This is a genomic window from Sphingomonas sp. DMC6 (assembly GCF_056314225.1).
Genome location: NZ_JBQUYT010000006.1, coordinates 167,537 through 221,719, shown reverse-complemented (window position 1 = coordinate 221,719; position 54,183 = coordinate 167,537). Strand labels below are relative to the sequence as shown.

Genomic DNA, 54,183 nt, shown 5'->3' with positions numbered 1-54,183 from the left:
GCGAAGCTGCTCGCCAATTTCGTTCGGCACGTGTGCGGCCTGTCGGGCGACTGGACCATGGCCGAATTCCGCGCCGCCAAGATTGCCGAGATCCGCGCGCAGGTGGGCGACGGCAAGGTGATCTGCGGCCTGTCAGGCGGTGTCGACTCTGCGGTTGCGGCGGTACTGATCCACGAGGCGATCGGCGACCAGCTGACCTGCGTGTTCGTCGATCACGGCCTGATGCGGGCCGGCGAGGCGGACCAGGTGGTGAGCCTGTTCCGCGGCCATTACAACATCCCGCTCGTCCATGTGAACGCGGAGACGCTGTTCCTGAACGGGCTGGTGGGTGTCACGGATCCCGAGGCGAAGCGCAAGTTCATCGGCAAGACCTTCATCGACGTGTTCGAGGAAGAGGCCCGCAAGATCGGCGGCGCCGATTTCCTGGCGCAGGGTACGCTCTATCCCGACGTGATCGAGAGCGTGAGCTTCACCGGCGGACCGTCGGTGACGATCAAGAGCCACCACAATGTCGGCGGCCTGCCGGCGCGCATGAACATGAAGCTGGTCGAGCCGCTGCGTGAACTGTTCAAGGACGAAGTCCGGGCGCTGGGCCGCGAACTGGGCCTGCCGGAGATTTTCGTCGGCCGGCATCCGTTCCCGGGGCCGGGCCTTGCGATCCGCATTCCGGGCGAAGTTACCAAGGAACGCTGCGACATCCTGCGCAAGGCCGATGCGATCTATCTGGAGGAAATCCGCAACGCCGGTCTCTACGACGCGATCTGGCAGGCGTTCGCTGTTTTGACGCCGGTGCGCAGCGTGGGCGTGATGGGCGACGGCCGCACCTATGACAGTGTGCTGGCGCTGCGTGCCGTTACGTCGATCGACGGCATGACAGCCGAGGCTTTCGAGTTCCCCGGCGGCTTCCTGCCGCGCGTGGCGACGCGGATCGTCAACGAAGTGCGCGGGGTCAACCGCGTAGTCTATGACTATACCTCGAAGCCGCCCGGCACGATCGAGTGGGAGTGAGCCGGCGCAACCGGCAAATATCAGGACAGCAACTTTGCCGGCACACCCAGCGCCGGTCCGGCTTCGGCAAGCCGCTGGTCCAATGTATGCACTGTTGCGCCATTTTCCGAGGCGACGGCTAGATGCAGGGCGTCACCGGCCCGAAGCCCCAGTACGTACTGATCGGCAAAACTCGCGGCCGTGCGGAACTGCCCGCCCGTCACGGGCAGCTTGGTGAAGCTCTCGGATACCAGCTTGTTGAACATGGAGAGGGCTGCCGCGCGCTCCTCAAGGGTAATCTGACCGGTTCGCAGCTTGATTGCCATTGCCGACGACATCTCCGTGACGGACCAGTCGCTAATCAGCAACTGGTCAGGATACTGCTCAGCCAACCATGTTTGAACACGCGGTGTCATTGCTTCGCTGGAGAGCGCAGCAACGATCAGCGACGTATCGAGATACAGCATCAGTAGCGATCGCCATCCCGCATTGACCGCACGAGCTCTGCCGCGCTCTGAGACTGTGGCTGCATCGTTGCTGTGAGCGTCTGAAGCAGGGCTGCATCGACCGGTTTGCGTGCTCTCGCCACGGCAGTGAGCTGCGCCACGGGCTTGCCGCGCCGGGTTATGTCGATCGAATCACCTGCCTCCACGCGGTCTACAAGTTCGCTAAGGCGCGCTTTGGCATCTGCCAGATTGATCGCGTCCATTTTGCCACGCTCCTGACCATGTAGATGGTCATATAGGATGTGCGGTTAGAGATTTCCAGCGCTAGACCACCGCTTCCTTCCGTCGTGATGGCAAAGGACGTGAGAGTCACCTTAGCACGTCGCCTGATGCCGGGAAATATGGTTTGATCCGGGCCCTTGCGCGGCTGTGCCCGACGGGCGCAACACCGTGTCGTTGCGGGCGCGATTCGGCATCTGTGTCGGCCGCTGTCCCCGCGGGATGACGAAAGGGTCGACAGTGGAGCGCCTCAGGCAACGCTATAGCGGTATCGCGATCCTGCTGCACTGGGCGCTTGCCCTGCTGCTGTTGTTCCAGCTCGGCCTGGGCTGGGCGCTGGAGGATCTGCCCAAGTCCACCGTGTTCGCCGCCTTTCAGTTTCACAAATCGGTGGGCATCCTGATTTTGGTGCTCTCGCTCGCGCGGTTGCTCGTGCGTATTGCAGTGCCCCGGCCGGCGCCCGTTGAGGGGCATCCTGCAGTCAAACTGCTGGTCGCGGCGGTGCATGCGCTGCTGTACGTCGTGATGATCGTCGGCCCGATCAGCGGCTGGATCCTGGTCTCCACGGCGAAGATCAAACTCCCGACCCTGTTGTTCGGCCTGGTGCCGCTGCCGCATCTGCCGGTAAGCCACGCACTGCACGAGCCGGCCGAGACGATCCATGGCCTGATCGGGTGGCTGCTTGCCGGGTTGGTCGTGCTCCATGTTGCGGGCGCGCTGCGCCACCATCTGATGCGCGACGATGTGATCGGCCGGATGATGCCGGCGGCGGTCGGTCGCCGTCCAGCCCTGACCGTGGCGGCCCTGGTCGCGCTCGCTGCCTGTGTCGGCGCCTTTCTGGCAGGCTCGTGGCGCTATCAGACGCATGTTCCGGCGCCCGTGCCAGTGCCGACGACGTCCACGCCGAATGCGACGGCTGCTCTTGCAGTCCCCGCCGCCTTGCCTTCAACCGCTGGTACAGCGAGCCCGACGCCTGCGGCATCCTCCTCGCCGACGCCAGCGGCGACCGATGCGGCGGTGCCGGTCCGCAGCTGGAAGGTGCAGCCGGGCGGTACGCTGGGTTTCCAGGTCCAGTATAGCGGCGAGACGATCCACGGCCATTTCGGGCAATGGACCGCCGATATCCAGTTCAGCCCGGACGACCTGGCGCATTCGCGGATCGCGGTGGACGTGGATCTCGCGTCGGTCGCGAGCGGCGATGACGAACGCGACACTACGCTGAAGGGCGATGATTTCTTCGCGGTCGCGGCGCATCCCCATGCCCGTTTCACCGCGACCCGGATTCGGCGGCAGGGCGCGGGCTATGTTGCCGACGGCACGCTGGCGCTAAACGGCGTAACGCGGGCGATGCCGGTCAGCTTCAAGCTGGCGATCGACGGCGACCATGCCCAGGCAAGCGGCGCCGCCACGGTGAAGCGGCTCGCCTTCGGCGTCGGCAAGGGCCAATGGAGCGACCCGAGCACCATCCCCGACGCAGTCGCGGTCAGCTTCCGTTTCGCGGCGCTGGCGAAGTGACGGCTGACCGGGCTCCACCCGAACCACTGGCTGCACCTCGGGGTAGGGCATGATGAGCTTGCTTGACGGCCTTGAGGGCAGGTTAAAAGCGCTTGCGAACAAGCCATTTAGCCAGCGGCATTGGCGCCAGCGCGGTCGCAACCGACCAGCATGTGATCATCGTTCGCCGCGTGATCGGCTCGAAGTCTGCGCGAAAGAAGGCTGCCAGCGCATCATAGAGGACGCGCATCCTGCTATCTCCGGTCAGCGGATGGCGCTCCGGCGCCATCCGCAGGGAAGCGGCGCGTAGTTGCAGCAGATGTTTGCCGCGAAACAGCATCGACCTGTCCGGCGCGGGCAGGCCCCGGACGGCGCACACATCGCGGATGACCTCCCACCGCCGGATCGCCCGTTGCACTTCGCGCCCGAAGACGTTGGCTGTGGCACCCATATTGCTGTCGTTCGCACCGTGGATGCGGTAGCGCACCAGGGGTTTCGGCACAGTAATGACATCTCCGAGCAAAGGTGCTGCTGCTATGCAGGTGCTGTCGGTAAAATTGTCTCGTTCCGGTCCGATCGGAAATATTTCATCGAGATATGTACGCGAATAGGCGTTTCCTGATCCGGGAGGTGATGGATATTCTCCCCCCTGCAGCAGCCATTTGCGAATATTTAGGGGGGTGAGATTGCGGTGTATGACTGGAAGAATGCGGCCGAGTGACCGTTCATGTTCATCCACTTTGGCCATCAGCACCTGCACCTTGCTCGCGCCCGGTTGCCAAGCGGCGGCCACCTCGCGCGCCATTGCGGGTTCCAGTACGTCGTCCGCGTCGAGGAAAATGACGATTTCGCCGGAAGATGCCAAAAAACCGGCGTTATTTGCAGCGCGCTGTCCGGCGTTGGCCTGGAACAGGGCAACGATCGCGTCGCCATAGGATTCTATGATCGTACGCGAATCATCGGTGGATCCGTCATCGACCACGATGACTTCCGTGCGGGCGCCTTCCTGGGCCAGCGCGCTGTCGATCGCCCGCGGCAAATATTTCGCGTAATTGTAATTCGCGATGATTATACTCACGAGCATATTCGACGACACCGATGTTATCTCCCGCCCGCGCTGCTATAGCCGCCTGGCTGACGCTCGACGAGGCTAAAACTGTACCGGCTAAAGCTGATGAGACGCCGCTTTCAGTCAGTTTTGACGTCAATCAAGTGCTTGGTTGTCATGCAAATATTGGAATGGAAGGCCGACGGTTCTGCAAGCTAACGAAAAAGACAAGATCGCGATCATCGTTGCCAGCGCCGGCCGTCCCTTAGAACTGGGCCGTTGGGTCGACCACGTTGCACGCCAAAGTCTGCCACCTGTGGAGATGATCTGGTCAGTCCCCTCCGTGGAGGATCTGCCGCCTGGCGCGCAAGATCGTGCCGAAATCGGACTGCGGATTATCGTTGCGCTAAAAGGATCTTGCGCCCAGCGTAACGCGGCCTTGAACGCCATTGAGTCACAGCCAACCATCATTGCCTTTTTCGATGACGACTATGTACCAACAGCGGGATGCCTGGCCGGGATTTCTGCGTCGTTCGCCGCCATTCCAGACGCAGTTGGGCTGAGCGGCCACTTGATTGCAGATGGCATCCATACCTCCGGAATCGACCTGGAAGCTGCCACTGCAATGATCGGCGCGTATGAGCGCGAAGCGGCCCAGCCAAGTTTCGCATTCCGCCCGGCTGGAGGGCTTTATGGATGCAACATGGCATTTCGCTGGGCGGACATACGGCATCATCGTTTCGACGAGCGCTTGCCGCTTTATGGATGGCAGGAGGACTGGGATTTTTCCGCACGGGTCGCGTCCGGCCGACCAATCGGTATGACCGATGGCTTCGCGGGCGTTCATATGGGTACCAAGCGCGGGCGAACGAGCGGGCGTAAGCTCGGCTACTCGCAGATCGCCAATCCGCTGTATCTTTATCGGAAGGGCACCATGGACCTGCAAAAGGCCGTGACGCTGATGAGCCGCAATCTGATCGCAAACCACGTCCGGATGTTTCGCCCGGAACCTTGGGTCGATCGACGGGGGCGCGCTGTCGGCAACTGGACTGCGATACGCGACCTGTGCCTCGGACGGGTCCGCCCCGAACGCGCTGCCTCCCTTCGCTGACGGAACCAGGCAAGCTGCCTTGTCCGAATAGATAAATTCGAGCGCTCGTTCCGTCAGGTTCCGGTTCTCGATTCGCCCGAAGAAGCGGGCTGACCGGGCTCTACCCGAACTACTGGCTGCACCTCGGGATAGGGCATGATAAGCTTGCCCGAGGGGGCTGCGGTAAAGGTCGTCTGGGTGGGGTAGGGGATCGTGATCCCCTCCTCGGCAAAGCGGCGCAGGATGCCGGTGACGATGCGGTCGCGCGTCGGGTGGGCGACGTTCCAGTCGGCGGTGCTCACCTCGGCGATCAGCTCATAGTCGAGCGCGCTGGCGCCGAAGCCCGAAAAGCCGTTGCGCACTGCGGTCGCGCCGTTCGCCTCGACGATTTCCTGCAGTATCGCGGGCAGGCGATCGAGCAGGTCGGGCGCCGTTTCATAGGCCACACCGATCTTGAACGGCAGGCGGATGCGGTGCCGGTCGGTGAGGTTCTGGATTTCCTTGTCGAGCAGCTGGCGGTTCGAGATGATGTGCAACTCGCCGTCGAACGCGCGGATGCGGGTGGATTTCAGCCCGATACCTTCGACCGTGCCGCTGGTCTGGTCGAACTTGATATTGTCGCCGACGCGGAACGGCCGGTCGAACAGGATCGACAGCGCTGCAATGAGGTCGCCGAAAATGCCCTGCGCGGCCAGACCGATGGCGATGCCGCCGACGCCAAGGCCGGCGATGAGGCCGGTCACGTTCACGCCCACATTGCTGAGCACCATCACCAGCGCGACCGCAAAGAGGGCGATCGAAATCAGCAGCCGGATAATATGGATCGCGCTCGACAGGCTCTCGCTGGCATTGTCGCCGCGCGTGCGGTGCTCGATGAGGCCGAACAGCACTTCGCGTACCCACACGGCCGCCTGAAACGCGCTGGCGACGGTGAACAGGAAGGTCACCGTCTTGTCGAGCAGCGCCGGGGTCTGGGCGTAGTTCACCACCAGCCGGATCGCGAGCATGACGATGAAGAAATTGCCGGTCCGCGCAATGGTGCGGCCGAAGATGGTGTACCAGTTGGTGCTGCCCGTATCGCTGCGCTGGCACAGCCGCATTCCCCAGGAGCGCAGCGTATGGAGCACCAGCATGATCCCGGCTGCGATGGCGGCCGCGATTAGGATGCTGGGCCAATGCTCGGTGATCCATTCGGGCGCGACCCCGAAAAATCCGGCGAGCTGGCGTTCGAGATGGGTAGGCGATGCTTTGGTGACGTTGAGCATGAGGTCCGGTTCAGGCTGCCTGGGCTGGTAGCGCGGCCGGATCGCTTTCCAGAAAGGCGATGAGTCCGCGTTCGTACCGGTCGAGGTACCGCGTCGTGCGCGGCAGACGCAAGCCGGCATGAAACGCAGTCTGCGCATCGCGGTCGCGCGCCAGCTCGATCAGGCGCGGATGGACATAGGATTTGCGGGCGATGGCCGGCGTGTTGCCCAATGCCTCGGTGACAGGTGCAAGCAGCGCCTTGAGCCCGACGGGGCCGGGCGCTTCCGCCAGCGTGCGGAAGGCAATGGCGCTCGCGCCCCAGGTGCGGAAGTGCTTGGCGGTGAAGTCGCCGCCCATTGCCGCGCGGATATAGGCATTGACGTCGCCCGATGCGACCGGGTGCGCCTCGCCTGCATCGTCGACCCAGCGGAACAGATGCTGGCCGGGCAGATCCTGGCATCGCTTGACGAAGCGGCTGAGCGACCGGTCGGTGATGGTCATCACCCTGAGCTTGCCGGATTTGGCGCGGAACTGCAGCTTCAGCGCGCTTCCACGCACCGTGGCGTGGCGCTTGCGCAGCGTGGTGGCGCCGAAACTCTTGTTCGCCTGTGCATAGGCTTCATTGCCGATGCGGATCGTCCCTAGATCGAGCAGGCGGACCACCGCCGCCACGGCTTTTGTCTTGCACAGTCCGCGCAACTGCAGGTCTGCCTCGACCCGACGGCGCAACCGCGGCAGCGCGTCGCCGAACGCGGCGCACCGATCATATTTCGCCGCTTCCTGCACCTCGCGAAATCCGGTGTGATAGCGATATTGCTTGCGGCCCTTGGCGTCATAGCCCGTCGCCTGGATATGGCCGGCGGGATCGGGGCAGAACCAGGCATTGGTATAGGCGGGGGGCAGGCCGATCGCGTTCATGCGGTCGATCTCTTCCCGGTCGGTGATGCGAGCACCCGCGGCATCGAAATAGCCCCAGCCGTGGCGCATCTTCCGCCGGGTGATTCCGGGTTCATGATCATCGACATAGACGATGTCGGGGCTGTCCATCGCACTTCCTTGCAGCGGTGGCGGGGAAATGCGCCGCCTGGCGCTTTCGTTCCGGAACAAGCGGGCGCGCGCGGGGGTTGGCGGCGTATATTCCAAAATCGGAAAGGATTGCCCCATGGCCCAGCTGGAAAATGCCCGCGTGCTGATGCTCGCAACCGACGGCTTCGAGGAATCGGAGCTGTTCGAGCCCCGTCAGGCGTTGCTCGACGCCGGTGCGCAGGTGACGCTCGCCTCGCTAAAGACCGATCCGATTATCGGAGAAAGCGGTGGAGAGAAGGGCAAGAGCATCACCCCCGACATCACCGTCGAACAGGTCGAGATCGAAGAGTATGACGCGCTGTTGCTGCCGGGCGGCGTCGGCAATCCCGACAAGCTGCGGATGAACCCCCGCGCGGTGGAAATCGCCCGCAGCTTTATGGATGGCGGGCGGCTGGTCGCGGCGATCTGCCATGCGCCGTGGCTGTTGGCCGAAGCCGATGTGGTGGCGGGGCGGCGGCTGACGAGCTGGCCTTCGATCCGCACCGATCTGGCCAATGCCGGCGCCGATGTGGTGGACGAGGAAGTAGTGACCGATCGCAATCTGATCACCAGCCGCAAGCCGGGCGACATTCCCGCCTTCAACCGCGCGGTGATTGCCGCGCTGGAGGAAGTGAGCGCGCCGGCCTGAACCGCAGCCGGTTGAACCACCGCTGCGCGGGGCGCTCTACGCCGTGGTAGAGCGCCACCGACGCGGCGGCGACGAGCAGCAGGTACAGCGCGACCAGCGGCCAGCCGATCTGCGCGGTTCGCACGACGGCCAGCTTGAACGCATACCAGACGAGAAAATGGCCGAGATAGGTCGCGTAGCTGATCTCGCCCAGATAATGGAGCGGCGCGGCCTCCAGCGGGTTGCCGCGTTTCCCCGCGCTCAGCGCCAGTGCCAGCAGCAGCGCGGCGAGCATCGCCGGCACGGCAAGGGTTTCGGGCAAGGCGCCGGCGGTCCAGCCCGCCAGCAGCATCGCAGCGGTCAGCGCCGCGAGTGCGGCGGGCAGGTGCCATCGATCCCGCCAGCGCTGCCACAGCGCGAAGATGGCGGTGCCGCTCGTGAATTCGATCAGGCAGCGCAGCACGCCCATGCCGGCAATATCCTGCCCGAGCTGCCAATAACCGCGCGCGGCAAAGGCGAGATGGAGCAGCACCAGCAGACCGGCAATCGCCGCCACCACTGCGGGCCAGGGCAGGCGGCGCCAGTCCACCGCCATGGTCAGCAGCGGAAAGAACAGATAGGCGGCGAGCTCGCAGGAGATGGACCAGGCCGGATCGTTCCAGCGGAGCGGATCGGCCCGGCCCCAATTTTGCACCAGCAGCAGATGGGCAGGCAGTTGCTCGAGCGGAAAGGCTGCAGCGTCCCGGCCCGTCGCCCAGAGTGCCGTCGCGAGCAGCAGCGCGAAGCTCAGCATGGTGACGTGCAGCGGCCAGATGCGCGCGATCCGGCGCTGGAAGAACATTGGCACCGCCGCCCAGCGTCCCTCGCGCAACCGCTCGCCATAACTGAGCGCAATGACGAAGCCGGAGAGGAGGAAGAAGAAATCGACGGCGAGATAGCCCTTCGCCAGGAAGGCCAGCACCTCCGGCGGCAGGCCGGCGATCGATCGCCGCAGGTGAAACAGCACGACGAACCATGCCGCCAGCCCGCGCGCCGCGGTGAGCGCGCGCAGTTCGGCCCGCGCGGTCATGCGGCCGCTGCCCGCGGCGCCCGCAACGGTCGCCAGCTTTGTGCCGCGCGCCGGCGCCCCGAATAGATGTCGAGGCCGATCTGCGCGCCGACCAGCATGTAGATGAAGGGCTGGAAGGCAATCGCGATGAACGCGGCGCCGAGTAGATAGACGATATGCGCATTCTGCAGCGCAGAGGCGAGCGCGCCCATCCAGGCCTCGTCCGGCGCGGGGTGCGCATAGCGGCGGCGCAGCACCTCCATGCGCACCAGCCCGGCGATGTTGATGAGCAGCCACAGCGCCAGGCCGGGATAGCCCTGTTCGCCCAGCATTTCGAAGTAAGCGCTGTGATAGGCGCGGGCCTTGTCCACCTCCAGCGTGCGTTCGATGCGCGTGCCGCCGCTGCCGTCGCTGACTGCGGATACCTTTTCGTAGCGGATCTGGTTCTGGCGATAGGCTTCGAATCCGCCGCCCATCGGATGGTCATGGGCATAGTCCATCGTCCATTGCCACACCGCCAGCCGGGTGGAGGCAGAGGCATCGCCCTGATAGGTCTTGATCGTTCCCATGCGCTCGGTGAAGGCGGCGGGCAGGAAGGGCACCGCGATCAGCCCCAGCGCGACGATGCCGCCGATATAGACGAACTTGCGCTTCGTATCGCGCAGCATCAGCATCGCCAGCAGGCCGATGCAAAGCAGCCCGGTGCGCGTCGAGGTGCCGACCGGGATCAGCAGGCAGGCGAAGATCAGCGGATAGGCAAAGGCCCGCACGCGCCAGTCGGGCCGGAAGATCGTGCCGAAGCGCGTGAACCACAGGATCAGCGGGATGATCGCGATCGCCACGGTGGAAATCGTGCTGCCCTCGTACAGACCCGAATTATTGTCGACCATCAGGTTCAGCTCGCCATAGCCGCCGCCCGAAAAGATGGTCTTGATCCCGCCGACGATGATGATCGAGCTGGCCGACAGCACCATGAAGAGCAGCAAAGCCTCGATCCGCAGCTTGGTGCGCAGGGTCAGCGGCAGGAACGCGGCGAAGGCGAGTGCCTTCCACACCCAGTCCCATTTGTCCTTTGCTTCCAGCGGGAAGTCCGCGTGGCTGGTGGTGAACCAGCAATAGGCGAGCAATGCGACGATCATCACCTGGCGGGGGGCCACGCGCAGGTCGCGCTTGTCGTCGAGCGCCGCCCAGCCGCCGACCGCCAGCGCCACCGCGATCATCGAGATCGGCAGCGAATTGAGCAGCAAATAGGTCAGCCGCTGGGGCGAGACGATGTCGATATAGGCATAGACGAGCACGAACAGGAACGGCCTGCGAAAACCCATGCCGAAAAACGCCAACAGAAACAGGATGAAGGCATAGTCACGCACCGGGCTTGCCCCAGCGTTGCTTCTTGGGCGCGGGCTTTTGCTCGTCGGGGCCGGGTTCGCGATCGAGGTCGGGGCGGCGCAGCAGCAGAAAGGCGGCGAGCAGCATCAGCCCATGGGTGAGCGCCAGCGATAGATTGTCGATCATGGCCCGGCCGGCGCTCCTTCCGGGGACGGGTCTAGCGCGGTGCGGTTGACGCGGCGTTAAGCCATCGGCGCGTAAGGAGGCTGTATGCGCATCCTCCATATCCTGGACCATGGGCTGCCGCTCCACAGCGGCTATGCATTCCGTACGCGGGCAATTCTGAAGGCGGAAATCGCCCGCGGCTGGGAGGTGGCGGCGGTTACCGGCCCGCGCCACGGCGACGCGCCGGCCGAGGAGGAAACCGTCGACGGGCTGCGCTTCTTTCGCACCCCGCCCGTGCAGGGCCGGCTGCCCGGCCTACTCGAATGGCGTGAGATTGATCACTTCGCCCGGCGCATCCGCGCGGTGGTGGAAGCGTGGCGGCCCGATGTGCTCCACGCGCATTCGCCCGTACTCGACGCAATGGCGGCGCTGCGCGTGCGGCGCTGGACCGGCGTGCCATTGCTCTATGAGATCCGCGCCTTCTGGGAAGACGCCGCCGTCGGCAACGGCACGGGCCGCGAAGGCAGCCTGCGCTACCGCGTCACCAAGGCGCTGGAGACGCGGGCGGTGCGCCAGGCCGATGGCGTGGCGGTGATCTGCGAAGGGCTGCGCCGCGACCTGGTGGCGCGCGGGATCGATCCGGCGAAGATCCTCGTCTCGCCCAACGGCGTCGACATGAACCTGTTCGGCGCGCCCGTCCCCCATGACGCGACGCTTGCCGCCGAGCTGGGCGTAGCGGGGGCGGAGACGATCGGCTTTATCGGCAGCTTCTACGACTATGAAGGCCTCGACATATTGATCGCGGCGATGCCGGCGCTCGTCGCGGCGCGGCCGGCGATGCATCTGCTGCTGGTCGGCGGCGGCCCGGCCGAGGCGGCTTGGCGGGCGCAGGCGGCTGCATCCCCGGTGGCGGACCGCATCCACTTTATCGGCCGCGTGCCGCATGACGCAGTCGAGCGCTATTACAGCCTGATCGACGTGCTGGTTTATCCGCGCCGGAAGATGCGGCTGACCGATCTGGTGACGCCGCTGAAGCCGCTGGAGGCCATGGCACAGCGCCGGCTGGTTGCGGCATCGGATGTGGGCGGCCACCGCGAGCTGATTCGCGACGGCGATACCGGCACGCTGTTCGCGCCCGACGATCCAGCTGCGCTGGCCGAATCAGTTGCCGCGCTGTTCGCGGCGCGTGGGGACTGGGATGCTCGCCGCGAACGGGCGCGCGCGTATGTCGAAAACGAGTGCAACTGGATGGTAAACGTAAATCGGTATGAATCTGTTTACCAAAAGTTTGCGATAGCATCGGGTATGAAAGACTCGTGGTCGGACCCGCCACCGGTGAGTGTATGAAACTGCCTATTGCCCCTGCCATTGCTGCCCTGGTCGGTGCCGTTGTCGCTTTCGGCATCGCGGCGCTGCCCGTGCCGGTGCTGGAAAACCTGGTGGTGGACAGCGGGTTGCCGGCAATCATGTCTGCTGCCGAACCGCCGCTGGGGCTTACCGCGCGTGCCCTGCTGGCACTGGGCATTGGCGGGTTGGCCGCTGTTTTCGCCTGGATTTCCGCCTTCATCCTGTTCGGGTCCGCCGATTTGACGCTGGGCAAGCCGCGCGCAAAGGCGGCACCCGCCGATCCGCAGGCCGTGCGCGCACCGGTGCTGCGCCGCGCCGATGCCCATCCCGATGCGCCGCCGCGCCCGCCCTTGCTCGCCACGCGCGATCTGGGTGCCCCCTTTGCCGAGGAGGTCGAGCCGATCGAAGGCCTGCCGCTGCGGCCGAGCGCTGCTGCCGTCGCCGAGAGCGAAGCGGCGCCGATCCCGCTGCGCGGCGCTGAGCCGCTGCCGGCCGACCCCATCCCGGTAGTGCCCGAGCCAGTGCCGGAGCCTACCCCTCAGCCAATCCCGCAGGCCGCAATCGTACCGCCGCCCACGCTTGCCGAACGCGCGCTGCCGGCGGACCTTGATCAGCCGCTGGCCGCTTTTGACCCGCAGGCGATTCCGGCCGTGCCGATGCCGTCGCCGCTGCCCTTTGTGCGCCGTCGCCCGGCGCCTGCTGCCATCTTCGAGCCGCATGAGCGGTTCGAAACCTTCGAACTCCCCACGCCGGCGCCCATTCCTATGACCAAGCACGACCCTGTCCCCGAAACCGCCGCTCCGGCCCCCGCGCCCGAGCCGGTTGAACCGATCGCCCGGCCCGAGACCGAGGCGTCGGTCCATGCCTTGCTCGAACGGCTCGAGCGCGGTGTCGTCCGCCGCAACCAGGTCCAGGCCGAACGGGCGGCGCGGGGCCGCAAAAGTGGCGATCATCGCCTGGAGGATGCGCTGGTGACCTTGCGCAATCTCGCCCGTCAGGCCTGAGCGCCAGCTCACCGCGCCTCCACCGTCAGCACTTCCACCTCGGCGCGCAGGCGTTCGCCGGCATTGGTCACCCCTGCCAGCTTCACATCGGCGACCAGATGCCCGCGCAGCGGCAGCTCGGTTTCCGCCAGTTCGGCCATCCAGCGGATCAGGTCCGGGGAGGGTGCGCCGGCCAGGGAAAGATGATGCCGCGCGCCGGTGAAGGTTGCGCTGGCCCAGCGCTCCCAACGCGCGGTGTCGATCGAGATCGTGCAGCCGGCGGCGGTCGCCGAAGCGCAGAGCGCGCGGCCCAGCAACGTGCCGATATCGGGGCCGCGGCTCATGCGCGCGGCTCCTGTTCGGCCAGAAAGGCGCGCAGCCGGGCAGTCAGGCGCGGACCCGGCTCACGCCCGTCGCGCAGATCGTGCACCAGCCGCGGATCGCCTGCCGCCAGACGGCCGAAACGGCTGGCCGGCATTTGGCTCCGCCGCAAGAATTTCTCGATTTCGCGATGTACCGACATCGGTTTCCTCCAGTGATTCGCGTTTGTGTGATCATGATTTGTTCTCATTTCCTACTTGTCTAGGAAAAATCCTATGGTAAAGGACAGGAATGGATGCAGACGCGCAGCGCGCCGCTCTGGCGGCCCTTGTTGAGGCGAGGGGACTCAGCCTTTCGGAGCTGTCGCGCGTGCTCGGGCGCAACCCCGCCTATCTGCAGCAATATCTGACGCGCGGATCGCCCCGCGAACTGGCAGAGCGCGACCGGGCGCGTCTGGCCGCCTATCTGGGCGTTGCGGAGGCGCAGCTCGGTGGCCCCGCGCCGGCCGGGCTGGTGGCGGTGCCCCGGCTCGATCTGGGGGCATCGGCGGGGGCCGGCGGCTTGTCGGACCGTGAGGCGGCGCGGCAGCCCTTTGCCTTCCCGCCCGCGCTGCTGCGGCAATTGGGGGTGCGGCCCGAAGCGGCCTCGATGATCCGCGTGGCAGGCGATTCGATGGCGCCGACGCTGGACGATGGCGACGAAATCCTCGTCGACCTGGACCAGCGGCGGATCGATCCGCGCGGCATCTTCGTACTCCGGGTGGACGGCGAATTGCTGGTAAAACGGGTGCGGGCCGCAGTGGGGGGAATCGAGATCGTCAGCGACAATCCTGCCTATCCGGTGCGGTTCGCACGCGCCGGCGCCGCCGAAGTGATCGGCCGTGTCGCCTGGCTGGGACGCGCGCTTTGATCGACGAAGCAGCTACTGCCGCGTTCATCCGCGCCCATCTGCCGGTGGCGGCGGTGCCGGGGCTGGCCGAGGTGCGCATCCATAAGGCTGGCCCGGCAAGCGGCATCGCGCGGCTGGCGGGGGAGGAGGGGCCGGCACCCTATTGGGCGTGGTGGTGGGCCGGCGGACTGGCGCTGGCGCACTATATTCAGGCGCATCCCGAATGCGTGGCAGGGCGCCGGGTGCTCGATTTCGGCGCGGGATCGGGACTGGTCGGCATTGCCGCAGCCAGGGCGGGCGCGGCGGTGGTGATCGCCTGCGATGTCGATGCCCATGCCCGGGTCGCATTGCGGCTCAATGCGGCGCTGAACGGCGTCACCTTTGCCGCGATCGAGGGGGAGTTAAGCGAGATGCCGGTGCCGCCGCCGGTCGATCTGGTGCTGGGCGGCGATGTCTTTTACGCGCCCGAAGTCGCCGCGCGGGTGCTGCCGTTTTTCGACCGATGCCGCGCAGCGGGAATTGCCGTGCTGCTGGGCGATCCGTGGCGGGCGCCCTTGCCGACCGGGAAACTGGTGCTGCTCGCGGAAACCGAGGTGGTCGAAACCGGCGCGCCGAAGCGCGCCGGTGTGTTTGCGTATCGCCCCTGACGGCAGGCGCTTACCAGACGTGGACGCGGTCCTCGGGGGCCAGATAGAGCTTGTCGCCCGGCTTCACGCCAAAGGCGGCATACCATTCGTCTATGTTCCGGACGATACCGTTGACGCGATATTGCTCCGGGCTGTGCGGATCTGCCAGCAACTGCGCCCGCAGCGATCCTTCGCGCGCCTTGCCCTGCCAGCTTGCGGCATAAGCGAGGAAGAAGCGCTGGTCGCCGGTCATGCCGTTCAGCACCTTGGGCTCGCCGTGGCGCGCGACATAGCGGCGATAGGCGGCATAGGCGACTTCCATCCCGCCCAGATCGGCCAGGTTCTCGCCCAGCGTCAACTGCCCCTTCACATGGACGCCAGGAAGCGGCTCATAGGCGTCGAACTGCTTCACCAGCGCCTGGGCATGCGCCGTGTAGCGCTTGGCCGATTCCGGCGTCCACCAGTCGCGCAGCCTGCCCTGCGCGTCAAACTGGCGGCCTTCGTCGTCGAAGCCATGGCCCATTTCATGGCCGATCGTCGCGCCCGTCTCGCCATAGTTGACCGCCGGATCGGCGGCCGGATCGAAGAAGGGCGGCTGTAGCTGTGCGGCCGGGAAGGTGACCTGGTTCATCACCGGATCGTAATAGGCATTCACCGTCTGCGGCGTCATCGCCCACAAGGTGCGGTCGACCGGCTTGCCGAGCCGCGAGAGCTGCAGCTTCCATTCGAAGTCGTCGGAAGCGAGATCGTTGGCCAGCGGATCGGTGGCGCTGACCCGCATAGCAGCATAGTCGACATATTTGTCGGGATGGCCGATGCGCGGGTCGAACGCGGCGAGCTTTTCCAGCGCCTGCTTGCGGGTGGGTTCGTCCATCCAGGCTGCGCCCTTGATCTTGTCCGCATAGGCGGCGCGCAGATCTTCGACGAGTTCCTTCGACAGCGCTTCGGCGGCGGGGCCCCAGTGGCGCTCCGCATAGATTTTGCCGATCGCTTCGCCCAGTGCGCCGTTCACCAGCCGCACGCCGCGCTTCCAGCGTTCCGGCTGCTTCTCCACATCCTGCAGCGTGTGCGAGTAGAAATCGAAATGCGCCGCGTCGAATGCCTTGGGCAGGTAGGTCGCATGGTCGCTGACGAAGCGGAAGCGCAGCCAGTCCTTCCAGGTGTCGAGCGGCACGCTGGCAAGCTGCTTCGCCGCGGCGGCGATGGCGGTGGTTTCGCCGACCACGACGATCGGCATCTTCGCCAGCCCTTCATGCGTGAGCACGGCGTTCCAGTCGAACTCGGGCGCCAGCTTGGCGAGCTGCGCGCGGTTCATCGGATTATAGGTTTTTTGCGGGTCGCGCTGTTCTTCGGGCGTCCAGTGGTATTTCGCGATGTCGGTTTCCAGCGCCAGGATCGCGTCGGCCTTGGCCTCTGCACCCGGGATGCCGGCAAGCTGCTGGATCTTCACGATATAAGCGCGATAGGCCTTGCGGATCGCGTCATATTTCTCGCCGGGCAGCAGATAATAGTCACGGCTCGGCAGCCCCAGCCCGGCCTGGCCGGCGACGACGGTGTAGCGGGTGGGATCCTTTTCGTCGGCGGTGATGCCGATGCCGATCGGGCTGGCATAGCCATGATCGGCCATCAGCAACTGCAGCGCGCGGCGATCCTGCACGGCGTCGATGCGGGCGAGATAGGGCTTGAGCGGCGCCGTGCCGCGCGCCTCGATTCCGGCTTCGTCCATGAAAGCGCGGTAATAGTCGACGATCTGGCGGAGCGCGGGATCGGCCGGTGCGGTGCCGGCATCCTCGATCAGCTTGCGCACTTCGACTTCGGTTTCGTCGGGCAGGTCGTAGTTATAGCCGGCGCGCGACTTGTCTGCCGCGATCGGCGCGTCGCGCAGCCAGGTGCCCAGCGCATAGCCGAAGAAATCGTCGCCCGGGCGGATGCTGGTATCCATGGTGGTCAGGTCGACGCCCCAGGGGCCGTATTTGGCCTGGCCGGAAGTCTGGGCGAGGGCGGGGGAAGCGAGCAGGGAAGTGCCGAGCAGAATGGCGGCAAGACGCGCAATACGCATGGAGACGATGATCCTCGAAGGTGATGTAGCGGGCTAGCACGCGGCCCGGTGGGACTCAATTGTCTCGCGGGCGCTCCTCCCCTCCCGCGTCCGTAAAGGCAAGGGTGAGGGCGAGGGGGAGACGGCAGAGCGTCGCAAGCGGGTACGGGATGCGTGCGGGCAAAGAAAAAGGCGCCCGGATCGCTCCGGACGCCCTTTTTCCTGAAACCGATCCGGGAAGGATCAGCCCGAATAGTACATGTCGTACTCGACCGGGCTCGGCGTCATTTCCCAGCGGGCGACTTCGCCGCGCTTGATTTCGACATAGGCCTCGATCTGGTCCTTCGAGAACACGTCGCCCTTCAGCAGGAAGTCGTGATCGGCTTCCAGGCTGTCCAGTGCCTCGCGGAGCGAACCGCACACGGTCGGCACCTGGGCCAGTTCGGCCGGGGGCAGATCGTACAGGTTCTTGTCCATCGGGTCGCCCGGGTGGATCTTGTTCTGAATGCCGTCCAGGCCGGCCATCAGCAGCGCGGCATAGGCGAGGTACGGGTTGGCCAGCGCGTCCGGGAAGCGGAATTCGACGCGCTTCGCCTTGCTGCCCGCGCCGTACGGAATGCGGCACGAAGCCGAGCGGTTGCGGCTCGAATAGGCGAGCAGCACCGGTGCTTCATAGCCCGGCACCAGACGCTTGTAGCTGTTGGTGGTCGGGTTGGTGAAGGCGTTCAGCGCCTTGGCATGCTTGATCACGCCGCCGATGAAGTAGAGGCAGGTGTCGCTGAGGCCCGCATAGCCGTTGCCGGCGAACAGCGGATTGCCCTTTTCCCAGATCGACATGTGGGTGTGCATGCCCGAGCCGTTATCTTCCTTGATCGGCTTCGGCATGAAGGTCGCGGTCTTGCCATAGGCCTGCGCGACCTGGTGCACGACATACTTGTAGATCTGCATGCGGTCGGCAGTGGTCACCAGCGTGCCGAAGGTCAGGCCCAGCTCATGCTGTGCTGCGGCGACTTCGTGGTGGTGCTTGTCGCAGGGCAGGCCCATTTCGAGCATGGTCGAAACCATCTCGCCGCGGATGTCGACGGCCGAGTCGACCGGCGCGACGGGGAAGTAACCGCCCTTGGCGCGCGGGCGATGGCCCAGGTTGCCGGCTTCATATTCCTTGCCCGAATTGCCCGGCAGTTCGATGTCGTCGATGGCGTAGTAGCTGGTCGAGTAGCTGTTCTCGAAGCGGACGTCGTCGAACATGAAGAATTCGGCTTCCGGGCCGACATAGATGGTGTCGCCGATTCCGGTGGTCTTCAGGTACGATTCGGCGCGCTTCGCGGTCGAGCGCGGGTCACGGGCATAGAGTTCGCCGGTCGACGGTTCGACGATGTCGCACACCAGGATCAGCATCGGGGTGGCCGAAAACGGATCGACCCACACCGCGTCCAGATCCGGCTTCAGGATCATGTCGGACTCGTTGATCGCCTTCCAGCCTTCGATCGACGAACCGTCGAACATCAGGCCGTCGGTCAGCTCGTCCTCGCCGATCACCGAGGCCACCATGGTCAGGTGCTGCCACTTGCCCTTGGGATCGGTGAAGCGCAGGTCGATCCACTCGATCTCCTGGTCCTTCACCATCTTCAGGATGTCACTGGCCGTATTCGCCATCGTATTCGCCCTTTCGCTCTCTTTCGTCCGCCCGACGAATCGGGAAATTAAATTACTTTTGCGGGTGCACAATCCTGCGCTTGCTGCGCCGCGTCAAATAGCGTTTTCGTTCCGCTCGCCGGTGCGGATACGCAGTGCGGTTTCGACCGGAATCACGAATATCTTGCCGTCGCCGATCCGCCCGGTCTGGGCCGCGCCGGCAATCGCCTCGACCACACGCTCGGCCAGGCCGTCTTCCACGACGACCTCCAGCTTCACCTTCGGCAGGAAATCAACGACATATTCGGCACCGCGATACAGTTCGGTATGGCCCTTCTGGCGGCCGAACCCCTTGGCTTCGGTGACGGTGATCCCGGAAACCCCGACCTCGTGCAGCGCTTCCTTCACTTCGTCGAGTTTGAACGGCTTGATGATCGCTTCGATCTTTTTCACGTCTTCCCCCTGGATGAGCCGCTGCCCAGCCGTCGTGCACCTGATTCCCTGCGTTTAGCAACCCGCGTGCCAGAACGGGAGTGCCGAGAGCGAAAGATCGTCGCGGCTCTCAAAACAGGTTAAAAATTGCCTATCATTTGGGCAGTGCTCCAGTGCTCTGCCCGATCGTGCGGCAGTCAGGCGGCGCGAACTTCGTCCAGGAACCGGTCGATGCTCGACGAGAGCGCCTCGGCACCTTGGTGCAGCCCCGCGGCCAGGTCCGCGATCGACGCGGCGCTGCCGGAGGCGGCATGGGCGGTGACGCTGATCTGTTCGATATCGTGCCGCACGCCCAGTGTGCCGTCGACGCTTTCGGCGACGTTGCGGGCGATGCTGTGGGTGGCGAGATGCTGCGCGCGCACTGCCTCTTCGATGTCGGAGGAAAGCGCGGCGATCGAACCGATCGCTTCTTCGACCCGACCATGATTAGCGAGCACCCGCTCGACTGCGCCGCGAATGTCGGCGACCTGTGCTCCCACGCTTTCGGCGGCGCGCCCGACCTGGCTGGCCAGCGCCTTCACTTCATTGGCGACGACGGTAAAGCCGCGTCCCGCCTCGCCCGCCCGCGCGGCCTCGATCGAGGCGTTGAGCGCCAGCAGGTTCACCTGCCCGGCGATCTCGGCGATCACCGTGGTGACGGTGCCGACCGTCTGGGCGAAGGCGCCCAGCTCTGCGGTGCGGCTGTGGCTGTCGGCGACCAGCGCGACGGCTTGCGCCGCGGTCGACTTGGCGGTGGCAGTGTTGCGGCCGATGCCCTCCAGCGTCGCCGAAAGCGCATCGGATTCGGCGGCGATGGCGGCGAGATTGTCGTGGCTCTGCGCCACGGCGGCGGCAAGGGCGGTGGCGGAGGCGCTGTTGCTGGCCGCACGATCGGCAGTCGCGGCGGCGCTCTGGCGCAGCGTTGCGGCGAGATCGCGCAGCCGCGCAGCGAGCGAGCCCACTTCGGCCTCAATCCGCTCGCTGGCGGTTTCGATGCGGCGGGCGCGTTCCATGCGGCGTTCGGCGGCGTGCATCTGCTGGTGCGCGGTGAACTGGATCAGCCGGCGGTTGGTGATGACCGCGAACAGAATGCCGCCGCGCGTCAGGATCATGCCTTCCTGCCCGTCGGCTGCGGTATAGGTATCGACCAGCTTTTCCGGCGCCAGCCCGGCATCGGCCATCGGGCAGGGACGAATCAGCTTGTGCAGGCGGCCGCCATAGGCTGGGTTGCGCAGCAGTGCATGGCCATAGGGGTTGAGCAGCAGGCGCCGCACATCCTTTTCGAACACGGCGCCCAGCGGCCGCCGCGCCCGGTCGAGCACTGGCAACAGGCGAAGCGCGGGATCGTCCTGAAAGCGCGTGACGGCGTCGCCGATCGTCGCATCCTCCTCCAGCCACGGGGGATTGCGCTCGGCGGCGGTAAGCCACTGCAGGAGGAAGCTGGCGCTGGGCGTCGGCGACTGGGGCATGGTGGCGCCAGCTAAGGCGGGAATGGTAAACGCGCGCTTAGGATTTGATGACAGCTTTGCGACAACGCAAAAAATTGGTCTGATTCCGAAACGATAGCTGCCAGTTCGGGTATCGGTAGCGCGCGCGTAGCGTTTAGCGGGCTGAAGCGCTAGTTTCTGGACGGGCGCCGCACATAATGGCAGAGGCCGCGGCCAGAGTTTTCGAACGAGGATTTTTTCCGGAAATGACCGTGCAAACGCGCCAGCCGGCGCTGCTTCCCGAGCATCCTGCCTTCGCCACTGCCAAGGTGCTGTGGGTGCGCCACTGGAACGAACATCTGTTCAGCTTCGCGATCGAGCGCCCCGCCAGCTTCCGCTTCCGCTCGGGCGAATTCGTGATGATCGGCCTGCTCGGCGAAGGCGACAAGCCGCTGATGCGCGCCTATTCGGTCGCCAGCCCCGCCTGGGCGGAGGAACTGGAATTCCTGTCGATCAAGGTGCAGGACGGGCCGCTGACCTCCAAGCTGCAATTGATTCAGCCCGGCGACGACATCTACCTGGGCAAGAAGCCGACCGGTACACTGGTCGCCGATGCGCTGCTGCCCGGCAAGCGGCTGTTCCTGCTGTCGACCGGCACCGGCCTAGCGCCGTTCCTGTCGGTCGCGCGCGATCCCGAAATCTATGACCGGTTCGAGCAGGTGGTCGTCGTGCATAGCGTGCGCCGTGTCAGCGACCTGGCCTATCATGCGGAGCTGTCGGCAAAGCTGGCGGACGATCCGCTGATCGGCGACCAGGCCGCCACCCAGTTTCATTATGTGCCGACCGTGACGCGCGAGCCGTTCCACACCAGCGGCCGTATCGGCGATCTCTTGGAAAATGGCCGTCTGTTCGAAGGCGTGCCGGGTGAAGCCAAGCTTGATCCGGCCACGGACCGGGTGATGCTGTGCGGATCGATGGACATGATCCGCGACTTTGCGGCGCTGCTCGAAGCCAAGGGTTTCAAGGAAGGCTCGAACAATGCACCCGGGGATTTCGTGATCGAACGCGCCTTCGTCGGCTGAAGGCGGCCGGGTTCGCATTTCGGGGCCAATGTCCCCCTCACCCTTCCGCGCCTTCGGCGCTCCCTCCCTCTCCCCTTGTGGGAGAGGGAAAGGGGTCCGCCGCCGCAGGCGGTGGGAAGGGTGAGGGGGACATCACTTCCAAGTCCCCCCGGGCGAATGCGTAGCCCGTGCCCCAAAAGGTTGACGCGGCGCCCTTCCGCGCCGCAAAGCAGCGCCATGAAGCGCCGTACCGGACAAGACCAGCGTGTCACTCGCCAGTGGAAGCCCGCGACTCAGGCCGTTCGCGGGGGCACCGCGCGCTCTGAATTCGGGGAAACCAGCGAAGCGATTTTCCTGACTTCGGGCTATGCCTATGACTGTGCCGGCGATGCTGCCGCGCGCTTCTCGGGCGATCAGGTGGGGATGACCTATTCGCGCCTCCAGAATCCCACGGTGGAGATGCTGGAGCAGCGCATCGCCCTGCTCGAAGGTGCCGAGGCGTGCCGGACGATGGCGAGCGGCATGGCGGCGATGACTGCCGCACTGCTCTGTCAGGTGAGCCAGGGCGACCATATCGTCCAGGGCCGCGCCGCCTTCGGTTCGTGCCGCTGGCTGACCGACACGCTGCTGCCGCGCTTCGGCGTCGAGACGACGACGATCGACGCCCGCGATCCGCAGCAGTTTCAGGACGCGATCCGCCCGAACACCAAGCTGTTCTTCTTCGAAACCCCCGCCAATCCGACGATGGACGTCGTCGATCTGGAGGCGGTGTGCGGCATCGCCCGCAAGCACGGCATCACCACCGTGGTCGATAATGCCTTCGCCACCCCGGCGCTCCAGCGACCGCTCGAATTCGGCGCCGATGTCGTCGCCTATTCGGCTACCAAGATGATGGACGGGCAGGGCCGCGTGCTGGCCGGCGCGGTGTGCGGGACCGAGGATTTCATCAACAACACGCTGCTGCCCTTCACCCGCAACACCGGCCCGACGCTGAGCGCGTTCAATGCCTGGGTGGTGCTGAAGGGGCTGGAGACGCTCGACCTGCGCATCCGCCGCCAGAGCGAGAATGCGCTGAAGGTCGGCAGCTTCCTCGAAAAGCGGGTGCCGCGCGTCCATTTCCCGGCGCTGCCCAGCCATCCGCAGCACGCGCTGTTCATGCGCCAGATGTCGGCGGCCGGCCCGATTTTCAGCTTCGAGGTCGATGGCGGCCGCGCCCAGGCGCATGGCCTGCTCGATGCACTGGAACTGATCGACATCTCCAACAATATCGGCGACTCGCGCTCGCTAATGACGCACCCATGCTCGACCACGCATTCGGGCCTCACCGAGGAGAAGCGGCTGGAAATGGGTGTGGACGAAGGGATGCTGCGGCTGAACGTCGGCCTGGAAGATGTCGACGACCTGATCGCCGATCTCGACCAGGCGCTGACGAGCGTGGGGCTGTGAAGGCGCTTTTCACCGACGAAGCGACGACGCGCGGGGTGATAGTCCGCGTGTCGGCATCCTATCTGCCCGAACAGTCCGAGCCGCAACGCGGTCGCTGGTTCTGGGCCTATCATATCCGCATCGAGAACGAAGGATCGATGGTGGTCCAGCTGCTCACCCGGCACTGGATCATCACCGACGGTCGCGGGCTGCGCCATTCGGTGGAAGGCGAGGGCGTGGTCGGCGAACAGCCGATGATCGCACCCGGCGGCAGCTTCGATTATGTTTCGGGCTGCCCGCTGTCGACGCCCACCGGGTCGATGCAGGGCAGCTATCACATGATCGGCGAGGACGGATCGGCGTTCGACGTGGCGATCCCCAAATTCGGACTGATCGCACCCGCAGTGACGGGGGAGCAATGAGGGGGCGGGCGGTCATCGCTCCCCTCCCTGCTTGCAGGGAGGGGCCGGGGGTGGGTGCGAGGGCGAAGCCCGAGCGTCTCCGCCCCCCCCAGGGGCGTCAGCCGGGGCATCGAGCCCCGTCCAACGCCAGACCCACCCCTAGCCCCTCCCTTGCAGGGAGGGGAATTGACGGGCTTGCCCCCCAGCGGCAGGGGCGCGCGTGCGGCGAAGCTGGGGGAGGAATTTCGGCATGAAGCGCACCCATCTCCCCCTCAACGGACTTCGCGTGCTCGACGCTGCCGCACGGCACCTGTCCTTCACCCGCGCCGCCGACGAGCTTGCGGTCACGCCCGCCGCTGTCGGCCAGCAGATCCGCGCGCTGGAAGATACGCTGGGTGTGGTGCTGTTCCGTCGCACCACCAAGGGTCTGGAACTTACGCCCGAGGCCGAAGCCGGGCTGGCCGCGCTGCGCAACGGCTTCCTCCAGTTCGAGGAAGCGGTGCGGGCAATGCAGGCGGGGCAGTCCTCCAAGTCGCTGACGATCGCTGCGCCGCGTGACCTGACCGCCAAATGGCTGATGCCGCGCCTGTCCGCCATTGCCGCCGCCGATCCGGAGCTGCGCTTCGTGCTGGTACCTGCCGACGACACGCTCGACTTCACCGAAGCGAATCTCGACCTCGCGATCCGCTGGGGGGAAGGGCCCGGCGAGCATGAGGGCGAAGCGCTGGAGAGCGACGGCATGGTGACGGTCGCACGTGCCGAAGGCGGCATCGATGTGAAGATCTCCTGGCCGGGCTGCATGGCTGAAGATGCCGGATCGCTGGTCCGCGTCGCCGACGCCGGCCTCGCGATCGACGCCGCTGCACAGGGACTGGGCCGCGCAACCGTTCCCGAACTGCTCGCCCGCGCCGACATTGAGGCAGGTCGCGTCACTATCGTGGGCGACCCCAAGCCTTCGCGCTTGGGCTATTGGCTGGTCGCGCCGCTGCCGCAGTGGCGCCAGAAGAAGGTGCAGGTACTGGTCGAGGCGTTGGGGGCCTGAGCGGCTACGCATTGCCGCTTCCACCGCGCACCTCCGCTGGTGTAGCGTTGCGGCAGAACAAAGCCGTGGGGGAGCCTGATGCCGTTATCCGCCGCCGATCGTCCGCGTGGGGCCGCTCGGGGCACGCCGGTGCTGGAGACCGCGCGGCTGCGGTTGCGTGCGCGCAGCGTCGAAGATGCCGAGGCCATGTTCCCCAGCTATGCCGATGCTGAATTGATGCGCTGGTGGTCGCACGCGCCGCATGTCTCGGTGGTGCAGACCCGCACAGCCTTTTCGCAGACGCCGGAGGACTGGCGGACCTGGGCGATCACGCTCGCCGGCGAGGATCGGGCGATCGGCTTCGTCGCGGTGGGCGAGAAGCGCCAGGCCAATGTCAGCGAGATCGGCTATATGCTCGCGCGCAGCCATTGGCGACAGGGATTTGCCGAGGAAGCGATCACTGCAGTGATCGACCACCTCTTCGCCGAAGGCCAAAGGCGCGTGTTCGCCGATACCGACCCGGAGAACCGCGCGTCGCGCGCGCTGCTTGAGCGATTGGGTTTCCGGCTGGAAGGAACGCTGCGCGCCGAATGGGAAACGCATATCGGGGTGCGCGATACCGCACTGTACGGGCTGCTGAAGGAGGACTGGACATGCCGACCCCGCCGCGGTTGACCGACCCTGCCGAACGCAGCGCCTATCTGGCGGAACTGCGCCAGATCGCCCGGCCGGTTCGCCTCGCGGCAGTTTGGCTGGCGGTGCTCGGTGCGCTGCTGGCGGCAGTGCGGGCGAAGCTGTGGCCGATGCCGATCGCCGTGCCGGTGACGGTGTTGTGCCTGTCGCTATTCCTGATGGTGCTGGGGCTGACGGTGCGGCTGAAATACCACCACCGCCGGATGCGCGGCGAAGTCTAGCTGTTCCTTCCAGTACGGGTGCTCAGGGCCGCTTTGCCATGGCCGGTCCGGGGCGGGCCGGACGCAGCGCCGTCTTGCGGGCGAGCGCCATGCTGAGCGCCGCCGCGCCCTTGGGCGACATGGCGGCGAGAATGGCGGCGGTGGCATTGGGGCGCATCCGCTGGGCCACCTTCATCTGCACTTCCATATCGAGCTGTTCGAACACCACTGCCGCCTTGGCCGGCTTCATCGCCTGATAGATGCGGGCGAGCTCGTCGAACTGCGCCTCGGCAGGCGATTCCGCACCGGGCGCCCCGGGGGCAGGGGCGGCGGCATCCTTCTTGGCTGCCATTTCCGCCTGCAGCCTGGCTTCTGCCGCCTTGGCGGCCTGTTCGCGCAAGTCGAGCGCCCGCTTGCGGCGTGCCGCATCGGCATCGCGGTCGTTCATGTCCTGCTGGATGGCATTGCCCAGCCGGGTCTTCTGCGCATCGGCGTCCTGATTGGGCGTGGCAAGGCTGGCCGCATTGGCAACCGCTGCGACGGCCGCCGCCGCCGCCGTCAGCAGCAGGAGCGAGGGACGCGCCATTACGCTGCCTCTCGGGTGGATTCGGCGGCCTCGGCGCCGGCGCTTTCGCCAGCTTCGGCTGCTTCCGCCTCGGTGGCGGTGCGGAGGGCATTGGCCATGCCGACGGCGTTGACGATCCGCTCACAGGCGGAATCTGCGATGCCGATCATGTCGGAAAGCTCGTCGCGCAGGTCGCGCGCCTGTTCGACCAGCCGGGCGTGGCGGGCGCAGTCGGTGCCCAGCGTCGCCTTCATGTCGGACAGGACCGCACGCGCCTGGGCGGTGGCGTTTTCAAGCGCCTTCACCACATCGGTGAGCGCGCCGTCCTTCACGGCACGCAGGCTGCGCATCATCCGCAGGCTCTGGATCAGCACGGCGACGCAAAGGACAATGGTCAGGATATTCGCAAGCAGGGCGACCGTCATGGCTTGGCCTTTCTGGTACGGGACACGTCGTTGACCAGACGCACGGCGACCCTGCCGCTGCGCTGGCCGATCTGGGCCTGGGCGAGCTTCACATCGCCACAGGCCAGGTCGAGGGGATCGTCGGGACTTTTGTGGAGCGCGATTGTCTGGCCGACTTCGAGTGCTTCCAGGTCGGCGAGCGGCATTGCCTTTTCGCCGAGCAGGACGCTGACGCTGACATTGGTCTTGCGGATTTCCTGCGCCATATGCGCTTCCCAGATGCTGTCGCGGCCGCTCTTTTCGCCCATGAAGCGCTGCAGCAGCTTGTGCCGTACCGGCTCCAGCGTGGCGTAGGGAAAGACAAGCGTGAAGCAGCCGCCGCGCCCGTCCATGTCGACGCGGAAGGTGGCGATGGCGCAGATGTTCGACGTGGCGGCGATCGCGGCGAAGCGGGGATTGGTCTCGATGCGTTCGAGCGACATCGTTACCGTGTCGATCGGGGCGAACGCCTCCGCAAAGTCACGCAGCGCCAGCTCGAGCATGCGCGAGACCAGCGCGGTTTCAATGGGGGTAAAGGCGCGGCCGTCGATCAGCAGCGGCGAATTGCCACCACGCCCTCCGAGCAGCGCATCGACCACGGCATAGATCAGGCCGGATTCGACCGTCGCCAGACCATAGCTTTCCCATTCCTGCACCTTGAACACGCCCACCATCGCCGGCAGCGCGACGCGGTTCATGAATTCGCCGAACCGGGCGGAGGTGACTTCCTCAAGGCTCACGTCGATGGCGTCCGAGGTCAGGTTACGCATCGAGCTGGCAAAGGCGCGCACCACGCGGTCGCACACCACTTCCAGCATCGGCAGCCGTTCGTGGCTGATGACCTTCGATTCCAGAACGGCGCGCAGGCCCTTCTTCTTGGCGACCGGGCCGCCGCCGCCGAACAGCGCATCGATATCCGCCTGGTCGAAGCGAATGTCGTCGACGCCGCCGGTGGGAGCGGGGGGATCGGGAAGGTCGAAGTCTTCGAGATCGATCATTGCTGGACGAGGTCCTGGATCAATACGTCCTTGACGACGCCGGCACCGCTGACGCGGACGGCACGGACCAGTAGTTCCTCCTTCACGCGGAATACTGCGGCCGAACCACCAAGGTCTTCGGGGCGCAGCTCGCGCAGGAAAGGCTGGTAGGAATCTAGGATCGCGGGCAGCAACTCCTTCAGCTTCGCTTCGTTGCCCTTGGGACCGGGCACCAGCATGAAGTGCAGCTTCAGGAAGCGCGCGGCGCCGTCGGGCGAGCGCAGGTTCACCACCATTGCCGGCACGTCGACATATTTTGCGCCGGCCTTTTCGCCTTCGCCCTTGGCCTCGCCGCCCTTCTCCCCTTCTGCCGGCGCGGCTTCGGGTGCTGCCTCTTCGGTTTTGGGATGCTTGCTGCCGGACAGGAAAAAGGCCGCCCCGCCGCCACCCAGCGCCAGCGCAGCCGCAGCCGCCCCGCCGATGATGATCAGCTTCTTCTTCTTGTTCGGCGCGGCCGGCTCGGCCGTGCCCTTATCTTCGACGATTTCCGCCGACATACCCCTGGACCTTCCTTTTATCGGCCGCGACGTCCGCACGTCCGATTTCCTCCTATTATAGGATCATCACCCGGCAATTTCTGCCTAGTGCGACTTTTTCGAGGATGGTCCGGTGGACATTTCTTCCTACGTGCTCCTGAGCCAGGAACAGGCGCTGCGGCGTCGGCTCGACGTGGTGGCGAACAACCTCGCCAATATGAATACGGTGGGGTTCAAGCGTGAGCAGCCCGTGTTCCGCGAATATGTCGAGCAGACCGATTCTGCGGTGAAGCCGGCGAAGCAGACATCGTTCGTGCTCGATTATGGCGCGGTGCACGATGTTGCGCAGGGATCGTTCCAGCCGACCGGCAATCCGCTCGACGTGATGATCGACGGTCCCGGCTATCTATCGGTCGAGGCGCAGGGCGGCGGCACTGCCTATACGCGCGCGGGCTATGTGAAGGTGCTGGAAAGCGGCGAGCTCGCCACGGCCGGCGGCCAGCGCATCCTGGGTGAGGGCGGCAAGCCGATCAAGATTCCCGAGGAAGAAGCAGGCAAGGTCAGCGTCACGTCGGACGGGACGGTGATGGGCGCGAACGGGCCGCTCGGCCGCATCGCTGTGACGGTGTTCGCCGATGAAGGTACGGTCGACCCGCGCGGCGACGGGCTGATGTCCGGCTCGGGCGGTCGCGAGCTGAGCGCAAGCGAGACGCATCTGGTGAGCGGCGGGGTCGAGGGATCGAACGTCAACGCGATCACCGAGACGACCGACATGATCCAGATCCTGCGCGCCTACCAGACCAGCCAGAATCTCTCTTCGTCCATGTCGGACATGCGCAAGCAGGCGATCGACAAGCTCGGCCGCGTCAGCTGATTTAAGAAAGGAAAGCCCCCATGCGCTCTCTCTCCATCGCCGGCACGGGCATGCTCGCGCAGCAGACCAATGTCGACGTCATCTCGAACAACATCGCCAATATGAACACCACCGCCTTCAAGCGGCAGCGCGCGGAATTCCAGGATCTGCTCTACCAGCAGGTCTCGCGCCCAGGCTCGGCGACCGGCAGCGATACCAAGGTGCCTTCGGGCATCCAGATCGGCGCGGGCGTGAAGACCGGCGGCGTCTATCGCATCAATGAACAGGGTGCGCTGACCCAGACCAGCAACCCCTATGACATGGCGATTCAGGGCAAGGGCTATTTCCAGGTGAAGATGCCCGACGGCACCACCGCATACACCCGCGACGGTTCGTTCCAGGTCTCCGACCAGGGCGAGCTGGTGACGCAGGACGGCTATCCGGTCGAACCCGGCATCACCCTGCCGCAGGGCGCGCTGAGCTTCACCGTGTCGAAGACCGGTCTGGTTGAGGTGACGGTGGCAGGCAACACCCAGCCTCAACAGCTGGGCCAGCTGCAGCTCGCCACTTTCATGAACGAATCCGGGCTGGAAGCGAAGGGCGGCAATCTGTTCGTCGAAACCTCCGCATCGGGCCAGCCAACCGTCGGCTCGCCGGGCGACACCGGGCTCGGCACGCTGACCCAGGGCTTTATTGAAGCATCGAACGTCAATCCGGTTGCCGAAATCACGGCGCTGATCACGGCGCAGCGCGCCTATGAAATGAACAGCCGCGTGGTGAAGACCGCCGACGAAATGCTGGCAACGACCAGCCAGTTGCGCTGATGCTCGCGCTGCTGGTTCTTGCGCTGTGGGGTGCCGCGCCGGCTGACGACGTACCGGTTGCGGTGCTGCGTCAGCCGGTTGCGCGCGGCGAGCGGATCGAGGCGGGAGACCTCGCGATCGAGAACCGCCCGGTCGCCACGGCACGCGGCGCGCTGACGATCGAGGAAGCGGCGGGCATGGAAGCCACGCGCAACCTCAATATCGGCAGCGTGATACGCCGCACCGACATCACAAAGCCGCAGGTGGTGCGCCGCGGCGAACCGGTGACGGCGCGGATCATTTCCGGTCCGCTGGTCATCACTGCCTCGGGCCGCGCCCTGGGTGGCGGAGCGCCGGGCGATCCGGTGCGTGTGATCATCAACGCCACCAGCCGCACGCTCGACGGCGTGGTGGAATCTGCCGGCACGGTCCGGATTACCAATCCTTGAAGGAACTTGGCATGCGCAAGGCAATAGCAGCCGTGGCGATCTGTGCGGCACTTTCGGGCTGCGGCGCCGTCGGCCGGCTGAAACAGGTGGGTAAGGCGCCCAAGCTCTCGGCGATCGAACCGATCGATGCTCCCGAAATCGAACCGTCGCTGGCGACGCCGTCGGACCGCAGCGGGGGAACGCATCCGCGACCAGCACCGCAGCAGACGGCCAGCGCATCGCTGTTCCGCACCGGCGCCGGCGCGTTCTTTCGCGATCAGCGGGCCTCCAAGCAGGGGGACATACTGACGATCCGGATCGCCATCGACGACAAGGCCAATATTGGCAACAACACCTCGCGGACCCGCGGTGGAACCGAGACGGGGGGCGTCGCCGGGTTGCTGGGGCTGCAGACGCCCATTCAGAAGCTTACCGGCAGCGATCCGTCGAAACTGGTGAATACCAGCTCGGCCTCGCAATATGCCGGCGGCGGCACCACGGTCCGGTCGGAGACGATCAACATGACCATGGCCGCCATCGTCACGCAGGTGCTGCCGAACGGCAATCTGATGATCCGCGGGCGACAGGAAGTGCGCGTCAACTTCGAGATGCGCGAGCTGATCGTCACCGGCATCATCCGCCCCGAGGATATTGCCCGCGACAATTCGATCGCACACAGCCAGATCGCCGAGGCGCGGGTGATCTATGGCGGCAAGGGCCAGTTGACCGAGGCGCAGCAGGCACGCTGGGGCCAGCAGATCTACGACGCGCTCTTCCCCTTCTGAGCGCGCTTCGGAACGTCTTCCCTGTCTTCGCATCCGCTAACCGGGCTCCCTCAGGGAGTCCGGCGATGGTGCATGAAAAATGCTTAATGTGCCGGTAACCATCAAAATTTGAAGGACTATTTTGGTCCTCCTGTAATTTTTCCCACAATGGAGGGGCATGGCACGTTCAGTGCCGCGTCGGGGGTCGGCGTTTCCGGCCCGGGTCGCAGAAGCGACTCTATTCCAAGAAGGAAATCACCATGGCGTTCTCCGTTAACACGAACATCGGCGCGATGGCCGCGCTGCAGAATCTGACCCAGACCCAGAAGGATCTGTCGACCACCCAGAGCCGCATCAACACCGGCCTCTCGGTTTCGTCGACCAAGGATGATTCTGCTTCGTACACCATCGCTCAGGGCCTGCGTGGCGACCTTGGCGGCCTGAAGGCCGTTTCTTCGTCGCTGAGCCGCGCCAAGAGCGTGACCGACGTTGCCGTTGCCGGCGCCGAGCAGATCTCGGACGTCGTGAACCAGATGAAGGCTAAGGCGTATCAGTCTGCCGACGCTGGTATCGACTCCGCGACCCGCACCGCGCTGAACAACGACTTCACGGCGCTTCGCGACCAGATCACCACGATCGTCAACGCTTCCAACTTCAACGGCACGAACCTGCTCAAGGCTTCGGGCGGTACCGTTACCGCCCTGCAGTCGCTGCAGGATTCGAACACCGGCACGACGGCCTGGGATCCGGATTCGCTCACCGTGGCGAACCAGGGCCTCGATCTGGGTGGTTCGGTGGTCACCGTTTCGGCCAGCGGCGACATTTCGACCCAGGCGAATGCCCAGTCGATGATCGACACGCTGACGACCACGCAGAACAACCTCAAGACCTCGCTGAGCACGCTCGGCGCGGCCTCGCGAAAGATCGACGCGCAGTCGACCTTCACCAGCAAGCTGTCGGACACCATCTCGGCCGGCATCGGCAATCTGGTGGACGCCGATCTGGCGAAGGAATCTGCGAACCTGCAGGCGCTGCAGGTCAAGCAGCAGCTGGGTGTTCAGGCTCTGTCGATCGCCAACCAGGCGCCGCAGACGATCACGTCGCTGTTCCGTTAAGAGCCCTAGGCCCAACCCTGGGGGCCAAAGGCTTGAACGGAGGCCGGGATGGTACGCCATCCCGGCCTTTTTTTTGTGCCGCATCGTCCGGGGCCAATGGTTGACCCTTCTATAATGAAACAAGACAGGAGAATTGCGCTTGTTTCCGCGTATTCGTGAAATCACCGATGCTTTTGGCGGCCGTCTGCGGGTGAGCGTGGAGGAACATCCCTCCGGCGCGCTGGTCGTGGTCGAGCGGCCGGATTTGAAAGGGCGCCCGCGGGTCATGCTAGATGGTTATGGTGCTGATGTACTGTCAGGCTATATCATGTCTGCAAGGCTGGCGGTGCCTAATTCGTTGCCAGATGAGCACGTAGATGGCGTTTTCGGAACTCGTTTTAGACTTTCGCTTGATCCAGCAGCAACTTTAGCAATTACTCAGGATGGTGATGTCGGGTTGGAAATTCCGGCACCATTCTGGGATAGATTGTATGCGGAATTGTGCATCGTTACTGCGCATTCGCGGGAACTGGCGCGGCGGGCAGAGGCGCGCGTGCATTAAACACCGTAAATTCCCCATTAGGTGCATCTACTGAATACGCGACGCGGCTGATGTGGGGCAGATTCTGAGAGCGATACCACCGGGTAGCAGGGGTGCAGTGATGGATTTTCGCGAGTTTGGCATCGGCCTTTCGGCAGCGACTTATACGGTTACACTTTCGCTTAGCGTTGCAGACGTTAACGCTTTGTGGAATGCGGCGGCAGAACGTGCACTGGCGGCGCCGGGCATGACCCTCGCCGACGTGCTCGACACGATTGGTCCGCGCGAGGATCCTGCCGTGGCCGAATGCATTGCCATGCTGGCGATCCCGTCCGCCCTCGCCGGCTGTGAGCTGGACCAGGCGACGGTGCGCGAGGCGGCCTTGCCGACGACCGCACCGATCAAGCTGCTGCCTATGGCGGCGCGTGAGGGCAGCATTGCCCGCCTGAGTGCCGCGAACGGCTGACGCCGGTTTCGAGTTCGTCCTGAAGACCTGGGGAGCGTGCGGAGGCCGTACGCTCCCTTTTTCTTGACCGATCGTGGCGCTGGCTGCGGAGCGAGCATTGCGCGCGGGCCGAGATATAGGCGGGTGGGTTGCGCGATCTCGCTCGCTTTCGGCGTTACGAACTGCAAGCGATACAGGTTGTCGTCGTCGCTGCGGGGAAGGTGAAGTGCCCGTTCGAGGCCGCAAATGCATACGGCAGGCCGGTTGGGGGGAACCGGCCTGCCGCGCAAACCAGGCGGGGGGCGCCTGGAGACTGGTAAGAGGCGAGCCTCTCGCGAGGGGATCGGAACGATCAGCCCGTCTCTTGTATTTTTATAGACGAAGTGCAGAAACTCGGAAAGTATTTTCGATGATATTTGAGTACAGGATTTGTACGTAAGGGGCTATACCTGTTTTGGTGCAACAAAGTCGCATCTGCGACGTCCTCGCAATCTTCGCGGCTGATACAGCAACTGCAGCATAAAGTGCTGCCATCGCGGCACCGCTGCAGGTTTTACCTGACTTCCCGGCAACGCGCGGGCAATATCACCGTCAGGTGACTTTTTATTGCCCGACGCGGGTGATGCCGGAAGTGTCGTACTGCGCACCGTTGATCGACACGAGCGCCTGTCCGTTGATCATCTGGACATTGGCCACCGTGCCTACCACCGTCGGCGTCAGCTTGACGGTTTTGCCATTCGCATCAGTGCCTTGCAGCACCAGCTTGTACGCGCCGTCCGGGGCGGTGGTGCCGGCGGCGGTCTTGCCGTCCCAACTGAACGTACCGCTGGTGCCGCTGACGGTGACATCGCGCGTATCGATCTTGACGTTTTTCCCGTCGAGAAGCGTTGCGGTCAGCCCCGTCAAATTCGTCGGCGAGGTCCAGTTCCACTGCGCCGGGCTGGCGGCGGTAAGGCCGGCCGTGTCCGACGTGACTTCCACCTGCTTGCCGATCATCGACGAGCCCTGGGTCAGGCTCTGCCCGGTCAGGTTCGAGAGGATCGAGTTGAGCGTCTTGTTCTGCTGGATCGACTGTTCGACCTGCGAGTACTGGACGAGCTGCTGGGTGTATTGCGAGCTGTCCATCGGGTTCATCGGATCCTGATTCTGCATCTGCGTGGTGAGCAGCTTCAGGAACAGGTTGAAGTCGCCGGTGAGCGAGGTGGTAGCCGCGCTGGTCTTGCTGGTGTCGACCGGATTGGTGTTCGGCGTGCTGGTGACGATGGACATGGTGGGTTCCTCAGGCGATCAGATCCACCTGACCATCGCTGCGCAAGGCGCGATAGGCGGCGGCGGACGTTTCGGGTTCTTCGTTGAATTGGCGCGGGTTGCCGCCGGATGATTGCTGGCCGGACGACTGGCCCTGGCCCTGGCCGTTGCCGCTGCTGCTCGCACCGCCATCGCGGCTTTCGAAGCGGAAGCTCTGCGCATCGGCGCGAATGCCCGCCTGATCCAGCGCGCGGCCGAGATCGGGCGCATCCTGCCGCAGCAGCGCCAGCGCATGGTTGCTGTCGGCGCGCAGCGTCGCCTGCAGGCTGCCCTTGTCGTCAAAGGCGAGCGTGACTTCCACCCGGCCGAGTTCTGCCGGGTTCAGGCGGACGCGCAGTGTTTCTTCGCCGGCATCGACCTTGCGGGCGATTTCGAGGCCCAGCTTCTGGCCAAGCTCGCCCGGGCGGGCGGCGATGACGGGCTCTGCGGCGGGGCTTGCCGAGGTCGCCGGGGCAGTGCCGGCAGCAACGGGAGCGTCCGCTGCGGCAAGCGCGCCGTGGAAGCTGGTGCCGCCATGCGCGACCGGTGCGGCGCTGCGGGCGTCACTAAGCGAAGGCGCAAAATTGTCACCGCGACCCTTCGCGTCGCCATCGCCGGTTTTCGCCTGGCTACCGGTCTGTGCACTGGTTGCGCCATGGCTTGCGGCGCCAGCGGCTGCGAGCGGATGCGCGGTAGTTGCGGGGGCGGCCGAAGCGGCGGCGCTCGCCTGGGTTGCCGGTGCTGCGGCAGGCTGGGCAGCGGATTGCGGTACGGCGACAGGCAGCGGCGTGGCGGCCGTCGCCGTGGCAGTGGCGAGGGTGGCTGCATTTGCCTCGGCGTCGGTGTCCGGATCGCTCGCGTCCTGCGTGGGCATCACGGCATGCGCGGCCCGTGCGGGCCTGGCCGTCCCGTCGCGGGGTGCCCGGCGTGCCACCGCGGGCTCGGCCTGCTGCTGCTGGCTGGCGACTTCGACTGTTACTGCGGGCTGTTGCGGCTGCGAGGCCGGATCGGTTGCGACGGGCTTTTGCGCAGCGGTGGCGGGCGTTGCCGGTGGCGGCGTGTTGGCCGGAGCCTCGGGGTTGGACACCGTCGCCGCCACCGGCGGCGTGGGGAGTGCTGCCGGCTTTTCGACCACGGGCTTGTCGGCTGCGACGGGGGCTGCCGGTGCGTTGGGCGTCAGGGGCGCGACGACAGGTGCGGCGGGATCGGTCGGCGCCGCAGTCGCAAGCAACTGCGCCATTGCGATCTGCGGCTTGTCGCTGATCGAGGCTGCAAGCGGCTCAGGCGTAACAAGGGATGCGCCCGGCAGCGGGAGCGTCAGCGGCTGCTTCGCATCGCTAGCGGCCGCAACCGGCGCGCCGTTCGGCAGCAGCGTGGGCAGCGTCGCGGTCAGCCCGTTGCCCGCCATGCCGGCGATTGCAGGCGTGCCCGTCGCGCCGAGAAGCGCGGCAAAGCCGGTGACGGCATCGGTTGCCGCACCCGGCACCGGCGCCTGCCCCAGTGGAAAGCCGATCGTCGTGACGTTCATCCAGTCGCCTCTCGCCGGCAGCCGGTTTCGGCCGCTCCCTTGTATTATAGAAGGATTACCGCAGCAGCGGCGTTTCCCCGCCGATCGTGCCCAGCGCCCGCACCCGCGCGCGGGCATGAATCTCGTTCTGCGACAGCACCACCGTTGCGGGGCGAATGCGTTCGATGATCGAGCGGACGAACGGCCGGATCGACGGGCTGGTGAGCAGGCACGGGATTTCGCCGTCCGTCGCCAGCCGGTCATAGGTTTCGCGCACCGAGCCGATGAACTGCTGGAGCATCGACGGGGCCATGGCGAGCTGGCGGTCCTCGCCCTGGCCCAGGATCGAATCGGCAAAGGCCTGGTCCCAGTCGGCCGACAGCGTGACGACGGGGATGGCATCGCCGCGCGTCTGTTGCGCGCTGATCTGGCGGGCGAGCCGGCCGCGGACATGCTCGGTCATCTGGGTCAGGTTGCTGGTCAGCGGCGCCGCCTCGGCAATGCCTTCCAGGATCGTCGGCACGTCGCGGATCGAAATGCCTTCGGACAGCAGGTTCTGGAGGATGCGCTGGACGCTGGAGATCGACACCTTCGACGGGATGATGTCCGCCACCAGCTTTTCGGAATCCTTGTGGACTTCGGTCAGCAGCTTCTGGGTTTCGGTGTAGGAAAGCAGGTCGGCGATATTGTCCTTCACCAGCTCGGTCAGGTGGGTGGCGATGATCGTGCCGCAATCGACGACGGTCAGCCCGCGGAACCCGGCTTCGTCGCGGAGCTCGCGGTCGATCCACAGCGCCGGCAGGCCGAACACCGGCTCCTTGGTCTGCTCGCCGGGCAGGCCGACCGGCCCGCCGCCGGGATTGATGAGCAGCAGCTTTTCGAGCTTGATCTCGCCGCGTGCCGCCTCGGTCTCCTTGATCGAGATGACATATTCGTTCGGCTTCAGGCTCATATTGTCGATGATCCGGACCGACGGCAGCACGAAGCCATAGTCGGTCGCCATCTGGCGGCGCAGCGCGCGGACCTGATCGTCGAGCCGCGGTTCGCGCGTGTCGTCGTTGATCATCGGCAGCAGCGCATAGCCGATCTCGATCCGCACGGCGTCGATGGCCAGCGTCTGCGCGATAGGCTGTTCCACCACTTGCGACTGGGCTTCGGCCTGGGCGGCGGCGAGCCGTTCGGCAGCGGCCTTGGCGGTGGCGCGCTTGCCCATCTGCCAGGCCACCACCCCCGACAGCGCGGAGAAGGCGGCGAAGGGAATGAAGGGCAGGCCCGGCATCAGCGCCAGCACGCCCATCAGGAACGAGACCATGCCGAACGCCTTGGGATAGCGGCCGAGCTGGTCGCCCAGTGCCGAGCCCGTCTTCCCCTTCACGCCCCCCTTCGACACCAGCAGGCCGGCGGCGGTCGAGACGATCAGCGCCGGGATCTGGCTGACCAGACCGTCGCCGGCGGTCAGTACGGTATAGGTGCGGAACGCCTCCGAAACCGGCACGCCATGTTCGATCACGCCGATGCCCAGCCCGACGACGATGTTGATCGCGGTGATCAGCAGGCCGGCAACGGCATCGCCCTTCACGAACTTCGAGGCACCGTCCATCGCGCCGTAAAACCCGCTTTCGGCTTCCACTTCGGCACGGCGGGCCTTGGCCTGTTCCTCGTTGATCATGCCGGCCGACAGGTCGGCGTCGATCGCCATCTGCTTGCCGGGCATCGAATCGAGGCTGAAGCGCGCGGCGACTTCGGCGATACGGCCGGCGCCCTTGGTGATGACGACGAAGTTGATCACGACGAGGATCATGAAGATCGTCAGGCCGATGATCGTCTCGCCGCCCATCAGGAATTCGCCAAAGGCACCGATCACGCCGCCGGCGGCATCCGGTCCTTCATGGCCATGGCCCAGGATAAGGCGGGTGGAGGCAAGGTTCAGGCCCAGCCGCAGCATCGTCGCGATCAGCAGGATCGTCGGAAAGGCGCTCAGTTCCAGCGGCTTTTCGATGAACAGCGCGGTCATCAGGATCATCACCGACAGGGTGATCGACAGCGCCAGCCCCATGTCGAGCATCCAGCCCGGCATCGGCAGGATCAGCATCGCGATGATCGCGATCACGCCACCGGCCAGCGCCATGTCACGATTGGCGCCGATCCGATCGAGGAATTTCAGTACGATAGGGGGCATGGACGACTACCGGACAGACGTTACAGGGCAGGCGAGACGGGGATGCCGGCTTCGATGAAGGTGCGCAGCTTGTTGCGCATCGTTCGCACCGAAATGCCGAGGATGTGCGACGCCGAGGTGCGGTTGCCGTGGCAGCGTTCCAGCGTCTGCAGGATCAGCTCGCGCTCGACTTCTTCGACCGTGCGGCCGACCAGCCCATCGATGCGGAGCGGGGCTGCCGCTTCCGCCTGGACATCGGCGAGCGGCACGCCGTCGGCATGCACCAGATCGCCGGGCTGGATCGTGGGGTTGCGCCCCAGCAGCACCGCGCGATGCACGGTTTCCTCCAGCTCGCGGATATTGCCGGGCCAGGGATAGCGGCGGACCAGTGCCAGCGCCTCGTCGGAAAAGGGACGCGGCGGCACACCATCGGTTTCGGCGAAACGCTGCGCGAAATAGAGCGCCAGTTCGGCAACGTCGTCGTCGCGCTCCCGCAGCGGCGGCACGTCAATCCGCACCAGACCGAGCCGGACCAGCAGGTCCGAGCGGAAGGTACCGCCTTCGACGCAGCTTTGCAGGTCGAGGCTGGTCGAAGCGATCAGCCGGGCGTGGAAGGGGACAAGTTCGGTGCCGCCGACGCGGCGGAAGCGCTGCGTCTGGAGCACGTCGAGCAGCCGCGCCTGCAACGACTGCGACAGCGCACCCACTTCGCGCAGCAGGATGGTGCCGTGCCCGGCCTTTTCCAGACGACCTAGCCGGCGTGCGACCGCGCCCGGAAAGGCGCCCGTCTCATGGCCGAACAGTTCGGATTCGAGCACGTCCGGGGCGACGCCGGCGCATTCGGCGACCACCAGCGGGCGCGGACGTCCGGAGGCGTCGTGCACCGCGCGGGCCATCATTTCCTTGCCGCTGCCCTTCTCGCCATAGACCAGCACCGGCGCCCCGCTGGGCGCGACGGCGGCGGCGAGCGACAGGGCGCGGGCCAGTGCCGGGTGGCCACCGATCCAGGCCGGCGCCTTGCGCTCGACGACCGAGGCGATCGCGGCGGCGATCAGGTCGCGCTGCGGGGGCAGGGGCACATAGTCGCGGGCGCCGGCGCGGATCGCCGCGACGGCGCGTTCGGCCGGGGCATCGATTCCGCAGGCCAGCACAGGCACGGTAAAACGTTCGGCGCGGATGCTGGCCATAAAGCCAGCCACGTCGGCCTCGACATCAATCATCACCAGATCGCCGCCCCCCTCGCGCAGCTCTTTCATGCCATCGGCGGGTGTGTCCGCCATGGCGACTTCGGCGCCGGCGCTCTGCGCCAGCTCGGCAGCGCGGCGGAACTCGGTGCCCGGCGCGCCGATCAGCAACATGCGGATGGTCGCGGGCATCAGCGATCGGGCCGCACGATTTCGGTGAGCGTCACGCCCAGCGCATTGTCGATCAGCACGACTTCGCCGCGCGCGATGAGCCGGTCATTGACGAAGATGTCGACGGGCTCGCCCACCCGGCGGTCGAGTTCGACCACCGTGCCGGAAGCCAGGTTGAGCAGCTGCCCCACCGGCATCCGGGCGCGGCCGAGGATGGCCTGAACCTTCACCGGCACGTCGTGCACGGCCTCCAGGCCGGCGGAACCCGCGGGGGCCTCGGTCGCGCCGGGCAATTCGAAGTCCTCGAACACCGGGCTGGGCTGGGGTTCGTTGTCGGATGGGATGATGTCGTGCGGATCGATCGTCATGCGGGCAGTCCTATGCGTTCATCCATTGGCGGATCACGGAAGCGGCCTCGGGGGGGCTGGCGGAGATGACTTCGCCGATGCGCTTCAGTGCAGAGACTTTGATGCGGCCATCGACCTGGGCGAGGGCGATTTCCTGTTCGAGCAGGGCCTGTTCGCTGCCGCCCAATGCCTCGATCTGTTCGAGTGCCTCGGGGTCGCCATCGGCGGCGCGCTCGGCGAGCAAGCGCATTTCGGGCGAATGGGCGTCGAGCTGCGGCTCGGCCACGGGGATTTCGGCGGGTTCGGGCTTGGGCTTCAGCATGCGCAGGGCGAGCAGGCCGATGCCGCCGATCAGTGCGAGCTGGAGCAGCGTCCAGATATGGTCGAGCGGCAGATAGGAAAGGATGCCGCCGCCCTTGTTCTCCACCGCGTCGCCGGCCGTGAAGGCCATGCTTTCGACCACCACGCTGTCGCCGCGCTGGCTGTCGGCACCGACGGTGTTTTCCACCAGCCGCTGCAGGCGCTGGATTTGCGGCGCGGGCAGGCCCTTGGCGCCGCCATCGACCATCACCGCCACGGTAAGGCGCGTCACCTTGCCGGGCGACCGCAGCGTAACGGTTTTGGTAGAGCTGTTGGCGTAGGTCGTGTCTTCGGACGTCTGGTTGCTCGCCGACTGGCGCGAGGTTCCCGGTGTGCCGCTATTGGCCTTGGCATCGGGCAACTGGTTCGCGACCGAGGCGGTCTGCGGGCCGGCATCATTCTCGCGGTTCTGGTCGCCGGTCTCTACGCTCACCTGACGCGCGACGACCTGCTTGTCGGGATCATAGACGTTCGATTCCTCGCGCGTCTGGTCGCGGTCGATCTGGGCCGACACTTCGGCGCGGACCTTGCCCTGGCCGACGATCGGCTCGAGCAGCGATTCGATCTGGTCGCGCAGCCGGGCTTCGACCGCCTTTTGCCGGTCGTCGGCATCGGCCGCGCTGGCGGTATCGGGATCGCCCGCCCGCGCGAGCAGTGCGCCGGTCTGGTCGACGACCGACACCGAGTCCGGGGAAAGTTCGGGCACCGAGGAGGAAACGAGATAGCGGATCGCGGCAATCGTCTCGCCGCCCAAATGGCCCTTGGTCTTCACCGTCACGGCGGCGGTCGCCTTGCGGCTTTCGTTGGCGAACATCGCGCGTTCGGGCATCACGATGTGGACGCGGGCGGCGCTGACCGACTGGATCGTCTGGATCGACTTGGCCAGTTCGCCTTCGATTGCGCGGGTTTCGTTCAGCTTGGCGCGGCTGGCGGAAACGCCGAACGGCTGCTCCTGATCGAGCACGTCATAGCCGATCTTGCCGCCCAGCTTCTCGCCGGCCATGCTCATGCGCAGTTCGGCCAGCTTGTCGCGCGGCGCCATGATCGAGGTGCCGTCGGCCGACAGTGTGTAGGGGACGTTTTGCGTCTTGAGCTTTTCGGTGATGGTGGCGGCGGCCGCGGGATCGAGATCGGTATAGAGATACCCCATTTCGCTCGTGCCGTTGCGCGTGGCGACAAAGGCCAGCACGGCAAGCAGCACGACCGCCACGCCGCCCATCAGCATCAGCCGCTTCGGCCCCAGCTGGGCCACGAGATTCTTGATCGCTTCCAATGCTGCCCCGTACCGTGCAACTGGGGGCGGATGCCCCGTTTCTCTCTTTATAGGCGGGGGGCGGCGGGCAGTTTCTGCCGGGTGGGAATTTTTTGCCTAGCATCGCGTGGCGGGGCTGGCGCTTGCCGCGCCGGGCAAATGCCGCGATAGCGCGGGCGTGCGCACGCTATTTTCCACTCTGCTCTATCAGCAGCCGCTGGGCGACGACGCCCTGATCGCCGATCTGGAGGCATCCTGCCTGCAACTGGCGGAAGACGATGGCGCCGGCCGGCGCTGGTGCCGCGAGAACCATTATCGCGGCTATACCAGCTATGCCTCGCTGGACGATCTGCCGATCCGCGACCCTGCCTTCGCCGATCTCAAGCGGCTGCTCGACAAGCATGTCGCCCGGTTTGCGGAGGCGTGCGCGTTCGATCTGGCGGGGCGCAAGCTGAAGCTCGACAGCCTGTGGGTCAATGTTCTCGACGGCAAGGGCGGGCATGGTGCGCATATCCACCCGCACAGCGTCGTCTCGGGCACCGTCTATGTCGCGCTGCCGCCGGGTTCACGCGGTCTGAAGCTGGAAGACCCGCGGCTGGCGATGATGATGGCCGCGCCGACACGGCGGCCGGATGCGCCGGAATCGCTTCAGCCCTTTATCGAAGTGGTGCCCGAGGTCGGCACCGTACTGCTCTGGGAAAGCTGGCTGCGCCACGAAGTGCCACCCGGGGCGGGCAAGGAAAAGCGGATCAGCGTCAGCTTCAACTATCGCTGGTAAGCGCGCGACGCGGTGTCGCGCGCGGCGAGCATTTCGGCATGCTGCACGCTCGGCACCGGCTTCGCGACGCGCGCCGGGTGCGGCGATCCGGCATGCGAGACGAACGCTGCACAAGTGCCCAGCGCAGAGCCGATGAACAGGGAACGGGCGATGGCCATGGGTGGATTCCTTCAACCGAACAGGATCCCCGTTCCATTATAGTCAACACCGCGTTCATCTTGTCTGCCCCGCAACTTTACGGGGGCTGCGGCATCGCCGCAGGTGACGGCTGGCCTGCTTGTCCCTATGTTGGCGGCCAATGGCAAAGAACAGAACAAAAGCAGGGCTGCCGACGCGGCAGCAGATTCTCGATTTTATCGCTTCGTCCGACACGCCTGCAGGCAAGCGCGAGATTGCGCGGGCATTCGGGCTGAGCGCGCAGGACAAGATCCTGCTCAAGGCGCTGTTGAAGGACATGACCGACGAGGGGCTGATCGACGTCGCCCCCGGCCGGGCCTTTCACAAGATGGGCGGCCTGCCCAAGGTGACGGTGCTGCGCATCACCGATGCCGATGGCGACACCGTGTGGGCCGTGCCCGAGCGCTGGGAGGCCGAGCACGTCCCCGCACCGCGGCTGCGCGTGCGCGAGGGGCGCGGCAAGCGTTCGGCGCTGGGGGTGGGCGACCGCATCCTCGCGCGGACCGAAGAGGCCGGCAATGGCTGGATCGCGCACCCGATGAAGAAGCTGGCGCGCGGCGAGGAACAGATGCTGGGCGTGCTGCACGAAGAGGGCGGCAGGCTCTGGTTGCAGGGCGTCGAGAAGAAGGACCGGCGCGACTGGCCGGTATCCGATGCCGGCGGGGCAGAGCCGGGCGATCTGGTGCTGGCGGAAAAGACAGGCCGGCCGCCACGGATCACCGCCAAGGTGGTCGAGCGGCTGGGCGATCCGTTCGCGCCGCGCAGCTTCTCGATGATCGCGATCCACCGCCACGGTATTCCCAACGTCTTTTCGGAGGAATTGCTGGAAGAGGCCGAGCGGGTGGCGAAGCAGAAGCTGGGCGATGGCCGCGAGGATCTGCGCCATTTGCCGATCGTTGCGATCGACCCGGCCGATGCGCGCGACCATGACGATGCGGTCTGGGCCGCGCCCGACGACGATCCCGCCAACGAAGGCGGGTGGAAGGCGATCGTCGCGATTGCCGATGTCTCCTTCTATGTCCGGCCGGGCTCCGAACTCGACCGCGAGGCGCGCAAGCGGGGGAACTCGGTCTATTTCCCCGACCGGGTGGTGCCGATGCTGCCCGAAATCCTGTCGGCGGATGTGTGCTCGCTGAAGCAAGGCGTGGATCGCGCGGCGCTCGCCTGCCATCTGCAGGTGACCAAGGGCGGCGCGCTCAAGAGCTGGCGGTTCACCCGCGCGGTGGTGCGGCTGGCGGCGAATATTGCGTATGAGGATGCGCAGGCGGCGATCGATGGAAAGCTGGAGCATCCGTTCACCGAAACCGCCCTTCGCCCGCTATGGGATTGCTGGCAGGCGCTCAATGCGACGCGCGAGAAGCGCGAGCCGCTCGACCTCGACCTGCCCGAACGCCGCATCGTGCTCGACGAGAAGGGGCGCATTCTGTCGGTCGCGCCGCGCGAGCGGCTCGATGCGCATAAGCTGATCGAGGATTACATGATCGCCGCCAATGTCGCCGCCGCCAAGGCGCTCGAGGCGAAGAAGACGCCGGTGATGTACCGCATCCACGAGCCGCCGGCGCGCGAGAAGCTCACTGCGCTGAAGGAATATCTGAAGACCTTCGATATCGAATTCGCGCTGGGGCAGGTGATCCGGCCGGCGACGTTCAACCGCATTCTCGACCGGGTGGGCGAGGCGGAGTTCCGCCCGCAGGTGATGGAACAGGTGCTGCGCACCCAGACCCAGGCCTATTACGGGCCGGAAAATGCGGGGCATTTCGGACTGGCGCTGGGCTCCTATGCGCATTTCACTTCGCCGATCCGGCGCTATGCCGATCTGGTGGTGCACCGCGCGCTGGTGGAGGCATACCGGCTGGGGCCGGGCGGGCTGACGCCGGAAGAGGCCGGCAGCATGGACCGGATCGGCGAATCGATCAGCCAGCTCGAACGCCGCGCGATGGAGGCCGAGCGCGAGACCATCGACCGCTATGTTGCCGCGTACCTCGCCGCGCATGTCGGCGAAGTGATGGAGGCGCGGATCACCGGCGTGCAGAATTTCGGCTTCTTCGCGACGGTGGAGGGTGTGGGCGGCGACGGGCTGGTCGCGGCGCGCGACCTGGGCCAGGAATATTTCCACTTCGACGAGGCCGGCAAAAGGCTGGTCGGCGAGCATAGCGGCGAGGCGTTCACCCTTGGCCAGCGGATCGCGCTGCGGCTGGTGGAGGCGAACCCGGTATCGGGCGCGCTGCGCTTCGAGCTACCAGACGGGAAGGGCTCGGCTGGCGGTCCGCCGCGCACGGGTCGTCCGGGCAAGGGCGCGCCGAAGCGTGTGATCCACCGTCGCGGACGGCCGGGCAATATCCGCCATCAGGGGCGCAAGCGCTGAGCTGCTGTTCGCGGCGCGGCCCTTGACGGGACAGCGCTGTCAAATCCAGTGCATTGACGTAACAGTCGCGCTACAAGCGATTTACAGCGGTGTTGCGAGAGGAAGAACATGTCCGGGCGTCCGACGATCAAGGAAGTGTCGAAGATCGCAGGCGTATCGTTCAAGACCGTTTCGCGCGTGCTCAACAACGAGAAGCATGTCAGCGAGGAGACGCGCCGCCGCGTCGAGGAAGTGGTCGCCCGGCTCAACTTTCGTCCCAGCCATGCGGCGCGCACGCTGGCAGGGCGCAAGTCGTTTCAGGTCGCCCTGTTCTATGACAATCCCAGCCCCTATTATGTGTATCACATCCAGTCCGGCGCGCTCGAGCGTTGCTCGGAGTTGGGTTATCGCCTGCTGATGCAGCCGGTCGATAGCCAGTCCGCCGACCTGGTAGGCGCAGTGATGGCGCTGGTGGACGAGGCGCATCTCGACGGTGTGATCCTGTCGCCGCCGCTTACCGAGGCGACGGCGCTGCTCGATGCGCTAGACAGCCGGCGGCTGCCCTACGTTCGAATCGCGCCCGGCGTGCGCAAGCATAGCGGCATGGCAACGACGATGGACGATGTTGCCGCCGCGCGCGAGATCACGCGTCATCTGATCAGCCTGGGCCACCGCGCCATCGCGCTGATCCGCGGGCCGGAGAGCCATGTGTCGTCTGCCGATCGTCTGGCAGGATATCAGGCGGAGCTGGCGGCCCACGGCATTGCTTTCGATCCGGAACTGGTGGTTTCCGGCGATTACAGCTTCGCCTCGGGCATGGCGGCAGCGCAGGCGATGCTGGCGCGCAATCCCCGGCCGACCGCCATTTTCGCAGGCAATGACGATATGGCGGCTGGCGTCCTGGCGGCGGCGCATGAGGCGGACGTAGCCGTGCCCGATCAGCTTTCGATCGTCGGGTTCGACGATTCGGATCTGGCTCGCGCCGTCTGGCCGCCGCTTACCACCATCCGTCAGCCGGTGCGCGAACTCGCCTATGCTGCGGCCGACCTGATGCTCTCGGGCAACGCCGCGCAGGAACAGGTGACGCTGGACCACGAGCTGATGGTGCGGTCCACCACTGGGCCGGCGCCCAAGGACTGATCTCCTTTATGTCCGCGCATGCGCGGGCGTCCCGTTCGTGGACGGCCGTTAACCCATTTTGTCGCTGGCCCGAATAGTAAACAAATCGTTAAGATCGGCGCATGCAACGCCAGATCGCCTTTCCGGGCATCGCCCGCCGCCACCCGTTCCGCCAGCATATGCGTCGCACGATCGTGGCGCAGCGAAAGGCAAGCGACGATAAGGATCTGCGGCTGTTCGCGCTGAGCTTCACCGCGTTCTTCGTCTGCTTCTACACCTTCATCTTCTGACGGAACGCGCCGGGCAGATCAGTCCGGGAATTCCTCGCCGGTACGCGGCACGTCGCCAGCCTTGTGCAGCCGCCGCGCGCACCAGGCCGAGGCGAAGCAGAGCAATACCACGATCCACAGCGAATCCTCGACCAGAATGCCCGGGATGCGGCTGAAGCCGAAGATCCCCACCGATCCGAAAACCATGAAGCCGGCATTGACAATGTTGTTCGCCGCGACGGTGCGTGCCGTCTGCGATTTTTCCACGGTGGTGGTGAGGAAGGCGTAGAGCGGCACCACGAACATGCCGCCGGTAATCGCGATCAGCGCCAGGTCGGCGAGAATGTGCCAGGCGGCGGGCAGCGCGATGAAGGCAGCGGTCTTCAGCAGCGGGCCGTCATGGATCGGCCAGAATCGCGCGGCAAAGTGGAAATCGACCACGAACACCGACATGGCGAGCACCGACGGCACCGCATACCGCGCCGAGATATTGCCCTTGAGCATCCGGTTGATGATGACCGAGCCGATCGCGATGCCGACCGAGAAAATGCCCAGGAACACGCTGGCCACGTCCTTCTGGGCGTGGAACACGTTCTTGACCAGCGGCGGGAACAGCACGCCGAGCACCGCTGCGATCGTCCAGAACACGCTGATGGAGATGATCGCCAGATAGAGGCGACGGATGTGCATCGTGCCGCGGATCAGCCGCACCGAGGCGCGGAAGATGTTGAAGTCCACTTTCAGCTTGGTGAGCGGTGGTGCGGGCGGGATCTTGAGCGACGCGAGCCAGCCAGCGCAGGCGACGCCCAGTACCGCAAAGGCGGCGCCATAGGCGCTGATCACACCACCCGCGATCGTCCCGCCCAGAATGGCGATATAGGTGCCCGCCTCGATCATGCCGGTGCCGCCCAGCACATCGTCCTCGCGCAGATGCTGCGGCAGGATCGCGTATTTGATTGGCCCGAAAAAGGTGGAGTGCACGCCCATGCCGAGCAGCGCGGCCAGCATCATCGGCAGGCTCTTCAGGAAGATGCCGGTGGCGCCCACCAGCATGATGCCGATTTCGGCGGCCTTGATGATCCGCATGATCCGCGCCTTGTCATAGGTGTCGGCCAACTGACCGGCGAGCGCGGAAAACAGGAAAAAGGGCAGGATGAAGATGCCGGTGGCGATGGCGCTGAACCGGGTTTCTTCCTCGACCGAATTGAAGATCTGGTAGGTCGCGAAAAAGATCATCGCGTTCTTGAAGAGGTTGTCGTTGAACGCTCCCAGGAACTGCGTGATGAACAGAGGCAGGAACCGGCGCTCCTTCATAAGCCCGAGCGCACCTATCATTCGATATAAGCTCCCCAAGTGGCGGTTTTCCGCCCGGTGGGTGCCGGGCATAGCCGAGGGGCTGTACCCGCATCAATGGGGTATCGTTGCCATCCGGTTGTCCGGACGCGGTAAAGTCGCTGCCGCCCCCTCCCGCTGGACGGAAGCCGGTGCTAGGAACCGGCGATGCTCACGCTGCCCAACGTGCTCACGCTCTCGCGCATCCTTGCCGTGCCGCTGCTGGTGGGGTTCCTCTGGTGGAGGGACTGGCAGGCGGGATTCGCCATTGCGTTCGGCCTCTACTGCCTGATGGGCATCACCGATTATTTCGACGGCTACCTCGCCCGCGCGCAGGGGACCGTCTCGAAGCTCGGGATATTTCTCGATCCGATCGCCGACAAGATCATGGTCGCGGCGGTGATCCTGATCCTGGTGGGCAAGGGCGTGATCGCCGACTGGCATGTGATCGCCGCACTGGTGATCCTGTTGCGGGAGATCGCGGTATCGGGACTACGCGAGTTTCTGGGCGGGCTGCAGGTATCTGTGCCGGTGTCGCGGCTCGCCAAGTGGAAGACGGCGCTGCAACTGGGATCGCTGGGGGCGTTGATCCTGTCGGGCGCGCTGCCGCAATGGCCCTGGGTGCTGATGGTCGGGCTGGCGGCGTTGTGGGGCGCTGCGGTGCTGACCGCGATTACCGGCTGGGACTATCTGCGCGTCGGTCTGAGCCATATGGACAGCTGATGGCGCTGTCGCTGCTTTACTTCGCCTGGGTGCGCGAGGCGGTGGGGACCGGCGCGGAGCAGGTTTCGCCCCCGGAGTCGGTGCGGACGATTGCCGATCTGATCGGCTGGCTGGCAGGGCGCAGCGAGGGGCATGCCGTCGCCTTTGCCGAGCCCACGAAGCTGCGCGCGGCAATCGACCAGGTCTTTGTGCCGCTCGACACGCCGCTGGATGGTGCGGGCGAGGTGGCGATCTTTCCGCCGGTGACGGGCGGATGATCCGCGTCTCGGTCGATCCGGCGCCGATCGAGCTGGCGATGGAAGTCGCTGCGCTGGAGGAACGCGGGGCGGGCGGCGTGGCGACCTTTACCGGCGTGGTACGCACCGACGACGGCGTGCAGGCGCTGGAGCTGGAACATTATCCCGGCATGACCGAGGCTGCACTGTGTGCGCTGGCCGAAGGGGCGGTGGATCGCTGGAACCTGCTGGGCGTCACCATCGTGCACCGGGTGGGGAGGATGGTGGCGGGCGAGCGGATCGTGTTCGTCGGCACCGCCGCCGTGCACCGGGCCGAGGCGCTGGAAGCCTGTGCCTTCCTGATCGACCGGCTGAAGACCGACGCCCCCTTCTGGAAGCGCGAAGTGCTGGCAGGCGGCGCGCGCTGGGTGGAACCGCGCGCAAGCGACAATACGCGTGCAGCGGAATGGGGCTAAGCGTACAGCTTATTACAGCGTATCTGTACGGACATGTCCAAGCCGATGAACCTCAACGTCCGAGTCGCAGGCCCCCTGAGCGACTTCGTTTCGCGCAACGTGGGCGAGGACGGGCTGTACGAGAATGTCAGCGAATATGTCCGCGACCCGATCCGCCGCGACAAGGAACGGGTCGAACGCGAGAAGTTCGAGACGCTGAAGGCAGAGTTGCAGCGGGCATTCGCGACGCCGGATGAGGATTGTGTCGAGGTCACTGCCGAAGAGGTGATTCAGCGCAATCGTATGCGGCGCGCGCAGCGGTGAGCGCGTTCTTCATTGAGCCGATGGCGGACCAGCGGCTGGATGAAATTTACGACTATACTGCCGACCAATGGGGTGAGGCGCAGGCCGATCGGTACGTGCTTCAACTATTCGAGCGCTTCGCCGAAATTGCGGCGCGGCGGGTGCCGTAGCGTGCTTTGCCAGCCGAATTTGGCGTCAGGGGATATTTTGCGCGCGCGGGACATCATGTCGTGTATTGGCGCGAACGGGCCGATGGCGCGATTGGAATCGTCACGCTGCTTCATGAGCGGATAAATCAGATGGAGCAGCTCCGCGCTGTCTGGGAGCCCTGATCAGTCCCGCGCGGCTGCCAGCACGTCCGCCAGCAACCGGAAGTCGCGTTCGCGGGGGGAGGCCTTGCGCCAGACCAGCGCAATGTGGCGCGAGGCGTTGGCGGCGTCGAGCGGGCGGGCGGTGACCGAGGTATGTTCCAGAATGCCGGCATCCACCGCCATTTCCGGCAGCATCGTAACTCCTAGCCCATTATCGACCATCTGCACCATGGTGTGGAGCGACGTGCCGAGCATCGTCGCCTCGGCGCGCAGTTCGGGGCGGTTGCAGGCGGCGAGGGCATGGTCCTTCAGGCAATGCCCGTCCTCGAGCATCAACAGCCGGCCTTCGTCGATCTCGTCGGGATGAATCGCGGCGTTCGGCGCCATTTCACCTTCGCGGAACGCCACGAACAGGCGGTCGTCGAACAGTCGCGCGCTTTCGACATCGCCGCAGGCGAAGGGCAAGGCGAGCAGCACGCAATCGGTGCGGCCATGGCTGAGAGCCTCGCACGCCTGGCCGCTGGTTTCCTCGCGTAGATAGAGTTTCAGGTCCGGATATTGCTGGCGCAGGCGCGGCAGGATGCGCGGCAGCAGGAAGGGCGCGATGGTGGGGATGACGCTCATCCGCATCTCACCCGAGAGTGGACGCCCGGCGGCGCGGGCGAGGTCGCCCAGCTCATCGGCTTCGCGCAGGACGCGGCGGGCTTTCTCGACGATCCGCTCGCCGAGCGGCGTGAAACGGACGACGCGGCGCGTGCGCTCGACCAGTACCACGCCGATCAGCGTTTCCAGTTCGCGAATGCCTGCCGACAGGGTCGACTGGGTGACGAAGCACGCCTCCGCGGCGCGGCCAAAATGGCCGGCATCGTGCAGCGCCACCAGATACTGGAGCTGTTTGAGGGTGGGGAGATAGGTCTGCGCCACTAATCGCCTCATTCGATTGCTTGAGAGGAATATAGTGACAGGGGCGATTAATGCAAAGGCCAATACGCTCCCCTCCCGCTTGCGGGCGGGGGTGGGGGAGGGGATGGCAGTGTAGATTGGGGCGACGTGTCAGATAGAGCCTCCACGTCAGTCCCTCCCCTAGCCCCTCCCGCAAGCGGGAGGGGACTGTGGCGTCAGGCCGCCGCCGCCTGGAATTCCTCGGCGGGAAGGCGGATCATATAGTCGAAGGCCGACAGCGCCGCGGTGGAGCCTGCGCCCATCGCGATCACGATCTGCTTGTACGGCACGGTGGTGCAATCGCCCGCCGCGAAGATGCCCGGACGGCTCGTCTCGCCGCGCGCATCGATTTCGATCTCGCCGCGGTTGGTGAGCGCGATCGTGTCCTTCAGCCACTCGGTGTTCGGCACCAGCCCGATCTGGACGAAGATGCCTTCCAGCGCGATGTCGTGCTCGGCGCCGGTGTTGCGGTCCTTGTAGCTGAGGCCCGACACCTTCTCGCCGTCGCCATTGACCTTGGTGGTCATCGCCGAGGTGAGGATCTTCACATTCGGCAGGCTGGCGAGCTTGCGCTGCAGCACCGCATCGGCGCGAAGCTGGCTGTCGAACTCGATCAGCGTGACATGCGCGACGATGCCGGCCAGGTCGATCGCCGCCTCGACGCCCGAATTGCCGCCGCCGATCACCGCGACGCGCTTGCCCTTGAAGAGCGGGCCGTCGCAGTGCGGGCAATAGGCCACGCCCTTGTTGCGATATTCGTCCTCACCCGGCACGTTCATCTGCCGCCAGCGGGCACCGGTGGAAAGGATGATCGCCTTGGCCTTCAGGCTCGCGCCATTGGCCAGCACCACTTCGTGCAGCCCGCCCTCGCGCGTCGCCGGGATCAGCTTTTCGGCGCGCTGCAGGTTCATCACGTCGACCTCATAGTCCTTGACGTGCTGCTCGAGATGCGCGGCCAGCTTGGGGCCTTCGGTGTGCGGCACCGAGATGAAATTCTCGATCCCCATCGTGTCGAGCACCTGCCCGCCAAAGCGTTCGGCCGCGACACCCACCCGGATGCCCTTGCGCGCGGTGTAGATCGCCGCCGCCGCCCCGGCGGGGCCGCCGCCGACGATCAGCACGTCGAACGGATCCTTCTTGCCGATCCGTTCGGCCGCGCGCTTTTCCGCGCCGCTGTCGATCTTCGCGACGATCTGCTCCAGCTCCATCCGGCCCGAGGCAAAGGGTTCGCCGTTCAGGTACACAGTCGGCACCGCCATCACCTTGCGCGCCTCGACTTCGTCCTTGAACAGGGCGCCGTCGATCGCGGTGTGGCGGATCTTGGGGTTGAGCACCGCCATCAGGTTCAGCGCCTGCACCACGTCGGGGCAGTTCTGGCACGATAGCGAGAAATAGGTCTCGAAGCTGAAATCGCCCTCGATATTGCGGACCTGCTCGATCAGTTCCTGCGCCGCCTTGCTCGGGTGGCCGCCGACCTGAAGCAGCGCGAGCACCAGCGAGGTGAACTCATGCCCCATCGGGATGCCGGCGAAGCGCACGCCGATATCGGTGCCCTTGCGGCGGATCATGAAGCTCGGTTTGCGCGCATCGTCGGCGTGGACGAGGTCGATCTTGTCGGACAGTGCGGCGATTTCGGCCAGGAGCTCGCCCAGCTCGCGCGACTTGGCGTCCTCGCCCAGGCTGGCGACGAGCTCGATCGGCTCGCGGATGTTCACGAGATAGGTCTTGAGCTGTTGCGTCAGATTGGCGTCGAGCATGGGAAAACTCCTGTAACTTCTACTAAAACGGCCCGGGGCGGTTGGTATCCGCCCCGGGCCGCATCAGGCGCCCGTTGAGGGGGCAGGGGCGCGCTTTAGATCTTGCCGACGAGGTCGAGCGACGGGGCCAGGGTCTTTTCACCCTCTTCCCACTTGGCCGGGCACACTTCACCCGGATGGGCGGCGACATACTGCGCGGCCTTGATCTTGCGGAGCAGTTCCTGGGCGTTGCGGCCCACGCCTTCCGAAGTGATCTCGACCAGCTGGATCACGCCTTCCGGATCGACCACGAAGGTGCCGCGGTCGGCGAGGCCCTGGCCTTCACGCAGCACGTCGAAGTTGGTCGACAGCACGTGGTTCTGGTCGCCCAGCATGTAATAGTTGATCTTGCCGATCGCGGGCGAGGTGTCGTGCCATGCCTTGTGGCTGAAGTGGGTGTCGGTCGAGACCGAATACACTTCAACGCCCATGCCCTGCAGGGTCGGATAGATGTCGGCCAGGTCTTCCAGCTCGGTCGGGCACACGAAGGTGAAGTCCGCCGGGTAGAAGAAGAAGACCGCCCACTTGCCCTTCACGTCGCCGTCGGTGACGGTGACGAACTTGCCTTCCTTATAGGCCTGCGCGGTGAACGGCTTGATGGTGCTGCCGATGAGAGCCATGCGGTTATATCCTCCAGAACGGGGTTGCTGTTGCGAAGCCGGATATAGGCGGCCCTGCCCCGGAAGAGAAATTGGAAGACCCGCTTGGGTTGATCGATTGCCTCACTCAATAGGGTGACTTTAATCGGTCATATTTGTGAAAGCGCGCGGTACAGACTGAACGCGCTGGTGGCGGTGAGGACGATGCCGACCAGGCTGAGCAACGTGCGGGTCGGCACCCGCTTGGCGAAGATGGCGCCGCATGGCGCCGCAACGATGCCGCCGATCAGCAGCCCCAGCACCGGATGCCAGAAGGCGGGGGAGAAACCCTGGGTGCCGATGTGAAAGAGGAACGTCGCCGAAATGGTGACCGTCAGAAAGAACTCGACGGTGTTGACGGTGCCGATCGTGGTGCGCGGCCGGGCGCCCTGCACCAGCAGGTTGCTCGTCACCACCGGCCCCCAGCCGCCGCCGCCCGCCGCATCGAGAAAGCCGCCCGCCAGACCCAGCGGCTCGACGATCTTCGGTTCGCGGTGGTGGGGCGCAAAGCGGATCGCGCGGAACAGCAGGTAAAGGCCGATCCCCGCCAGATACGCCATGACGAACGGGCGCGTCACCGATGCGTCGAGCGAGGTCAGCACATAGGCACCCAGCACGCCGCCGATCATTCCCGGCACCAGCAACCGGGCGAACAGCCGCCAGTTCACGTTGCGATGCAGAGCATGGCTGAGGCCCGATACGCCGGTCGTCATCGTCTCGACCAGATGTACGCCTGCCGAGGCGGTGGCGGGGGCAATGCCCAGCACGCTCACCAGCAGCGTGCTGGAAATAACCCCGAACGCCATGCCCAGCGCGCCGTCGACCAGTTGTGCGGCAAAGCCCACCGCGATGTATGGCAACAGTTCGGTGACGCTCAAACCTTCGAACATCCGGTGCCCTTATGCCGTTGATCGACCCTATCCATGAAGAGGGAGCACAACGCCGACAAGTCACTTAGTGTTGCCCCCTTGGGCGGGCTGGCTGGCTGGGGCATGCTGGAAATCTCAGCGGCATGTGCCTACATGATGCCAAATATAAGGGGCCCGGCCATGTTCCGACGTCTGACGGACTATCTCGATTCGATTCGTGCGCGCGATCCTGCGCCGCGGAGCCGCATGGAGATTCTGCTGTATCCGGGCGTGTGGGCGCTGGGCTATCACCGCGTTGCGCACTGGCTGTTCCGGCGGCGGCTGTTCTTTCTGGCGCGCTTCGTCAATCACTGGTCACGCTGGATGACGGCGATCGACATTCACCCCGGCGCCACCATCGGCCGCAATTTCTTCATCGACCACGGCTTTGTCGTGATCGGGGAGACAGCGCTGATCGGCGACAATGTCACCATTTACCAGTGCGTCACGCTGGGCGGCACCAGCCCGGACAATGGCGTGGGCGGCAAGCGGCATCCGACGTTGCTCGACGGCGTCATCATCGGGTCCGGCGCGCAGGTGCTGGGGCCGATCACTGTGGGCGAACGCGCCCGGATCGGGGCCAATGCGGTGGTGACGAAGGATGTCGCGCCCGGCGCGGTGATGGTCGGCATTCCGGCCAAGCCGACGCTGGTCGAAGCCGGCACTTGGCAGAAGGATTTCGTGCCTTATGGTACGCCGTGCAGCGACCTCTTTGATCCGGCAAGCCAGAAGCTGGAAATCATGCGTTGTGAACTGGAGACCCTACGCAAGCGGCTCGACGCGATGATCGCCGAGCG

61 protein-coding genes (2 of these 61 only partly in view) are annotated in these 54,183 nt (G+C 65.5%); 31 read left to right on the top strand and 30 right to left on the bottom strand.

Annotated features, from left to right (window positions below; all coding sequences use genetic code 11):
* A protein-coding gene (gene guaA / locus ACT53M_RS15525) for a glutamine-hydrolyzing GMP synthase (protein ID WP_476234516.1) crosses the window boundary here: on the top strand, positions 1-1,008 show its 3' portion. Its footprint begins 552 nt before the window's first position; the window shows 1,008 of its 1,560 coding nt (coding positions 553-1,560); the start codon falls outside the window, past its left edge; it ends in the stop codon at positions 1,006-1,008.
* Positions 1,009-1,028: 20 nt separating this feature from the next.
* Here the strand turns inward: guaA and ACT53M_RS15520 are convergent, their stop codons facing one another.
* Positions 1,029-1,454, bottom strand: coding sequence for a type II toxin-antitoxin system VapC family toxin (locus ACT53M_RS15520; RefSeq protein WP_476234484.1), 426 nt, complete (start codon positions 1,452-1,454; stop codon positions 1,029-1,031).
* On the bottom strand, positions 1,454-1,696 hold the full coding sequence (locus ACT53M_RS15515; protein WP_476234482.1) for a type II toxin-antitoxin system Phd/YefM family antitoxin: 243 nt from the start codon (positions 1,694-1,696) through the stop codon (positions 1,454-1,456). Before ACT53M_RS15515 ends, ACT53M_RS15520 begins: the two co-directional genes overlap by 1 nt.
* Before the next feature lie 238 nt (positions 1,697-1,934).
* Here ACT53M_RS15515 and ACT53M_RS15510 point away from each other — a divergent pair, with 238 nt between their 5' ends.
* On the top strand, positions 1,935-3,227 hold the full coding sequence (locus tag ACT53M_RS15510; RefSeq protein WP_476234481.1) for a YceI family protein: 1,293 nt from the start codon (positions 1,935-1,937) through the stop codon (positions 3,225-3,227).
* Positions 3,228-3,309: 82 nt separating this feature from the next.
* Here the strand turns inward: ACT53M_RS15510 and ACT53M_RS15505 are convergent, their stop codons facing one another.
* Positions 3,310-4,302, bottom strand: a complete 993-nt coding sequence (locus tag ACT53M_RS15505; protein ID WP_476234479.1) for a glycosyltransferase family 2 protein — start codon at positions 4,300-4,302, stop codon at positions 3,310-3,312.
* 295 nt (positions 4,303-4,597) lie between these two features.
* On the opposite strand from ACT53M_RS15505, the gene ACT53M_RS15500 reads away from it, so the two are divergent.
* Entirely contained in the window at positions 4,598-5,365 is a 768-nt protein-coding gene (locus ACT53M_RS15500) for a glycosyltransferase family 2 protein (protein ID WP_476234477.1), read from the top strand.
* Positions 5,366-5,418: 53 nt separating this feature from the next.
* On the opposite strand, the gene ACT53M_RS15495 is transcribed toward ACT53M_RS15500, so the two are convergent.
* On the bottom strand, positions 5,419-6,609 hold the full coding sequence (locus ACT53M_RS15495; RefSeq protein WP_476234476.1) for a mechanosensitive ion channel family protein: 1,191 nt from the start codon (positions 6,607-6,609) through the stop codon (positions 5,419-5,421).
* 10 nt (positions 6,610-6,619) lie between these two features.
* Positions 6,620-7,636: a DNA topoisomerase IB gene (locus ACT53M_RS15490; RefSeq protein WP_476234475.1), complete on the bottom strand. Its 1,017-nt coding sequence runs from the start codon at positions 7,634-7,636 to the stop codon at positions 6,620-6,622.
* A gap of 115 nt (positions 7,637-7,751) precedes the next feature.
* Here ACT53M_RS15490 and ACT53M_RS15485 point away from each other — a divergent pair, with 115 nt between their 5' ends.
* A complete protein-coding gene (locus tag ACT53M_RS15485) occupies positions 7,752-8,303 on the top strand; it encodes a type 1 glutamine amidotransferase domain-containing protein (RefSeq protein ID WP_476234473.1) in 552 nt (183 codons plus the stop codon).
* Here the strand turns inward: ACT53M_RS15485 and ACT53M_RS15480 are convergent.
* Genes ACT53M_RS15480 through ACT53M_RS15470 form a run of 3 tightly spaced genes read right to left on the bottom strand, consistent with a single transcriptional unit; the run spans position 8,254 to position 10,845 of the window.
* Positions 8,254-9,351 carry an acyltransferase family protein gene (locus ACT53M_RS15480; RefSeq protein WP_476234471.1) on the bottom strand — a complete coding sequence of 366 codons (1,098 nt, stop codon included), beginning with the start codon at positions 9,349-9,351 and terminating at the stop codon, positions 8,254-8,256. The two genes, ACT53M_RS15485 and ACT53M_RS15480, sit on opposite strands and share 50 nt — an antisense overlap.
* Positions 9,348-10,700 carry a putative O-glycosylation ligase, exosortase A system-associated gene (locus ACT53M_RS15475; protein WP_476229441.1) on the bottom strand — a complete coding sequence of 451 codons (1,353 nt, stop codon included), beginning with the start codon at positions 10,698-10,700 and terminating at the stop codon, positions 9,348-9,350. Before ACT53M_RS15475 ends, ACT53M_RS15480 begins: the two co-directional genes overlap by 4 nt.
* Positions 10,693-10,845 carry a hypothetical protein gene (locus ACT53M_RS15470; protein WP_476234469.1) on the bottom strand — a complete coding sequence of 51 codons (153 nt, stop codon included), beginning with the start codon at positions 10,843-10,845 and terminating at the stop codon, positions 10,693-10,695. Before ACT53M_RS15470 ends, ACT53M_RS15475 begins: the two co-directional genes overlap by 8 nt.
* An 84-nt stretch (positions 10,846-10,929) precedes the next feature.
* Here ACT53M_RS15470 and ACT53M_RS15465 point away from each other — a divergent pair, with 84 nt between their 5' ends.
* Together ACT53M_RS15465 and ACT53M_RS15460 are read left to right on the top strand one after the other, a co-directional pair.
* The gene (locus ACT53M_RS15465; RefSeq protein ID WP_476234468.1) at positions 10,930-12,171 is read left to right on the top strand and encodes a TIGR04063 family PEP-CTERM/XrtA system glycosyltransferase; all 1,242 of its coding nucleotides are present in this window, start codon (positions 10,930-10,932) and stop codon (positions 12,169-12,171) included.
* Complete coding sequence (locus tag ACT53M_RS15460) at positions 12,168-13,175, top strand: hypothetical protein (protein WP_476234466.1); 1,008 nt, start codon at positions 12,168-12,170, stop codon at positions 13,173-13,175. Before ACT53M_RS15465 ends, ACT53M_RS15460 begins: the two co-directional genes overlap by 4 nt.
* Before the next feature lie 8 nt (positions 13,176-13,183).
* Here ACT53M_RS15460 and ACT53M_RS15455 read toward each other — a convergent pair whose 3' ends face one another.
* Together ACT53M_RS15455 and ACT53M_RS15450 are read right to left on the bottom strand one after the other, a co-directional pair.
* Entirely contained in the window at positions 13,184-13,498 is a 315-nt protein-coding gene (locus ACT53M_RS15455; protein WP_476234464.1) for a hypothetical protein, read from the bottom strand.
* A complete protein-coding gene (locus ACT53M_RS15450; RefSeq protein ID WP_476234463.1) occupies positions 13,495-13,677 on the bottom strand; it encodes a hypothetical protein in 183 nt (60 codons plus the stop codon). Before ACT53M_RS15450 ends, ACT53M_RS15455 begins: the two co-directional genes overlap by 4 nt.
* A gap of 89 nt (positions 13,678-13,766) precedes the next feature.
* On the opposite strand from ACT53M_RS15450, the gene ACT53M_RS15445 reads away from it, so the two are divergent.
* Together ACT53M_RS15445 and ACT53M_RS15440 are read left to right on the top strand one after the other, a co-directional pair.
* Positions 13,767-14,384 (top strand): S24 family peptidase, encoded by a 618-nt coding sequence (locus ACT53M_RS15445; RefSeq protein WP_476234462.1) that lies wholly within the window; start codon positions 13,767-13,769, stop codon positions 14,382-14,384.
* On the top strand, positions 14,381-15,010 hold the full coding sequence (locus tag ACT53M_RS15440; RefSeq protein WP_476234460.1) for a class I SAM-dependent methyltransferase: 630 nt from the start codon (positions 14,381-14,383) through the stop codon (positions 15,008-15,010). Before ACT53M_RS15445 ends, ACT53M_RS15440 begins: the two co-directional genes overlap by 4 nt.
* A gap of 10 nt (positions 15,011-15,020) precedes the next feature.
* Here ACT53M_RS15440 and ACT53M_RS15435 read toward each other — a convergent pair whose 3' ends face one another.
* The 4 genes from ACT53M_RS15435 to ACT53M_RS15420 form a co-directional block, all read right to left on the bottom strand.
* Positions 15,021-17,048 carry a M13 family metallopeptidase gene (locus ACT53M_RS15435; RefSeq protein WP_476234458.1) on the bottom strand — a complete coding sequence of 676 codons (2,028 nt, stop codon included), beginning with the start codon at positions 17,046-17,048 and terminating at the stop codon, positions 15,021-15,023.
* Positions 17,049-17,270: 222 nt separating this feature from the next.
* Positions 17,271-18,683 (bottom strand): type I glutamate--ammonia ligase, encoded by a 1,413-nt coding sequence (gene glnA, locus ACT53M_RS15430; protein WP_476229431.1) that lies wholly within the window; start codon positions 18,681-18,683, stop codon positions 17,271-17,273.
* Positions 18,684-18,776: 93 nt separating this feature from the next.
* Positions 18,777-19,115, bottom strand: a complete 339-nt coding sequence (locus ACT53M_RS15425) for a P-II family nitrogen regulator (RefSeq protein WP_476229430.1) — start codon at positions 19,113-19,115, stop codon at positions 18,777-18,779.
* Positions 19,116-19,291: 176 nt separating this feature from the next.
* Positions 19,292-20,602, bottom strand: coding sequence for a methyl-accepting chemotaxis protein (locus tag ACT53M_RS15420; protein WP_476234456.1), 1,311 nt, complete (start codon positions 20,600-20,602; stop codon positions 19,292-19,294).
* Positions 20,603-20,826: 224 nt separating this feature from the next.
* Here ACT53M_RS15420 and ACT53M_RS15415 point away from each other — a divergent pair, with 224 nt between their 5' ends.
* The 6 genes from ACT53M_RS15415 (at position 20,827) to ACT53M_RS15390 (ending at position 25,382) form a co-directional block, all read left to right on the top strand.
* The gene (locus ACT53M_RS15415; protein ID WP_476234455.1) at positions 20,827-21,642 is read left to right on the top strand and encodes a ferredoxin--NADP reductase; all 816 of its coding nucleotides are present in this window, start codon (positions 20,827-20,829) and stop codon (positions 21,640-21,642) included.
* Between the two features lie 216 nt (positions 21,643-21,858).
* The gene (locus ACT53M_RS15410; RefSeq protein ID WP_476234454.1) at positions 21,859-23,067 is read left to right on the top strand and encodes a trans-sulfuration enzyme family protein; all 1,209 of its coding nucleotides are present in this window, start codon (positions 21,859-21,861) and stop codon (positions 23,065-23,067) included.
* Positions 23,064-23,468, top strand: a complete 405-nt coding sequence (gene apaG, locus ACT53M_RS15405; RefSeq protein ID WP_476234453.1) for a Co2+/Mg2+ efflux protein ApaG — start codon at positions 23,064-23,066, stop codon at positions 23,466-23,468. The genes ACT53M_RS15410 and apaG overlap by 4 nt, the downstream gene beginning before the upstream one ends.
* Before the next feature lie 229 nt (positions 23,469-23,697).
* A complete protein-coding gene (locus tag ACT53M_RS15400) occupies positions 23,698-24,489 on the top strand; it encodes a LysR family transcriptional regulator (protein WP_476229425.1) in 792 nt (263 codons plus the stop codon).
* 78 nt (positions 24,490-24,567) lie between these two features.
* Entirely contained in the window at positions 24,568-25,143 is a 576-nt protein-coding gene (locus ACT53M_RS15395) for a GNAT family N-acetyltransferase (protein ID WP_476234451.1), read from the top strand.
* A complete protein-coding gene (locus tag ACT53M_RS15390; RefSeq protein ID WP_476229420.1) occupies positions 25,122-25,382 on the top strand; it encodes a hypothetical protein in 261 nt (86 codons plus the stop codon). Before ACT53M_RS15395 ends, ACT53M_RS15390 begins: the two co-directional genes overlap by 22 nt.
* A 22-nt stretch (positions 25,383-25,404) precedes the next feature.
* Here the strand turns inward: ACT53M_RS15390 and ACT53M_RS15385 are convergent, their stop codons facing one another.
* The 4 genes from ACT53M_RS15385 to ACT53M_RS15370 are packed head-to-tail and all read right to left on the bottom strand — an operon-like array spanning position 25,405 to position 27,903.
* Positions 25,405-25,947 (bottom strand): MotE family protein, encoded by a 543-nt coding sequence (locus tag ACT53M_RS15385; RefSeq protein ID WP_476234449.1) that lies wholly within the window; start codon positions 25,945-25,947, stop codon positions 25,405-25,407.
* The gene (locus ACT53M_RS15380) at positions 25,947-26,351 is read right to left on the bottom strand and encodes a DUF6468 domain-containing protein (RefSeq protein ID WP_476234448.1); all 405 of its coding nucleotides are present in this window, start codon (positions 26,349-26,351) and stop codon (positions 25,947-25,949) included. The genes ACT53M_RS15385 and ACT53M_RS15380 overlap by 1 nt, the downstream gene beginning before the upstream one ends.
* Positions 26,348-27,367 (bottom strand): flagellar motor switch protein FliM, encoded by a 1,020-nt coding sequence (fliM, locus tag ACT53M_RS15375; protein ID WP_476234447.1) that lies wholly within the window; start codon positions 27,365-27,367, stop codon positions 26,348-26,350. The genes ACT53M_RS15380 and fliM overlap by 4 nt, the downstream gene beginning before the upstream one ends.
* On the bottom strand, positions 27,364-27,903 hold the full coding sequence (locus tag ACT53M_RS15370) for a flagellar basal body-associated FliL family protein (protein WP_476234445.1): 540 nt from the start codon (positions 27,901-27,903) through the stop codon (positions 27,364-27,366). Before ACT53M_RS15370 ends, fliM begins: the two co-directional genes overlap by 4 nt.
* A gap of 112 nt (positions 27,904-28,015) precedes the next feature.
* Between ACT53M_RS15370 and ACT53M_RS15365 the strand changes: the two genes are divergently transcribed.
* From ACT53M_RS15365 to ACT53M_RS15335, 7 genes are all read left to right on the top strand, one after another.
* Entirely contained in the window at positions 28,016-28,756 is a 741-nt protein-coding gene (locus ACT53M_RS15365) for a flagellar hook-basal body complex protein (protein WP_476234444.1), read from the top strand.
* A gap of 20 nt (positions 28,757-28,776) precedes the next feature.
* Entirely contained in the window at positions 28,777-29,559 is a 783-nt protein-coding gene (gene flgG, locus ACT53M_RS15360) for a flagellar basal-body rod protein FlgG (RefSeq protein ID WP_476234443.1), read from the top strand.
* Positions 29,559-29,987, top strand: a complete 429-nt coding sequence (flgA, locus tag ACT53M_RS15355; RefSeq protein ID WP_476234441.1) for a flagellar basal body P-ring formation chaperone FlgA — start codon at positions 29,559-29,561, stop codon at positions 29,985-29,987. Before flgG ends, flgA begins: the two co-directional genes overlap by 1 nt.
* An 11-nt stretch (positions 29,988-29,998) precedes the next feature.
* Positions 29,999-30,751 (top strand): flagellar basal body L-ring protein FlgH, encoded by a 753-nt coding sequence (gene flgH, locus ACT53M_RS15350; RefSeq protein ID WP_476234439.1) that lies wholly within the window; start codon positions 29,999-30,001, stop codon positions 30,749-30,751.
* Positions 30,752-30,990: 239 nt separating this feature from the next.
* On the top strand, positions 30,991-31,845 hold the full coding sequence (locus ACT53M_RS15345) for a flagellin (protein ID WP_476234438.1): 855 nt from the start codon (positions 30,991-30,993) through the stop codon (positions 31,843-31,845).
* A gap of 139 nt (positions 31,846-31,984) precedes the next feature.
* The gene (locus tag ACT53M_RS15340) at positions 31,985-32,386 is read left to right on the top strand and encodes a hypothetical protein (RefSeq protein ID WP_476234437.1); all 402 of its coding nucleotides are present in this window, start codon (positions 31,985-31,987) and stop codon (positions 32,384-32,386) included.
* Positions 32,387-32,486: 100 nt separating this feature from the next.
* Positions 32,487-32,831: a hypothetical protein gene (locus ACT53M_RS15335; RefSeq protein ID WP_476234436.1), complete on the top strand. Its 345-nt coding sequence runs from the start codon at positions 32,487-32,489 to the stop codon at positions 32,829-32,831.
* 582 nt (positions 32,832-33,413) lie between these two features.
* On the opposite strand, the gene ACT53M_RS15330 is transcribed toward ACT53M_RS15335, so the two are convergent.
* From ACT53M_RS15330 to fliF, 6 genes are read right to left on the bottom strand one after another with little or no spacing between them, the layout of a single operon-like run.
* The gene (locus ACT53M_RS15330) at positions 33,414-34,079 is read right to left on the bottom strand and encodes a flagellar hook assembly protein FlgD (RefSeq protein WP_476234435.1); all 666 of its coding nucleotides are present in this window, start codon (positions 34,077-34,079) and stop codon (positions 33,414-33,416) included.
* Positions 34,080-34,089: 10 nt separating this feature from the next.
* Positions 34,090-35,625, bottom strand: a complete 1,536-nt coding sequence (locus ACT53M_RS15325) for a flagellar hook-length control protein FliK (RefSeq protein ID WP_476234434.1) — start codon at positions 35,623-35,625, stop codon at positions 34,090-34,092.
* Between the two features lie 55 nt (positions 35,626-35,680).
* Positions 35,681-37,783, bottom strand: a complete 2,103-nt coding sequence (gene flhA / locus ACT53M_RS15320) for a flagellar biosynthesis protein FlhA (protein WP_476234432.1) — start codon at positions 37,781-37,783, stop codon at positions 35,681-35,683.
* Between the two features lie 20 nt (positions 37,784-37,803).
* Positions 37,804-39,138: a sigma-54-dependent transcriptional regulator gene (locus ACT53M_RS15315; protein ID WP_476234431.1), complete on the bottom strand. Its 1,335-nt coding sequence runs from the start codon at positions 39,136-39,138 to the stop codon at positions 37,804-37,806.
* Positions 39,138-39,485, bottom strand: a complete 348-nt coding sequence (gene fliN, locus ACT53M_RS15310) for a flagellar motor switch protein FliN (protein WP_476229877.1) — start codon at positions 39,483-39,485, stop codon at positions 39,138-39,140. The genes ACT53M_RS15315 and fliN overlap by 1 nt, the downstream gene beginning before the upstream one ends.
* A gap of 10 nt (positions 39,486-39,495) precedes the next feature.
* Positions 39,496-41,097: a flagellar basal-body MS-ring/collar protein FliF gene (fliF, locus tag ACT53M_RS15305; protein ID WP_476234429.1), complete on the bottom strand. Its 1,602-nt coding sequence runs from the start codon at positions 41,095-41,097 to the stop codon at positions 39,496-39,498.
* A 157-nt stretch (positions 41,098-41,254) separates the two neighbouring features.
* Between fliF and ACT53M_RS15300 the strand changes: the two genes are divergently transcribed.
* Positions 41,255-41,854, top strand: coding sequence for a TIGR02466 family protein (locus tag ACT53M_RS15300; protein WP_476234427.1), 600 nt, complete (start codon positions 41,255-41,257; stop codon positions 41,852-41,854).
* Here ACT53M_RS15300 and ACT53M_RS15295 read toward each other — a convergent pair.
* Complete coding sequence (locus ACT53M_RS15295; RefSeq protein WP_476234425.1) at positions 41,842-42,012, bottom strand: hypothetical protein; 171 nt, start codon at positions 42,010-42,012, stop codon at positions 41,842-41,844. The genes ACT53M_RS15300 and ACT53M_RS15295 overlap by 13 nt on opposite strands.
* 140 nt (positions 42,013-42,152) lie before the next feature.
* Between ACT53M_RS15295 and rnr the strand changes: the two genes are divergently transcribed.
* The 3 genes from rnr (at position 42,153) to ACT53M_RS15280 (ending at position 45,784) form a co-directional block, all read left to right on the top strand.
* Complete coding sequence (gene rnr, locus ACT53M_RS15290; protein ID WP_476234423.1) at positions 42,153-44,396, top strand: ribonuclease R; 2,244 nt, start codon at positions 42,153-42,155, stop codon at positions 44,394-44,396.
* Positions 44,397-44,504: 108 nt separating this feature from the next.
* On the top strand, positions 44,505-45,515 hold the full coding sequence (locus tag ACT53M_RS15285) for a LacI family DNA-binding transcriptional regulator (protein ID WP_476234421.1): 1,011 nt from the start codon (positions 44,505-44,507) through the stop codon (positions 45,513-45,515).
* A gap of 101 nt (positions 45,516-45,616) precedes the next feature.
* Positions 45,617-45,784 carry a hypothetical protein gene (locus ACT53M_RS15280; protein WP_476234419.1) on the top strand — a complete coding sequence of 56 codons (168 nt, stop codon included), beginning with the start codon at positions 45,617-45,619 and terminating at the stop codon, positions 45,782-45,784.
* 18 nt (positions 45,785-45,802) lie between these two features.
* Here the strand turns inward: ACT53M_RS15280 and ACT53M_RS15275 are convergent, their stop codons facing one another.
* Entirely contained in the window at positions 45,803-47,098 is a 1,296-nt protein-coding gene (locus tag ACT53M_RS15275; protein WP_476234417.1) for an MFS transporter, read from the bottom strand.
* Between the two features lie 165 nt (positions 47,099-47,263).
* Between ACT53M_RS15275 and pgsA the strand changes: the two genes are divergently transcribed.
* The 5 genes from pgsA to ACT53M_RS15250 are packed head-to-tail and all read left to right on the top strand — an operon-like array spanning position 47,264 to position 48,961.
* Positions 47,264-47,818, top strand: coding sequence for a CDP-diacylglycerol--glycerol-3-phosphate 3-phosphatidyltransferase (gene pgsA / locus ACT53M_RS15270; RefSeq protein WP_476234415.1), 555 nt, complete (start codon positions 47,264-47,266; stop codon positions 47,816-47,818).
* Positions 47,818-48,075, top strand: coding sequence for a MoaD/ThiS family protein (locus ACT53M_RS15265; protein WP_476234414.1), 258 nt, complete (start codon positions 47,818-47,820; stop codon positions 48,073-48,075). The genes pgsA and ACT53M_RS15265 overlap by 1 nt, the downstream gene beginning before the upstream one ends.
* Positions 48,072-48,509 (top strand): molybdenum cofactor biosynthesis protein MoaE, encoded by a 438-nt coding sequence (locus ACT53M_RS15260; RefSeq protein ID WP_476234413.1) that lies wholly within the window; start codon positions 48,072-48,074, stop codon positions 48,507-48,509. The genes ACT53M_RS15265 and ACT53M_RS15260 overlap by 4 nt, the downstream gene beginning before the upstream one ends.
* 33 nt (positions 48,510-48,542) lie before the next feature.
* Complete coding sequence (locus ACT53M_RS15255; RefSeq protein ID WP_476234412.1) at positions 48,543-48,812, top strand: ribbon-helix-helix domain-containing protein; 270 nt, start codon at positions 48,543-48,545, stop codon at positions 48,810-48,812.
* On the top strand, positions 48,809-48,961 hold the full coding sequence (locus tag ACT53M_RS15250; RefSeq protein ID WP_476234410.1) for a type II toxin-antitoxin system RelE/ParE family toxin: 153 nt from the start codon (positions 48,809-48,811) through the stop codon (positions 48,959-48,961). Before ACT53M_RS15255 ends, ACT53M_RS15250 begins: the two co-directional genes overlap by 4 nt.
* A gap of 162 nt (positions 48,962-49,123) precedes the next feature.
* On the opposite strand, the gene ACT53M_RS15245 is transcribed toward ACT53M_RS15250, so the two are convergent.
* The 4 genes from ACT53M_RS15245 to ACT53M_RS15230 form a co-directional block, all read right to left on the bottom strand.
* Complete coding sequence (locus tag ACT53M_RS15245) at positions 49,124-50,038, bottom strand: hydrogen peroxide-inducible genes activator (protein WP_476234408.1); 915 nt, start codon at positions 50,036-50,038, stop codon at positions 49,124-49,126.
* A gap of 182 nt (positions 50,039-50,220) precedes the next feature.
* Positions 50,221-51,801: an alkyl hydroperoxide reductase subunit F gene (gene ahpF, locus ACT53M_RS15240; protein ID WP_476234406.1), complete on the bottom strand. Its 1,581-nt coding sequence runs from the start codon at positions 51,799-51,801 to the stop codon at positions 50,221-50,223.
* A gap of 95 nt (positions 51,802-51,896) precedes the next feature.
* Positions 51,897-52,460: an alkyl hydroperoxide reductase subunit C gene (gene ahpC / locus ACT53M_RS15235; RefSeq protein ID WP_476229892.1), complete on the bottom strand. Its 564-nt coding sequence runs from the start codon at positions 52,458-52,460 to the stop codon at positions 51,897-51,899.
* Positions 52,461-52,588: 128 nt separating this feature from the next.
* On the bottom strand, positions 52,589-53,368 hold the full coding sequence (locus tag ACT53M_RS15230) for a sulfite exporter TauE/SafE family protein (protein WP_476234405.1): 780 nt from the start codon (positions 53,366-53,368) through the stop codon (positions 52,589-52,591).
* A gap of 159 nt (positions 53,369-53,527) precedes the next feature.
* Between ACT53M_RS15230 and epsC the strand changes: the two genes are divergently transcribed.
* Positions 53,528-54,183 carry the 5' portion of a serine O-acetyltransferase EpsC gene (gene epsC / locus ACT53M_RS15225; protein WP_476234404.1) on the top strand. Its footprint extends 34 nt past the window's final position, so the window shows 656 of its 690 coding nt (coding positions 1-656); it begins with the start codon at positions 53,528-53,530; its stop codon lies off the right edge, out of view.

Coding starts and splice junctions, on each gene's coding strand:
- ACT53M_RS15415 (WP_476234455.1), top strand. CDS start 20,827: ATGACCGTGCAAACGCGCCAGCCGGCGCTGCTTCCCGAGCATCCTGCC.
- ACT53M_RS15275 (WP_476234417.1), bottom strand. CDS start 47,098: ATGATAGGTGCGCTCGGGCTTATGAAGGAGCGCCGGTTCCTGCCTCTG.
- ACT53M_RS15245 (WP_476234408.1), bottom strand. CDS start 50,038: ATGAGGCGATTAGTGGCGCAGACCTATCTCCCCACCCTCAAACAGCTC.
- ACT53M_RS15325 (WP_476234434.1), bottom strand. CDS start 35,625: ATGAACGTCACGACGATCGGCTTTCCACTGGGGCAGGCGCCGGTGCCG.
- ACT53M_RS15465 (WP_476234468.1), top strand. CDS start 10,930: ATGCGCATCCTCCATATCCTGGACCATGGGCTGCCGCTCCACAGCGGC.
- ACT53M_RS15520 (WP_476234484.1), bottom strand. CDS start 1,454: ATGCTGTATCTCGATACGTCGCTGATCGTTGCTGCGCTCTCCAGCGAA.
- ACT53M_RS15230 (WP_476234405.1), bottom strand. CDS start 53,368: ATGTTCGAAGGTTTGAGCGTCACCGAACTGTTGCCATACATCGCGGTG.
- flgG (WP_476234443.1), top strand. CDS start 28,777: ATGCGCTCTCTCTCCATCGCCGGCACGGGCATGCTCGCGCAGCAGACC.
- flgA (WP_476234441.1), top strand. CDS start 29,559: ATGCTCGCGCTGCTGGTTCTTGCGCTGTGGGGTGCCGCGCCGGCTGAC.
- fliN (WP_476229877.1), bottom strand. CDS start 39,485: ATGACGATCGATCCGCACGACATCATCCCATCCGACAACGAACCCCAG.
- ACT53M_RS15280 (WP_476234419.1), top strand. CDS start 45,617: ATGCAACGCCAGATCGCCTTTCCGGGCATCGCCCGCCGCCACCCGTTC.
- ACT53M_RS15515 (WP_476234482.1), bottom strand. CDS start 1,696: ATGGACGCGATCAATCTGGCAGATGCCAAAGCGCGCCTTAGCGAACTT.
- ACT53M_RS15385 (WP_476234449.1), bottom strand. CDS start 25,947: ATGGCGCGTCCCTCGCTCCTGCTGCTGACGGCGGCGGCGGCGGCCGTC.
- ACT53M_RS15260 (WP_476234413.1), top strand. CDS start 48,072: ATGATCCGCGTCTCGGTCGATCCGGCGCCGATCGAGCTGGCGATGGAA.
- ACT53M_RS15435 (WP_476234458.1), bottom strand. CDS start 17,048: ATGCGTATTGCGCGTCTTGCCGCCATTCTGCTCGGCACTTCCCTGCTC.
- ACT53M_RS15445 (WP_476234462.1), top strand. CDS start 13,767: ATGGATGCAGACGCGCAGCGCGCCGCTCTGGCGGCCCTTGTTGAGGCG.
- ACT53M_RS15410 (WP_476234454.1), top strand. CDS start 21,859: ATGAAGCGCCGTACCGGACAAGACCAGCGTGTCACTCGCCAGTGGAAG.
- ACT53M_RS15450 (WP_476234463.1), bottom strand. CDS start 13,677: ATGTCGGTACATCGCGAAATCGAGAAATTCTTGCGGCGGAGCCAAATG.
- ACT53M_RS15380 (WP_476234448.1), bottom strand. CDS start 26,351: ATGACGGTCGCCCTGCTTGCGAATATCCTGACCATTGTCCTTTGCGTC.
- rnr (WP_476234423.1), top strand. CDS start 42,153: ATGGCAAAGAACAGAACAAAAGCAGGGCTGCCGACGCGGCAGCAGATT.
- ACT53M_RS15490 (WP_476234475.1), bottom strand. CDS start 7,636: ATGGACAGCCCCGACATCGTCTATGTCGATGATCATGAACCCGGAATC.
- ACT53M_RS15455 (WP_476234464.1), bottom strand. CDS start 13,498: ATGAGCCGCGGCCCCGATATCGGCACGTTGCTGGGCCGCGCGCTCTGC.
- ACT53M_RS15485 (WP_476234473.1), top strand. CDS start 7,752: ATGGCCCAGCTGGAAAATGCCCGCGTGCTGATGCTCGCAACCGACGGC.
- ACT53M_RS15480 (WP_476234471.1), bottom strand. CDS start 9,351: ATGACCGCGCGGGCCGAACTGCGCGCGCTCACCGCGGCGCGCGGGCTG.
- ahpF (WP_476234406.1), bottom strand. CDS start 51,801: ATGCTCGACGCCAATCTGACGCAACAGCTCAAGACCTATCTCGTGAAC.
- ACT53M_RS15285 (WP_476234421.1), top strand. CDS start 44,505: ATGTCCGGGCGTCCGACGATCAAGGAAGTGTCGAAGATCGCAGGCGTA.
- flgH (WP_476234439.1), top strand. CDS start 29,999: ATGCGCAAGGCAATAGCAGCCGTGGCGATCTGTGCGGCACTTTCGGGC.
- ACT53M_RS15265 (WP_476234414.1), top strand. CDS start 47,818: ATGGCGCTGTCGCTGCTTTACTTCGCCTGGGTGCGCGAGGCGGTGGGG.
- ACT53M_RS15330 (WP_476234435.1), bottom strand. CDS start 34,079: ATGTCCATCGTCACCAGCACGCCGAACACCAATCCGGTCGACACCAGC.
- ACT53M_RS15400 (WP_476229425.1), top strand. CDS start 23,698: ATGAAGCGCACCCATCTCCCCCTCAACGGACTTCGCGTGCTCGACGCT.
- glnA (WP_476229431.1), bottom strand. CDS start 18,683: ATGGCGAATACGGCCAGTGACATCCTGAAGATGGTGAAGGACCAGGAG.
- ACT53M_RS15345 (WP_476234438.1), top strand. CDS start 30,991: ATGGCGTTCTCCGTTAACACGAACATCGGCGCGATGGCCGCGCTGCAG.
- fliM (WP_476234447.1), bottom strand. CDS start 27,367: ATGATCGATCTCGAAGACTTCGACCTTCCCGATCCCCCCGCTCCCACC.
- ACT53M_RS15370 (WP_476234445.1), bottom strand. CDS start 27,903: ATGTCGGCGGAAATCGTCGAAGATAAGGGCACGGCCGAGCCGGCCGCG.
- ACT53M_RS15390 (WP_476229420.1), top strand. CDS start 25,122: ATGCCGACCCCGCCGCGGTTGACCGACCCTGCCGAACGCAGCGCCTAT.
- ahpC (WP_476229892.1), bottom strand. CDS start 52,460: ATGGCTCTCATCGGCAGCACCATCAAGCCGTTCACCGCGCAGGCCTAT.
- ACT53M_RS15255 (WP_476234412.1), top strand. CDS start 48,543: ATGTCCAAGCCGATGAACCTCAACGTCCGAGTCGCAGGCCCCCTGAGC.
- ACT53M_RS15495 (WP_476234476.1), bottom strand. CDS start 6,609: ATGCTCAACGTCACCAAAGCATCGCCTACCCATCTCGAACGCCAGCTC.
- ACT53M_RS15420 (WP_476234456.1), bottom strand. CDS start 20,602: ATGCCCCAGTCGCCGACGCCCAGCGCCAGCTTCCTCCTGCAGTGGCTT.
- ACT53M_RS15335 (WP_476234436.1), top strand. CDS start 32,487: ATGGATTTTCGCGAGTTTGGCATCGGCCTTTCGGCAGCGACTTATACG.
- ACT53M_RS15460 (WP_476234466.1), top strand. CDS start 12,168: ATGAAACTGCCTATTGCCCCTGCCATTGCTGCCCTGGTCGGTGCCGTT.
- pgsA (WP_476234415.1), top strand. CDS start 47,264: ATGCTCACGCTGCCCAACGTGCTCACGCTCTCGCGCATCCTTGCCGTG.
- ACT53M_RS15510 (WP_476234481.1), top strand. CDS start 1,935: ATGACGAAAGGGTCGACAGTGGAGCGCCTCAGGCAACGCTATAGCGGT.
- flhA (WP_476234432.1), bottom strand. CDS start 37,783: ATGCCCCCTATCGTACTGAAATTCCTCGATCGGATCGGCGCCAATCGT.
- ACT53M_RS15295 (WP_476234425.1), bottom strand. CDS start 42,012: ATGGCCATCGCCCGTTCCCTGTTCATCGGCTCTGCGCTGGGCACTTGT.
- ACT53M_RS15315 (WP_476234431.1), bottom strand. CDS start 39,138: ATGCCCGCGACCATCCGCATGTTGCTGATCGGCGCGCCGGGCACCGAG.
- ACT53M_RS15395 (WP_476234451.1), top strand. CDS start 24,568: ATGCCGTTATCCGCCGCCGATCGTCCGCGTGGGGCCGCTCGGGGCACG.
- ACT53M_RS15470 (WP_476234469.1), bottom strand. CDS start 10,845: ATGATCGACAATCTATCGCTGGCGCTCACCCATGGGCTGATGCTGCTC.